General features: G+C 45.5%; 53 protein-coding genes and 1 tRNA gene (1 of these 54 running past the window's edge). 34 read left to right on the top strand and 20 right to left on the bottom strand.

Annotated features, from left to right (window positions below; all coding sequences use genetic code 11):
* Positions 1-910: the beginning of a carbamoyltransferase HypF gene (hypF, locus tag HZB61_05710; protein MBI5056092.1), read on the bottom strand. It extends 1,343 nt beyond the left edge of the window; the window shows 910 of its 2,253 coding nt (coding positions 1-910); the start codon lies at positions 908-910; the stop codon falls past the left edge of the window.
* Positions 911-928: 18 nt separating this feature from the next.
* Here hypF and HZB61_05705 point away from each other — a divergent pair, with 18 nt between their 5' ends.
* A complete protein-coding gene (locus HZB61_05705) occupies positions 929-1,720 on the top strand; it encodes a glutaminyl-peptide cyclotransferase (GenBank protein ID MBI5056091.1) in 792 nt (263 codons plus the stop codon).
* Between the two features lie 8 nt (positions 1,721-1,728).
* Here HZB61_05705 and HZB61_05700 read toward each other — a convergent pair whose 3' ends face one another.
* Positions 1,729-2,013, bottom strand: coding sequence for a hypothetical protein (locus HZB61_05700; protein ID MBI5056090.1), 285 nt, complete (start codon positions 2,011-2,013; stop codon positions 1,729-1,731).
* 103 nt (positions 2,014-2,116) lie between these two features.
* On the opposite strand from HZB61_05700, the gene HZB61_05695 reads away from it, so the two are divergent.
* Positions 2,117-3,466, top strand: coding sequence for a sigma-54-dependent Fis family transcriptional regulator (locus HZB61_05695; GenBank protein ID MBI5056089.1), 1,350 nt, complete (start codon positions 2,117-2,119; stop codon positions 3,464-3,466).
* Between the two features lie 10 nt (positions 3,467-3,476).
* Entirely contained in the window at positions 3,477-4,220 is a 744-nt protein-coding gene (locus HZB61_05690; GenBank protein ID MBI5056088.1) for an SIMPL domain-containing protein, read from the top strand.
* Positions 4,221-4,243: 23 nt separating this feature from the next.
* Here the strand turns inward: HZB61_05690 and dinB are convergent, their stop codons facing one another.
* The 10 genes from dinB to HZB61_05640 form a co-directional block, all read right to left on the bottom strand.
* Positions 4,244-5,467 (bottom strand): DNA polymerase IV, encoded by a 1,224-nt coding sequence (dinB, locus tag HZB61_05685; GenBank protein MBI5056087.1) that lies wholly within the window; start codon positions 5,465-5,467, stop codon positions 4,244-4,246.
* 38 nt (positions 5,468-5,505) lie between these two features.
* Complete coding sequence (locus HZB61_05680) at positions 5,506-6,237, bottom strand: HNH endonuclease (protein ID MBI5056086.1); 732 nt, start codon at positions 6,235-6,237, stop codon at positions 5,506-5,508.
* Positions 6,234-7,148, bottom strand: coding sequence for a DNA adenine methylase (locus tag HZB61_05675; GenBank protein MBI5056085.1), 915 nt, complete (start codon positions 7,146-7,148; stop codon positions 6,234-6,236). Before HZB61_05675 ends, HZB61_05680 begins: the two co-directional genes overlap by 4 nt.
* Positions 7,149-7,243: 95 nt before the next feature.
* A complete protein-coding gene (locus HZB61_05670) occupies positions 7,244-8,089 on the bottom strand; it encodes a radical SAM protein (GenBank protein MBI5056084.1) in 846 nt (281 codons plus the stop codon).
* Complete coding sequence (tcmP, locus tag HZB61_05665; GenBank protein ID MBI5056083.1) at positions 8,086-9,258, bottom strand: three-Cys-motif partner protein TcmP; 1,173 nt, start codon at positions 9,256-9,258, stop codon at positions 8,086-8,088. Before tcmP ends, HZB61_05670 begins: the two co-directional genes overlap by 4 nt.
* Positions 9,259-9,318: 60 nt before the next feature.
* Positions 9,319-9,522, bottom strand: coding sequence for a hypothetical protein (locus tag HZB61_05660; protein ID MBI5056082.1), 204 nt, complete (start codon positions 9,520-9,522; stop codon positions 9,319-9,321).
* 91 nt (positions 9,523-9,613) lie between these two features.
* Positions 9,614-9,859: a hypothetical protein gene (locus HZB61_05655; GenBank protein MBI5056081.1), complete on the bottom strand. Its 246-nt coding sequence runs from the start codon at positions 9,857-9,859 to the stop codon at positions 9,614-9,616.
* A gap of 38 nt (positions 9,860-9,897) precedes the next feature.
* Positions 9,898-10,497 (bottom strand): repressor LexA, encoded by a 600-nt coding sequence (gene lexA, locus HZB61_05650; GenBank protein ID MBI5056080.1) that lies wholly within the window; start codon positions 10,495-10,497, stop codon positions 9,898-9,900.
* A 118-nt stretch (positions 10,498-10,615) separates the two neighbouring features.
* Positions 10,616-10,996, bottom strand: a complete 381-nt coding sequence (locus HZB61_05645; protein ID MBI5056079.1) for a response regulator — start codon at positions 10,994-10,996, stop codon at positions 10,616-10,618.
* On the bottom strand, positions 10,993-12,888 hold the full coding sequence (locus HZB61_05640; protein ID MBI5056078.1) for a PAS domain S-box protein: 1,896 nt from the start codon (positions 12,886-12,888) through the stop codon (positions 10,993-10,995). The genes HZB61_05645 and HZB61_05640 overlap by 4 nt, the downstream gene beginning before the upstream one ends.
* Positions 12,889-13,142: 254 nt before the next feature.
* Between HZB61_05640 and HZB61_05635 the strand changes: the two genes are divergently transcribed.
* The 27 genes from HZB61_05635 to mnmG all read left to right on the top strand — a co-directional run bounded on the left by HZB61_05635 (position 13,143) and on the right by mnmG (position 41,599).
* Positions 13,143-14,060 (top strand): sugar kinase, encoded by a 918-nt coding sequence (locus HZB61_05635; protein MBI5056077.1) that lies wholly within the window; start codon positions 13,143-13,145, stop codon positions 14,058-14,060.
* Positions 14,057-14,587 carry a flavin reductase family protein gene (locus HZB61_05630; GenBank protein MBI5056076.1) on the top strand — a complete coding sequence of 177 codons (531 nt, stop codon included), beginning with the start codon at positions 14,057-14,059 and terminating at the stop codon, positions 14,585-14,587. The genes HZB61_05635 and HZB61_05630 overlap by 4 nt, the downstream gene beginning before the upstream one ends.
* A 139-nt stretch (positions 14,588-14,726) precedes the next feature.
* Positions 14,727-15,116, top strand: coding sequence for a LysR family transcriptional regulator (locus HZB61_05625; protein MBI5056075.1), 390 nt, complete (start codon positions 14,727-14,729; stop codon positions 15,114-15,116).
* 39 nt (positions 15,117-15,155) lie between these two features.
* Positions 15,156-16,250 carry a molybdopterin-binding protein gene (locus HZB61_05620; protein MBI5056074.1) on the top strand — a complete coding sequence of 365 codons (1,095 nt, stop codon included), beginning with the start codon at positions 15,156-15,158 and terminating at the stop codon, positions 16,248-16,250.
* 95 nt (positions 16,251-16,345) lie between these two features.
* Entirely contained in the window at positions 16,346-17,323 is a 978-nt protein-coding gene (moaA, locus tag HZB61_05615; GenBank protein ID MBI5056073.1) for a GTP 3',8-cyclase MoaA, read from the top strand.
* A gap of 170 nt (positions 17,324-17,493) precedes the next feature.
* Positions 17,494-18,216, top strand: a complete 723-nt coding sequence (fabG, locus tag HZB61_05610; protein MBI5056072.1) for a 3-oxoacyl-ACP reductase FabG — start codon at positions 17,494-17,496, stop codon at positions 18,214-18,216.
* Between the two features lie 139 nt (positions 18,217-18,355).
* The gene (locus HZB61_05605) at positions 18,356-19,855 is read left to right on the top strand and encodes an NAD(P)/FAD-dependent oxidoreductase (protein MBI5056071.1); all 1,500 of its coding nucleotides are present in this window, start codon (positions 18,356-18,358) and stop codon (positions 19,853-19,855) included.
* Between the two features lie 70 nt (positions 19,856-19,925).
* Positions 19,926-21,152, top strand: a complete 1,227-nt coding sequence (locus HZB61_05600; GenBank protein MBI5056070.1) for a beta-ketoacyl-[acyl-carrier-protein] synthase family protein — start codon at positions 19,926-19,928, stop codon at positions 21,150-21,152.
* Between the two features lie 219 nt (positions 21,153-21,371).
* Positions 21,372-21,635: an acyl carrier protein gene (locus HZB61_05595; GenBank protein MBI5056069.1), complete on the top strand. Its 264-nt coding sequence runs from the start codon at positions 21,372-21,374 to the stop codon at positions 21,633-21,635.
* A 141-nt stretch (positions 21,636-21,776) separates the two neighbouring features.
* Entirely contained in the window at positions 21,777-22,475 is a 699-nt protein-coding gene (locus tag HZB61_05590; protein ID MBI5056068.1) for a 1-acyl-sn-glycerol-3-phosphate acyltransferase, read from the top strand.
* Positions 22,472-23,770 carry an AMP-binding protein gene (locus tag HZB61_05585; protein ID MBI5056067.1) on the top strand — a complete coding sequence of 433 codons (1,299 nt, stop codon included), beginning with the start codon at positions 22,472-22,474 and terminating at the stop codon, positions 23,768-23,770. Before HZB61_05590 ends, HZB61_05585 begins: the two co-directional genes overlap by 4 nt.
* Positions 23,770-25,242 carry a radical SAM protein gene (locus HZB61_05580; protein MBI5056066.1) on the top strand — a complete coding sequence of 491 codons (1,473 nt, stop codon included), beginning with the start codon at positions 23,770-23,772 and terminating at the stop codon, positions 25,240-25,242. Before HZB61_05585 ends, HZB61_05580 begins: the two co-directional genes overlap by 1 nt.
* An 86-nt stretch (positions 25,243-25,328) precedes the next feature.
* Positions 25,329-25,994 (top strand): outer membrane lipoprotein carrier protein LolA, encoded by a 666-nt coding sequence (locus tag HZB61_05575; GenBank protein MBI5056065.1) that lies wholly within the window; start codon positions 25,329-25,331, stop codon positions 25,992-25,994.
* Positions 25,987-28,386 (top strand): hypothetical protein, encoded by a 2,400-nt coding sequence (locus tag HZB61_05570; protein ID MBI5056064.1) that lies wholly within the window; start codon positions 25,987-25,989, stop codon positions 28,384-28,386. Before HZB61_05575 ends, HZB61_05570 begins: the two co-directional genes overlap by 8 nt.
* Positions 28,387-28,394: 8 nt before the next feature.
* Positions 28,395-29,060, top strand: a complete 666-nt coding sequence (locus HZB61_05565) for a DUF3261 domain-containing protein (GenBank protein ID MBI5056063.1) — start codon at positions 28,395-28,397, stop codon at positions 29,058-29,060.
* Positions 29,057-29,443: a hypothetical protein gene (locus HZB61_05560; GenBank protein ID MBI5056062.1), complete on the top strand. Its 387-nt coding sequence runs from the start codon at positions 29,057-29,059 to the stop codon at positions 29,441-29,443. The genes HZB61_05565 and HZB61_05560 overlap by 4 nt, the downstream gene beginning before the upstream one ends.
* A 121-nt stretch (positions 29,444-29,564) precedes the next feature.
* Positions 29,565-30,050: an acyl-CoA thioesterase gene (locus HZB61_05555; GenBank protein MBI5056061.1), complete on the top strand. Its 486-nt coding sequence runs from the start codon at positions 29,565-29,567 to the stop codon at positions 30,048-30,050.
* On the top strand, positions 30,020-31,168 hold the full coding sequence (locus HZB61_05550) for a beta-ketoacyl-[acyl-carrier-protein] synthase family protein (protein MBI5056060.1): 1,149 nt from the start codon (positions 30,020-30,022) through the stop codon (positions 31,166-31,168). Before HZB61_05555 ends, HZB61_05550 begins: the two co-directional genes overlap by 31 nt.
* A complete protein-coding gene (locus tag HZB61_05545) occupies positions 31,169-31,840 on the top strand; it encodes a hypothetical protein (GenBank protein MBI5056059.1) in 672 nt (223 codons plus the stop codon). It abuts the gene before it with no gap.
* On the top strand, positions 31,837-33,093 hold the full coding sequence (locus tag HZB61_05540) for a cobalamin B12-binding domain-containing protein (GenBank protein MBI5056058.1): 1,257 nt from the start codon (positions 31,837-31,839) through the stop codon (positions 33,091-33,093). Before HZB61_05545 ends, HZB61_05540 begins: the two co-directional genes overlap by 4 nt.
* A gap of 180 nt (positions 33,094-33,273) precedes the next feature.
* A complete protein-coding gene (locus tag HZB61_05535) occupies positions 33,274-34,632 on the top strand; it encodes a lipid biosynthesis B12-binding/radical SAM protein (protein MBI5056057.1) in 1,359 nt (452 codons plus the stop codon).
* Positions 34,619-35,785: a DUF2062 domain-containing protein gene (locus HZB61_05530; protein ID MBI5056056.1), complete on the top strand. Its 1,167-nt coding sequence runs from the start codon at positions 34,619-34,621 to the stop codon at positions 35,783-35,785. The genes HZB61_05535 and HZB61_05530 overlap by 14 nt, the downstream gene beginning before the upstream one ends.
* A 133-nt stretch (positions 35,786-35,918) precedes the next feature.
* Entirely contained in the window at positions 35,919-36,821 is a 903-nt protein-coding gene (locus HZB61_05525; protein ID MBI5056055.1) for a hypothetical protein, read from the top strand.
* Positions 36,822-36,845: 24 nt separating this feature from the next.
* A complete protein-coding gene (locus tag HZB61_05520) occupies positions 36,846-38,279 on the top strand; it encodes a cobalamin B12-binding domain-containing protein (protein ID MBI5056054.1) in 1,434 nt (477 codons plus the stop codon).
* 79 nt (positions 38,280-38,358) lie between these two features.
* Complete coding sequence (locus HZB61_05515; GenBank protein ID MBI5056053.1) at positions 38,359-39,288, top strand: polysaccharide deacetylase family protein; 930 nt, start codon at positions 38,359-38,361, stop codon at positions 39,286-39,288.
* 101 nt (positions 39,289-39,389) lie between these two features.
* A complete protein-coding gene (locus HZB61_05510) occupies positions 39,390-39,671 on the top strand; it encodes an acyl carrier protein (GenBank protein MBI5056052.1) in 282 nt (93 codons plus the stop codon).
* A 53-nt stretch (positions 39,672-39,724) separates the two neighbouring features.
* A complete protein-coding gene (gene mnmG, locus HZB61_05505) occupies positions 39,725-41,599 on the top strand; it encodes a tRNA uridine-5-carboxymethylaminomethyl(34) synthesis enzyme MnmG (protein ID MBI5056051.1) in 1,875 nt (624 codons plus the stop codon).
* A 148-nt stretch (positions 41,600-41,747) separates the two neighbouring features.
* Here mnmG and HZB61_05500 read toward each other — a convergent pair whose 3' ends face one another.
* The 5 genes from HZB61_05500 to HZB61_05480 form a co-directional block, all read right to left on the bottom strand.
* Positions 41,748-42,320 carry a hypothetical protein gene (locus tag HZB61_05500; GenBank protein ID MBI5056050.1) on the bottom strand — a complete coding sequence of 191 codons (573 nt, stop codon included), beginning with the start codon at positions 42,318-42,320 and terminating at the stop codon, positions 41,748-41,750.
* Between the two features lie 83 nt (positions 42,321-42,403).
* A tRNA-Ser gene (locus HZB61_05495) sits at positions 42,404-42,489 on the bottom strand.
* Positions 42,490-42,571: 82 nt separating this feature from the next.
* A complete protein-coding gene (gene serS, locus HZB61_05490) occupies positions 42,572-43,852 on the bottom strand; it encodes a serine--tRNA ligase (protein ID MBI5056049.1) in 1,281 nt (426 codons plus the stop codon).
* Positions 43,853-43,919: 67 nt separating this feature from the next.
* Entirely contained in the window at positions 43,920-44,984 is a 1,065-nt protein-coding gene (locus tag HZB61_05485) for a response regulator (GenBank protein MBI5056048.1), read from the bottom strand.
* Between the two features lie 268 nt (positions 44,985-45,252).
* On the bottom strand, positions 45,253-48,168 hold the full coding sequence (locus HZB61_05480; GenBank protein MBI5056047.1) for a hypothetical protein: 2,916 nt from the start codon (positions 48,166-48,168) through the stop codon (positions 45,253-45,255).
* Positions 48,169-48,532: 364 nt separating this feature from the next.
* On the opposite strand from HZB61_05480, the gene HZB61_05475 reads away from it, so the two are divergent.
* Both HZB61_05475 and HZB61_05470 read left to right on the top strand, forming a co-directional pair.
* Positions 48,533-49,771: a DUF3300 domain-containing protein gene (locus HZB61_05475; protein MBI5056046.1), complete on the top strand. Its 1,239-nt coding sequence runs from the start codon at positions 48,533-48,535 to the stop codon at positions 49,769-49,771.
* 48 nt (positions 49,772-49,819) lie between these two features.
* Positions 49,820-50,800: a DUF2950 domain-containing protein gene (locus HZB61_05470; GenBank protein ID MBI5056045.1), complete on the top strand. Its 981-nt coding sequence runs from the start codon at positions 49,820-49,822 to the stop codon at positions 50,798-50,800.
* A gap of 74 nt (positions 50,801-50,874) precedes the next feature.
* Here HZB61_05470 and HZB61_05465 read toward each other — a convergent pair whose 3' ends face one another.
* On the bottom strand, positions 50,875-51,537 hold the full coding sequence (locus HZB61_05465; protein ID MBI5056044.1) for a hypothetical protein: 663 nt from the start codon (positions 51,535-51,537) through the stop codon (positions 50,875-50,877).
* A 622-nt stretch (positions 51,538-52,159) separates the two neighbouring features.
* On the opposite strand from HZB61_05465, the gene HZB61_05460 reads away from it, so the two are divergent.
* Positions 52,160-54,781 (top strand): hypothetical protein, encoded by a 2,622-nt coding sequence (locus tag HZB61_05460; protein ID MBI5056043.1) that lies wholly within the window; start codon positions 52,160-52,162, stop codon positions 54,779-54,781.
* A 122-nt stretch (positions 54,782-54,903) separates the two neighbouring features.
* Entirely contained in the window at positions 54,904-55,386 is a 483-nt protein-coding gene (locus HZB61_05455) for a hypothetical protein (GenBank protein MBI5056042.1), read from the top strand.
* On the opposite strand, the gene HZB61_05450 is transcribed toward HZB61_05455, so the two are convergent.
* Together HZB61_05450 and HZB61_05445 are read right to left on the bottom strand one after the other, a co-directional pair.
* Positions 55,359-56,723, bottom strand: coding sequence for a hypothetical protein (locus HZB61_05450; GenBank protein MBI5056041.1), 1,365 nt, complete (start codon positions 56,721-56,723; stop codon positions 55,359-55,361). The genes HZB61_05455 and HZB61_05450 overlap by 28 nt on opposite strands.
* Positions 56,724-57,446, bottom strand: a complete 723-nt coding sequence (locus HZB61_05445; protein ID MBI5056040.1) for a hypothetical protein — start codon at positions 57,444-57,446, stop codon at positions 56,724-56,726.
* Positions 57,447-57,671 lie beyond the last annotated feature (225 nt).

Here is a 57,671-nt window from a genome sequence, read left to right as displayed (position 1 = left end):
CTCCGGCAGTGCTGTTGCCGGGCGAAACAGAACGGGCGAGAGCTGTGCCCTCTCTTTTTTTGACTATTACAACCGGCCTCTCTATCGCCTGTACCGCGCGCTCCTCGAGCATGTTGAGATGCGCTTCTTTCCTTATTGAATCCAGATCAGGGAACATTACAGCAAGGGGCTTTTCCTCCCGGTGTTTTTTTTGTCTCAACCTGCTGACAGCGTCTTCATTTGTTGCGTCGCAGATCAGATGATATCCGCCAATGCCTTTAACGGCAACGATATGCCCTTTGCGGACCAGGTTTACGGCCTTTTCAAGCGCCTCTTCTTTTTCACATAATAACGCGCCATCGCAGTCATAGAGGCTTATCCACGGCCCGCATTCATGACACGCGTCAGGCTGGGCGTGAAATCTCCTGTCCTCGGCGAGGTTATATTCCTTCTCACATTTCAGACACATCCTGAAATCTTTCATGGAAGTATTTTTTCTGTCATAGGGCAGTTTGTTGATAATGGTAAACCGGGGCCCGCAGTTTGTGCAGTTTGTAAAGGGATAGAGGAACCTGCGGTCTTTTGGATTTGTAATTTCATTCAGACATTCATCACAGACGGCAATGTCGGGAAGGATGAACGCCCTTTTACCTCCCTCTTCTTTGCTTTCACGTATCTCGAATTCTTCTAAGCCGGATTCTTCAAGGAAGGTATGGCGGAGGCTGTAGATCTTTGAGATCGCGGGTCTATCTTTTTCCACACGGACGAGGAACTCATCGAGGCTTCCCTTCTCCCCCTCGGCCTCGATCAGTACGCCGGCTGTATCGTTTAACACATATCCTCTCAATCCCAATTCCTCAGCCAGCCTGTAGACAAAAGGCCTGAAACCCACTCCCTGGACAAGTCCAGTTATGTTGACTTTTAATCTCATAGGGTATATTTATAATAAATGATTTTAAGGAAATTCAGTATTGTATTATTCTTTGCGCTTTCCATTCTTCTGAATTCCGATAAATTTGCGGAATCAGAGGAGGGCGCGGCAGCCGCTCCTGTTTTCACCTATAAAATCGTCAACACTTATCCTCATGACCGGCAGGCATTTACCCAGGGACTGGTTTTTGAAGAAGGTGTTTTGTATGAAGGGACGGGGCTGAACGGACAGTCTTCATTGCGGAAGGTAAAACTTGAAACCGGGGAGCCTCTTAAAATTCATAAGCTGTCACCCGATCTGTTCGGTGAAGGCATTACGGTCTACGGGGACAAAATCATCCAGTTGACATGGAAGTCCCGCGTCGGATTTGTTTACGATAAGGACAGCTTTAAGCTGCACAAGAAATTCAGCTATCCCACAGAAGGATGGGGCCTTACTTATGACGGCAGGCAGTTAATAATGAGCGACGGGACAGAGTGCCTGTATTTTCTTGACCCGGAGACCTTTAAAGAAGTCCGCCGGATCAAAGCGCATGACAATAAAGGTCCGGTACTCAGGCTCAATGAACTGGAATATATTAACGGCGAAATATATGCAAACATATGGCCGACGGACCTTATTGTAAAGATCGATCAAGAGACAGGCCGCGTGACAGGATTAATAAATCTGGAAGGGCTTTCTCCTGTCAATGACGAGCAGAAGAGAAAGGTCCTTAACGGCATTGCCTATGACGCAGTGAGCGACAGGCTCTTTGTTACGGGTAAATTATGGCCTGTTCTTTATGAGATCAAACTGGTCCCTTTAGAGTAATTTGAAAGCTATTGCTTTGCCTTGGTGTTTCTTTTTTCTTTTCTCCTGTCGAGTATCTCCGCAAGAAAAGGTATCAGCGCGCCTCCGGGCAAAAGGAAGATTATCAGCTTTGGTACATAGAGGGACAAATGTTTTATGTGAGAGATGAGCAGCTTCCTTTCTTCCTTCGACCACTTTATTCCGGTGTTTACCGGCTTCATCAAAAGCTGCATGAAACCTTTAACGAGCGCTGCCTCGCGGTAAATGATCTCCTTGTGCGCGGATATGAATTTATTGAGCAAACGAAGCAGCATATCAGATACTTTACATTTTAAGAAAACTCCCGGCAAGGATTTTCAGTCTGTAGTATATTATTTAATATCATGGGCTTTAAAGATAAAACAAAGGACCCGAAGCATGGCTGAAAAAATACTTATAGTGGAGGACGAGGAGACCCTGCGGGAATCCTTAAAGAGGGTGCTCTCGCATGAAGGTTATACGGTTGATACGGTCAACAGCGCTGAATCAGGGCTGAAGAGCATCGAGGAAGGCAGTTACGACCTCATAATAACCGACATCATCCTTCCCGGTATTGACGGCATAGAGCTTGTGCGGAGGGTGAGGGAGAAAATAGCGGACCAGGCGGTAATCGTCATTACCGCGTATGCGTCGCTTGAGACGGCTGTAGGCGCGTTGAGGGCGGGCGCGTATGATTATGTTGCGAAACCTATAATCCATGAAGAAATAAAAAGCACCATCAGGAACGCTTTGAAGGAAAAAGCGCTGAGGGCGGAGAACCTCATTCTGAAAAAGCAGATCGAGGAGAGATATGATTTTGAAAAGATAATTGGACAAAGCAAGGTCATTACATCTCTTATAGACGAGGTAAAAAAGATCGCCGGCTCCAAGAGCAACATCCTCCTTCTTGGCGAGACAGGCACGGGGAAAGAGCTGTTTGCGCGGGCCGTGCACTACAACAGCTCAAGGCGTGATAAGCCGTTTGTGCCGATAAACTGCAGCGCCATTCCTGACAACCTCCTGGAGTCCGAGTTGTTCGGATACACGAAGGGCGCCTTTACCGGGGCCGTGAGCGCAAAGAGGGGCCTCTTTGAAGAGGCGGACGGAGGCGCTGTGTTTCTTGACGAGATAGGCGACCTGAACCTCTCATTGCAGGCGAAACTCCTCCGTGTTATTGACGACCTTGAGATAAGGCCGCTTGGCGGGGTGCAGAGCAGAAAGATCGATATCAGGATCATCACCGCGACAAACAGGGACATTGTGAAGGCGGTGAAGGAGGGGACTTTCAGGGAAGACCTCTACTACAGAATTAATGTGGTCACATTGAAGCTGCCGCCTCTGCGTGAGCGCAAGGAAGATATAATTGTACTTGCAGGGCACTTCCTCGAAAAATATTCCAATGAGATCGGCAAACATATTAAGTCCATTAATGCCACCGCGCAGACGCTCTTGACGAACTACTTATGGCCCGGCAATGTCAGGGAACTGCAAAACATAATCGAAAGGGCGGTGCTGATCACGGACGGCGACACTATCCTTCCTGAGCATCTGCCGGAGACGCTTCAGGACATATCGCCGTTTCCGTGCGAGGCCCTCGAAAAGGCCTTCTCGATAGAGGAATACACAAAGGAGTTTATTTTACGATACGAGGCCAGCTACGGCGAGCAGGCCCTGGCGGACATGCTCGGCATAACAAGGAAGTCGCTCTGGGAAAAGAGGAAAAGATGGGGCATCAGCAAAAAGAAATAAAGGAGGCGAAATGGACCGGAGAAAATTTATAGGGTCAATGGTTGTGTGGATTTGTATTTTGTTTGTTGCCGATAGTGTTTTCGCGGAGAACCCGCAGGAGGCCAGGAAGGGGACAATTTCCGTAACAGGCAATGCGTCGGAAGATTACCCTCCCGATAACGCTGAAATAGTGTTGGCAATCGAGAACACAGCACTTGCTGTATCCCGGGCAACGCAGGATAATAAAACAATAACCGAAAAGGTGATCAGAAAAATGAAAGAACTCATAAATAAAGACGAAGGAGATACGATAAAGACCGCCTCATATTCCATCCAGCCGTTATATGAATACGATCAACCAGCGAGGAAGAACAAGTTCATCGGGTACAAGGTGATAAACCAGGTTGCCGTTCAGACAAAACAAATAAATGACGTTGGCAGGTTCATCGACGGCGCAGTAGAAGAAGGCGCAAACAGGGTTGATAATATAAGCTTCACTCTTTCAGATAACAGGGAGTATTGTAAACGTCTGCTTGAAAAGGCGACAGAAAGGGCCGCGTCAGAAGCAGAGGTTGTTGCACGTTCTCTCGGGACAAAAATTGCCGGCGCAAAGGACGCCTCTGTCTCATGCAGCAGCGAGATGCCGAGACCTGTATACAGATTTGGTATTGCGCGGGAAGAAACAGTAATGGCCCAAAGCGCCACTCCTGTTGAGGCCGGAACAATAAAGCTGCAGGCCTCTGTCAGCACTGTGTTTTATATTGATAACAAATAAAAGAGCGTATCAAATCTCCATTCTCAATTTTTTATATTTACGTTCCTTACGCCGGATGGCCTCCACGCCGAAGATATAACACCCGGCGGCCTTGCCTGCTCAAGATAAGACGCCCATGTGACAGTGAACTCCCCGTGCTTGTCATTGATGGAATCAACTGCATTGAGGATGGATTTCTCCTTTGCCCTGTGATCAAATAACGCCATCTGCTCATTATCATCCCTTTTTAATTGTGAGATGCTGACGCCGACCAACCTGACCTTATCACGAAGGCGTATGGAATTGAGAATGCCCAATGCGCAGTTGTAAATTTCACGGGTAATGTTTGTGTGCTCGGACAGAGTAGTCTGCTTTGTGAAGGTCTCAAAATCAGGATACCGTATGGTGAGGGTGACCTTCTTCCCTGCAAAGCCGTACTTCCTCGCCCGCCTTCCAACCATCGCGCTTAACTTTAAAATCTGCGCCTCTATCTGCTTCCTGTTTGAAATATCCTGAGGTAATGTCATGCTGTGACCGATGGATTTCGGGTCTTCTTCCCGGACGATGAGCGGCCTGTGGCAGATCCCCTGCCCCATGAGCTTTAATGTCTCCCCGACAATGCCGAATCTGTTTCTCAATAAACTTGCAGGCGCGCTGCCAAGCTCGCCGCAGGTTTTTATGCCAAGTTCAGCAAGTCTTCGCTCGATTGACAGACCGATGCCCCATAATTCTTTCACAGGCAAATCTTTGAGTATGGACGGAAAATCTTCTTCCTTAAACCACCGTAAACCGTCCGGCTTTGCAATGTCGCTGGCAAGTTTTGCCATAAGGATATTCGAGGCGATGCCGACCGTGCAATTGATGCCGAACTGTTTTTTGACTTCCTCCTTAATTGAAAGTCCGATAGCCTCAGCCCCCCCGAACAGATGATGCGTTGTCGTCACATCAAGGAAGGCTTCATCAATGGAGTAGACCTCAATATCGGGCGTGAACCTGCTGTAAACTTTGGAAAGCTCCCTGCAGGTGTGAGTATATTTTTCACTATCTCCAACAACAAAGATGATATGCGGACACAACTTCTTCGTCTCATAAATATTCATCCCCGTCTTAACGCCGAATTTCCTCGCCTCATACGAACGTGTGGTGACGACCGTCCTGCCGCCGGAGCCGATGACCGCAATCGGCTTGCCGCGCAGCTTCGGATTCGCCTGCTGCTCCACCGAGGCAAAGAAGGCATCCATGTCTATGCAGAGGATGATGTTGTGCATGGGTTGGTTTCCACGTGGCAGCAATAAGGATGGGACGATTAATTTTCCTTCAGATGATTTTCAATAATAGACTTTACATAAGTGGGCATTGATTTTTTCATCTTCTCAACACGCTCCTTGAATTTCTCAAATATTTCCACTTCGTGTTCAGCCCAAACTATATCAAGCCTTCTAATGCGTCTCAGGGCAATGTGTTTATAATCATTCGGACAGGCCCAATAACATGACTGGCAGACAGCAGCAGATTTTTCCTCAAGCCAATTGGAACAGTGTTCACAAGACCAGGACTTTGCCCGATTACAGGAACCGCATAGCAGCATGTACTCTTTAGTATTTCTTTCATTGTTATTGCAATCTCCTGAAACTTCGTAAGGAACGCGGTGATCAACTTGTAAATACCTTTCCTCGTATAATTCAAGACAGATGGAACACTTACAGCCAAGATCTTCAATAAGTTCATTTTTGAACTCTTTTGAAAATATCTTTCTCCCTCCGAGCTTATCATGACTAATGCTGGAAAGCTCAGCGAATCTGTATGCAGCTATAGTCCGGCCTTCCGTATTCTTAACATTGAAAGTTTCGAGTGGTATGCCCTGTTCCCGGACATCCCGTGCTGCTCTTGGTGGATGTTTATAGCCGTATTTCTTTTCAAGGTCTTCCGTAGTGATGAAGCCATGTTTCAGAATATGTTCGATGACCGTCTTGGGACGCTTGCTTGTAACTGCTTTTAATCTGGCTAAGAACTCTCTTGGATATTTGCGCTGGGTCATATGGCAGCTTCAAATAATGAATTTTGGTGATGGAAGGATTCCCTTTTATTGATAGACAGGTTATCTATACGCAGCACCAAAGCAGGAGATAAGTATAAAGATTCAATGGTATTGTCGGCGCGTCCTAACAGCGTTGATTGAGATGATCTTCCGGCATCTATTTCTAAATGCTTTAATCTGAGAAAGTCAGGCAGAAGTTTGCCATACGCTTTAGAGCCTGTCCGTCCATCATAACTTACAATATACGAAATCTTTCTATTATTAAGTCTGTGAAGCGCTTCAACAAACCGTTCACATTGCAGTCCATTTATATATCTCGAATCACGATTGCTGCAAACCCCCTGGTATGGCGGGTCCATATATATAATGTCAGACGGTTCAGTAGCAGCAATGATGTCTTCATAATCCGAAGACGTTACAGTTGCTCGACTTTTTAAAAGATGGGAGGCCCCAAGAATGTTGGTTTTCATCGTATCGGGGTTAGCGCCCCTCCTTCTATTATCAGGACTTTGATTAAACTCTCCATTAGAGTTGTATCGCACAGAAGCCTTAACACATCGGGCCAGCAAATAAAGAAAATGATCCGGGCGTTGAGAGTGATTGAATTTTTTGCGGACTAAATCATAGAATTCCCTTTCCCTTCCTTCTTGCGCAAACCAAAGCTTTTCGTATGCTTTAGCAATGACCTGCGGCTTGTTTATGATTTCATTCCATAAATCAATTAATGCTTTATTTAGATCATTAAGGTGAAAACTTTTTGCTTTTCTATGATATGCCGCTGCAATTGACACCGCCGCCGATCCTGAAAACGGCTCAATGAGTTTTTCAACATTTGACGGGAAAAAAGAAAGTATGATGCTTGCTAAAGCACGCTTGCTGCCTTGATAAGGAATGGGATGTGGAATAGCCATAAAATTAAAACCTCTTTGCTATTTATGATACCCTATTATAATTAAGAATTATCTGCCTTTAAAGATATAATTCCCGTCAACGTATTTATATGCTGTTAAAAAACCCCGCACTCCAACAAACCTTTTGCCGAGACATTGTTTTTAACAACATTACTGCTCGCTCCATTGGTCATTGTCCCATTTTTTATATGCCACTCCTTACCATGCCTTGCGCAGAATTCTATTGCCTGGTGGCTCAGGTCATTGTAGAAGTTTTTATAATCCGGATACCTTGTAACCATCGCATTATAATTGAGCCTTCCGAAGATGATTTTATCCACGAATGAAATAGATTCTAAGATGTCGGCAAAATCCTGGTCAATTATGTTCGGAGTCGGATATGGTTCGATACTTACCCATGTCTTGATTCCTTTTTTGTGCAAGCGGTAAAGACTATCAATCCGTTTCTTATAGGGCGCAGCAAAAGGTTCGTACTTTTTTCTGAAATCTTCATTAAGTGAAATCAGCGTCATCCCGAACTCATTTTTTTTGCTGAACAAAGCTAACTCCAAAGGCAAAACACCCTTTGTAAGAGCTGTGCATCTGATGCCTGCCTCATTCAGCATCCTGATTAATCGCAAACTTAAATCCGATATTTCTTCATAGCCGTACATAAACGGGTCTGTGCTGAAACAGAGATGCACAAATTTAATCTTGTCGTTATGTTTTGGAATTTCTTTTTCCAAAAGCTCAACGGCATTTGCAACGATTTTAGGCTTAATCCATTCATCGTAACTCTTTACCTTGCCAAATCTCTTAGCCATCATCATGGCGTAACAGGGATACAAACATCCATGAGAACAACCTTCCACATGATTGATTGTATAGTCGCCATACTCAACGGCTGTCTTGTAGAGAAGGGATTTCCGCTGAATAAGGGTGGTTTTATTCTTCTTGTTCATACCTTCTTCCTTAAAGTGATTTGATATTCATCGTAGTCCATGGATGTTACCGGCTTTTTTGTTTTAGGAGTAAATGCTGGATTGCGGTCAATATACAATGCCGTATTATCCATTTCTTTTATTTTCTGCTTGTACTCTTTTTCAGAAAATGTAATGCCATATTTCATAATAAGATTTATAATTACTTTTTTCAGTGATACTTTTCCACCATTTGACGGCAAGCTTGCCAGAATATCTTGATAGATGTCAAATCCTTTCAGGAGTCTTAAGTCAGGGAATTCAAATTCAAATAGCACGCCCTGTTTGTCTCTTTCTTTTGCCAGCATCTCTTTCCATTTTCTATTCATATTATCAGCCATCAAAATCAGACCGTCTTCATGATTGGAACCGAAAAACAATCTGTATTTCGGTAAATGGCTGGACTTAATTTTGATAGGTATATTTACCGTATATCTAAAAACCTCTTTAATTTTTTCCCTATATTCCCAGATAAACTGTTCTTCTGCCCGATGCATGTCAATTGTGCCGCTGTAATAATTCTTTAAGATTTCCTGCCAATAATCTCCACCAGCAATAGCATCCATTTTTTCAATAGTGTTAATATCCTCATCACTCTCATAATCAGTTATCTCATCGTCTTTAAATAAGTCCTCAAATTTCAGTAAACGGCATCCTTCTCTGAGAAAGCCAGCCGAATTAAAATTCATAAGCAGTTCCAGTGTGAAGAAATTGGTGTTCTTTATTTGATGGAAATTATTGAGGTTCAAGCTTTTAATCCCATAGGGATCAATATACAAAAAAACATTATTGCTTCTGTCCACTGATAAAATGTTTTTTAGGTTTTCCTCGAATGTTCCGGCCAAGATATGTGTGTTTAGATAATTTCTTAGATTGTTTTTTAATTCCTCACTATACTTCTTTTCTATAAAAAAGCCATTAACAAAAGGCTGCTTTTGAATTGTAGCTCTTATATGCTCAGCGATAATAACTGGAGATCCATTCTCCCCATCATCAAACTTTCCTTTACCTGCAAAACAATCGAATATAACTAATGGCTTGCCTGTTCTAAGAATTTTAGATATATACGGGACTAAATAGTAGTCAAGAATTCTATCCTTGAATATGGACCAAGGTTTTTTCTCTTTAAAAAAATCTTTTGTCTGCCCCACTTGGCTACCCCCACTGCTAAGAATGTTTTAATATATCACATCGATAGCCTATTGAGAAGTTCAATTCTGTTTTCTCCGTATGTCTGCGAGGTAATCGGAACTGTCTGACGATTCCTTACTGCGCTGCTCGATGATAGCGCCGAGCAATTCCGTCATGAATTCCTTGTCCCTGGTCATTCTTGTTACCACACCGTCTCTTTCTTTCTTGGGCAATTCCTTTAACGCCCTCCAGAACACTTCAGATACTGCTTCATTAATTGTCATGATCCCCTCCTTATGAAAAGTGCAAAAGTTTTAAAAAAGATTAAAGTCCCTGCCTTTTTTGCTCTTTTGTACTTTTGCACTATTGCGCTTCTTAAGTCTCCACACCCTCCAGCCGCCATATCAGGGACGTTGCGTCGAAGGCAAGCTCATACAGTGTCCTGCCGTCTGTCACGGAAAAATGGTGGACCAGGTTTTGTCCCTCGGTCGTTTTCCACATGTATGTGATCTCTTTAACTTCAAAAGTCTTCCCCGACCATTTGAACTTGACAGGCCTTATCCTGTAACGCGGCCCGAATGAGACTATGACGCTTATGTGTTCACTGATCTGCATAGACACACCCCTTAATCCCCTCTTGGTAGAGGGGAGAAGTTGGATCACATCTTCCTTATGACGCCCATGACTTTTCCCATGATGGTCACTTCATCTGCGTTGTATGTCACAGGCTTCATGGTCTTGTTTTCGGGTTTTAGAATTATCTTCCCCTTCTCCCTGAAGACCCTCTTTACTGTAGCCTCATCTTCTATGAGAGCGACCCCGATCTCGCCATTTCTTATAGTGCTTTGAGGCCTTACCACTATAAAGTCGCCGTCGAGTATCCCCGCGTCCATCATGCTGTCGCCTGTAACTTTTAGGGAGAAAGCGTCCTCTGCCGGGAAAAGTGTTTTATCAATAAAGATGTGCGAGTCGATCTCTTCAACCGCTAATATCGGCCTGCCCGCCCTTATCCTCCCGGCCACGGGGGCCATAATTCCTTCCGATTGCCTGAGCCCCAGTATCTCTATCCCCCGTGATTTGGCGGGGTTTATCTTTATAAATCCCTTCCGCTCGATTGCCTTCAGGTGCATCCTCGCGGCAGCCCACAGGAACCCGAAATACTCGCCTATTTCCCTGACTGTCGGAGGATAGCCGTGCTTTTGCGCGTACTCTTTAAGGAAGTCCAGGACCTTTTTCTGTCTGCCGGTCAATTCCATCATATATACATATGTATACTATATGGAGATTATTTTGTCAAGGCAAGCAAGTGTAAGCAAGCAGGGCAGGTATTTAGGAATCGATATGGAAAAAAGAATTAAATACGGTAATGCAGGAGCCTTACTTATTAGGCAGTTTTTTTGAAGCTAAGGCTTTTTTTACAATATTTAAAAGCGTATCTTTTGTCACGGGTTTCATGGCGTAGTCAAAGGCGCTCAGTTTGACGGCCTCGGCCGCGGTTTCAATGGAGGGGTATCCGGTTATGACAACAACCGGGCAAACGATTCCTTTTTCATGCAGCAGGCGCAGTATATCAATCCCTGTTTTCCCTCCAAGGATGATGTCCGTGATAACAAGGTCAAACTGCCCTCTCCCGATCTCGCGGGCGGCTTCGGGAAAATCCTTTGCAGTCACAACACGGTACCCGGCCTCAAAAAGAAAATTTTCAAAGGTGTATCTGATGCTCTCCTCATCGTCAATTACAAGTATGCTTGCGCTCATTCATTCTCCTTTACACCGTTAGAAATAATGCCCCGCTGCTCTGCTGCCGTGGTTAATGCCCCGCCGGGACCAACGGGATTTACCGGAAGATCGATAATGACGTCAGTATATTCGTTCTCGACGCTCTCGATAGTAATCTTGCCTCCGTGCTCTTGTATAATACCATAGCTTATGCTCATGCCTAAACCAGTCCCTTCCCCTTTCGGCTTTGTTGAAAAGAAGGGATTGAATATTTTACCGATGTCTTCCTTGGGAATTCCGATGCCGTTATCATGGCATACGATCCGCAGATGCGGTTTGTCTGCGATGGTCAGCCATTCTGTGCGTAAGTGCAGTTCTTTGCCTTCAACGCCCGCGGGGTATTTCTTATTCAGGGCATACCGCGCGTTGTTTATGACATTTAGAAAGACCTGCTGTATCTGCTGAGGATTGCACCAGATCCTGGCCTCGCCTGACAACTCCGTCCGGATTTTTGTCCCGTCTTTAAGAAGCTGCGTCTCCACGAGATTGAAAACGTCCTGGAAAAGCTCATTTAAAATAACAAACGTCCGCTCATGCTCCTTCATCCTTGTAATGGAGAGGAGGCTTTTGACGATGACCGCAATGCGGTCTCCTTCCTTTATGATCCTGCGGGCAATGTCCCCTTCAACGCTTTTATTGTCGAGTTTGTCTGTCAGGAGCTGGGCATAATTTATGATCCCGTTGACCGGGTTGTTAATCTCGTGGGCCACACCCGCTGCCAGCTCGCCGAGCGAGGCAAGGTGGGAGGCGCGCATGGCTTCCGCCTCGCTTTTTCTCGCCGCTTCTTCAGCAAGTTTGTGCCCGGTGATGTCGATGACGACCGCATAAATAAGCTCCTCCGAAGGCACAGGATGCATATTGCACTGGAGGTATTTCATGGTGTCGTCTCCTGAAGCATAATCAGCGTAGCAGTTTATCGTCTGATTACCGTCGTTGTCATCATGCAGCCGCCACGCGTTATCAGCAAAACCGAAGTCACTTAATCTCCTGCCACGCATGTCCGCCGGAGAAATGCCGAAGATCGCCTCTGAGGCAGGGCTGACAGTTTCAATAACTCCTTTAAAATCCATGATGCAGAGCATACTCGGGCTCAGGTTGAAAATGCCTTTTATCGTGTGCTCGGCTTCGAGGAACCGCTGTTTTAAATCCGCCCAGTACGTGCCTATAAAAAAAGGGATGGCCCATATATGGAGATTATGTCTTACCGGCGCGTATGTGTGCACATAGATTTCATCGGTGGCAAGATTGAAGATCATAAGAAATTCGTCAAGGAAAAAGAACAGAAACCCGACGAGCACGGACTTTGGGATCTTCTTTCCCTTTATCTTTGCGAATAGAAACGCGCCTAACGCTGTCCCCATAAAAACCGAGGCGCTGACCCTGAAGGCCATGTCTCCCCAGAAGGCCCCGAAACGGGTTTCAGGGTGGATTTTCAAAAAGTCCGGCCACTGAGACGCTGTGATTGCGTAAACAAGCACGGTAACGAATGAGGAAATGATAAAGAAGCTCCTCGATAATGTCCGCCATTTAAGCAGGTAGTAAAGGAAGGCATAGGCGATGAAGATGCAGGAAAGCATGGTGGCCGCGTGTTCCAGCGGCGGATAATATTTAAACATGAAATCAAACGGCACATATTCCCTGTAGCTTCCGTACTCCGCCGCAAACATGAGCATCTCCCGGAACATGCCGATCAGCGAAGCCCCGCCTATGTACAGATCACGCTTCTCGCGGGTCTTGCGCCATTGTCTGATTGCTATTAAAAAAAGGACCGACCAGAAAAATGCCGGCAGGAGAAACCGCACCACTGTATTGGAGGGTCCGCTGCCTGTGCCCCCGCCGAACTGTTCGAGTATTTTTATTAGTTCATCCATGGTATTTAAGTTGAAAACAACTTATTAGAACCACAGAGGCACTGAGACACAGAGAAAATTAGCAATGAAAACAGAACCCTTATTATTTTTCTTCCTCCGTGCCTCCGTGTCTCTGTGGTTATTTGTATTTTAGAGATTGGATAGAGTGGTAACGGCATTTGTAATTATATCATATCCCCAATTTAGCATACCTCCCTCCCTGTCTTTTAAAAACCGTCTTGCATTCTCTAATTAACACCCTTATGATTATAAACATGAAAGTCGCGGGGCTGGGACAGTGTTCGCTTGATCATTTGTTTATTATAGATTCCTTCCCTGCGCCGGATACAAAAAAAGAGGTGCTCGACTGGACCATATCCGGCGGCGGCCCTGTTGCCACAGCGCTTGTCAGCCTTTCAAGATTGGGCATTGATTGCAGTTTCTGCGGCATGACCGGTGATGACGAAGCCGGTAAAAAGATCTCTGAATCCATCCGGTCGGAAGGCATCGATATAAAGGGGCTGCTGACAAGGCCGCGCTCAGATTCACAGGCCGCATTCATCGCTGTTGAAAAAGGCAGCGGCAGGCGCACGATCTTCTGGAAAAGGCCTTCAGCTGAACCTTTGAAACCGCATGAGCTGCCGGATGATTTCCTTGACAATGCCGGCTTCCTGCTTATTGACGGCCTTATGACCGAGGCTTCGATCTACGCCGCTCAAAAGGCAAAAGAAAAAAATATTCCTGTAATGCTCGACGCCGGCAGGATGAGAGAGGGGATGATCGAACTCGCGCATTTATGCGACTACGTAGTCGGTTCGGAAGAATTCGCAAGAGAATTCGTGACCACTCCCGGCAGCTTTGACCCTGAAAAGGCCATCCTCAAAATGAAGTCGTTTGGCGCAAAGGCGGCAACTATTACACTCGGCAGCAAAGGCAGCATAACAATCGCCGGAGGTGAAGTTTTTCATACACCCGCGTTTAAAGTTACTGTGGTTGATACGACAGGGGCCGGCGATGTGTTTCACGCCGGATATATTTACGGTCTTTTGCAGGAATGGAATATAAAGGAAACCGTGCGTTTCGCGTCAGCGTTTGCAGCGTTGAAATGCAGGCAATTAGGCGGCAGGGCAGGGATCCCGGTATTGAATGAAGTGAAAGAATTTATAATAAATTATGGAGGAGGCTCACAATGAAAGAACTTGACCGGCAAGAGGCCTTTGAATTAGCTTCGCCGTATCCTTACGTGCTTATCGTTACATTGGACAAAAGAGAAAGGCCCAACATCATGGGGCTTTCATGGTGGATGTTTTCGTCATGGTCGCCGCTGATGGTTGCAGTTTCTGTGGGACACAAGAGATATTCGCACGAGTGCCTTGAGCACCACGGGGAATTTGTGCTCTGCTTCCCGTCGGAAGGCCAGGAAAAGGACTCTTGGATATGCGGCTCAAAAAGCGGAAGCGAAATGGACAAGTTCAAGGATACGGGGTTCAAAGCGGTCCCTTCAAAGTCAGTAAAGCCTCCCGCTATAGATGGAGCGACCGTGTCTTTTGAATGCAAGGTTGTGGACCAGGTGGAGTCAGGAGACCATACAGTCTATATTGCGGACGTTGTTGCGATACATGGCAATCCCGAAAAGGTGATGCATCTCTATTCCATTCATTATACTAAGCTGATAAGCATCGGATGTAACGGGAAGATAAAGATGGACCTAGAGTATTAACCACAGAGAACACTGAGAAGAATAGAAGATGAGAAGTTGCGAAATTAAGAAAATGAGAAAAGAATAGTTTTGCTTTTTCTCAGCTTCATATCTTCTTATCCTCTCAACTTCTTATTTTTTATAGACACCGTTATGACAAATGTGTTATAACGGTTATATGCAGATACGCTCAAAGATATGGCTTGAGGTGGATGGTGAAACAGTATTCGGCAGCGGCAAAAGGGCGCTGCTTGAAGGGATCATCAAATACGGCTCTATAAATAAGGCAGCAAAGGAAATCAATATCTCATACAGAAAGGCGTTGAGCTATATACAGTTGATGGAACAAAGGCTCGGCATCAAGCTTGTTGAAAGAAAAGCGGGCGGCAAAAATGGCGGCGGCGCGGCGCTTACAAAAAATGCTGAGGAGTTTTTAGTGAAATACAAAGAGCTTGAAGAAGGCGTAACTGAGATTATCGACAGTAAGTTTTCAGGAATATTCGGGGCAACCAGGTCTTTGAAAAGATCAACAGGAAAAAAGATCAGATAAAGCAGATATTGTTTTATAAAAGATAGGAGGTCCATTAGTATGTGCGGTATTCAGGATGATGTGAAAGAGAAAGGCATCGGCACAAAGGTAGTGTCTGTTACTGAGGCGGTCGGGACGGTCCTCGCCCATGATATAACGGAGATAAGGCCGGGGGAATTCAAGGGCAGGGCGTTTAAAAAGGGGCATATTATCCGTGAAGAGGACATCAGCCATCTCCAGAGACTCGGCAAGGAGCACTTGTTTGTCCTTGAGATCAAAGAAGACGAGATGCACGAGAACGACGCGGCTTACGCCATTGCAGAGGCGCTTGCGGGCGAAGGCGTAAAAATGGACGGCGAGCCAAACGAGGGGAAGATAAATCTCATCGCATCAAGAGACGGCCTGCTGAAGGTCAACCGTGAAGCGCTCCTTGGATTCAATATGCTTGGCGAAGTAATGTGCGCTACTGTTCACAATAACACCGTTGTAAAAGAAGGGCAGCTTGTTGCCGGGACAAGGGCCATTCCGCTTGTCGTGAAAAAATCTATTGTGGAAGATGCGGTAAAAACAGCCGATGACGCAGGCGGTGTTCTCAGCGTAAAGGGAATGAGGAAACCAAAGACCGGAATTGTGATAACCGGCAACGAGGTTTATCACGGCAGGATCAAAGACGCCTTTGAACCCGTTATAACGAAAAAAATAAAGGGCGTGGATGGAGAAGTCATCGGCGTGCATTTTGCCCCGGATGACGCAGCTCATATCGAAGGCAGAATTAAGGAATTGATCTCCGCCGGGGCTGATTTAATAATTACCACAGGCGGAATGTCGGTAGACCCTGACGATGTAACAAGATTTGCGATCAGGAATCTGGGGGCTGAGGAGTTCACATACGGCTCGCCGGTTTTGCCGGGGTCGATGTTTCTGGTTGCGTATTTAAGCTCGCAAGCGGGAAAGCGCGCAGAGTTCGACCTCATTCCCATCCTGGGGATACCTGCTTGCGGGATGTATGCCAGCATAACGGTGTTCGATCTCATCCTGCCGAGGATATTAGCAGGTGAAAAGATCGGCAGAAAAGAGCTTGCGGAGCTTGGTCACGGCGGGATGTGCCTGAAGTGCAAGGTATGCAATTACCCTGTGTGCCCGTTCGGGAAATAATTTTTCGTCCGCAGATTACACAGATGCCGCAGATTTTTTGAAGCCGCATAATTTAACTGTGGAATCTGCGAAATCTGTGGATATAAACAACTATGATAAAAGACTCTTACAACCGACGCATTGATTATCTCCGGATATCCATCACGGACAAGTGCAACCTGAAATGCGTTTACTGCAAGCCGTCAAAGGGACTGAAGAATTTTGACGATGCCGAGATAATGACTGACGGGGAAATTGTCAGGTTCGTGCGCATTGCTCATAAACACGGCCTGAGAAAAGTCAGGATAACAGGCGGCGAGCCTCTGCTGAGAAAAAACATCCTTGTCCTGATCTCATCGATCAAACAAACCGGCATACATGACCTGAGCCTTACCACAAACGGCATCATGCTGCCTGAGCTTGCCGGAGAATTAAAAAAAGCAGGTCTTGCCCGCGTAAATATAAGTCTCGACACCATGGACGCTGAAAAATACAGGGCCATAACAAAAGGGGGCGATATCAGGCGTGTCCTGAAGGCGATAAACGAGGCGGAGAGTGTTGGGCTTTCGCCGGTGAAGATCAACGTCGTCCCCATCCGCGGGATAAATGATGATGAGATATTTTCTTTTGCGGCCCTTACACTTGAGAAGGACTACCACATAAGGTTTATAGAATTTATGCCCGTGTCATCCGGGGAAGCCTGGCAAAAAGAAAAATGCGTTAGCGCTGCGGAGATCATGGAAATAATATCTCCTCTGGGCAGCCTGGAGAGTTATGAGTTCAAAGGCAAGGGGCCGTCAAGAAATTACAGGATAAAGGGCGCAAAAGGAGTTATCGGGATTATCAGCCCTGTCAGCGACCATTTCTGCGGCTTCTGCAACAGGCTGCGCCTTACCTCTAACGGGAAGATCAGGCCGTGTCTCTTTTCAAAGGTTGAGATTGATATCAAAACCCCGATGAGAAACGGCGCCTCCGATGATGAAATTGAAGCGTTGTTCCTCAAGGCTGTTAAAATAAAACCGGAGCGGCATCTGATCAACGAGAATGCGGATTCCCCCGAACGCATAAACCCCATGTCCAAGATCGGCGGGTAATCACGTTAAGAGGTCCCGCACTATTGGCGCAAACAAAACAGTAGTTAGTAGACAGTAGTCAGGGGTTCCAACTACTGCCTACTAACTACTGACTACCTTTGCAATTAATGAAGTGACGTTGTTTCATTGAAAAAACGCCTCCGGTACTAATATAATAACCGGACATTCCCATGGCAAAAACTGCATTAATAATCGGCGGAAGCCGCGGTATCGGGCGCGCGATAGCTTTAAGTCTGGCTAAATCAGGATTTAATATCTGGCTGACCTACAAGAGCAATCACGAGGCCGCAAAAGAAGTAAAGTCGGAAATAGAAGCTTCCGGCGTGACCTGCGATTTGATACCGTTTGATGTCTCAAGTTACAAAGAGACGGAAGACGCCCTGGCCCCGAGAGTTGAGGACTTCGCCCCTGATGTGCTCGTGTACAATTCGGGGATCACCCGTGATAATTTGTTAGTGTGGATGACAAGAGATGAGTGGGATTCCGTCCTTTCCACAAATCTTGACGGGTTTTACAACGTGACACGCATGGTATTGTTTTCAATGTTACGGGCCAAAAAGGGACGCATTATTATTGTATCGTCAACGTCTGGACAGATAGGCCATGCGGGGCAGGTAAATTATTCCGCTTCAAAGGCGGGACTGATCGGCGCGGCCAAGGCATTAGCGCGTGAAGTTGGAAAGAAAAATATACTTGTCAATGTGGTTGCGCCCGGTTTTATTGAAACGGAATTGACCGAAAAAATCCCGAAGGCGCAGGTGCTGCCATTGATTCCGCTGAACAGGGTTGGCAGGTCCGAGGATGTTGCTTCAGTAGTGAACTTCCTGTGCACGGAAGAAAACATGTATATCCACGGACAGGTAATCGGCGTCAACGGCGGACTGGCGATGTAGGTTGTTTTATGACCACGGAGTGAGCAGAGAAAAATAAATCCAGCCACAGATTAACTCGGATTTACGCAGATTTTCAAAGAGCGTTTATTTTTTTCTTTTCCATCTGTGTAATCTGCGAAATCTGTGGATTAAGGTTCAAATGCAAAAATATGACGACATAGTTGTTGGAAGCGGCATCAGCGGATTGACCATGGCGCTTATCCTCGGGATGAACGGGCGCAAGGTGCTGCTGCTTGAAAAGAGCCCCCGCATTGGAGGCTCTGTGTCCCGGTTTTATAAAAAGGGCGTCCCTTTTGATACGGGTTTCCATTTCACCGGAGGGCTTCATAAAAACGGCCTGCTGTACGACATGCTGTCGGCGCTTGGGATCCGTGATTTGATCCAGCCGGTTTTTTTATCTGAAGAAAACGCAAACTCCTTTTTCTTTGAACCGGAGGGCAGGCTCTATGAAATCCCGTACGGGCTTGAAAAATTAAAGAAGAAATTTAAAGGCTATTTCCCCGGGGAAGAGTCGGCCCTTGACAGGTATTTTGAGAAAGTCCAGCAGGTCTGCGCTAACACGCCCTCCATGGATCTGCAGGCGCTCACCGCGTTGCACAACCCTATGAATGAAGATTTTTTGAGCCTGGATGAGGTATTAAACGGGCTGACAGATAATGCTGTTTTAAAGGCGCTGCTGTCCGGTTTTGCGATGTGCTACGGCGTGATGCCGAAGGAGATCTCATTTGCCAATCACAGCAGGATGTGTCTCGGACTTTACGAGTCGGTCGCGCGGGTCAAAGATGGCGGGGAAGCCTTCATAAAGGCCTTTGAGGCAAAATTTAAAAGCTCCGATATTGAAATACGCTGCGGCAAATACATTGCAAAGCTGGAAGACGTCAACAATAAAAAGGCGGGAAGGTTCATCCTTAATACAGGCGAAGAGGTCACGGCTGAAAACTGTATCTTCACGATACATCCAGGCGAAATATTAAAGGTCCTGCCGGAGCAGAATTTGAGCAAGGCATTTGTTGACCGTGTCACATCATTTGAATCTTCTGCGGGTTTCTTCACGGTCTTTGCGGTATTGGATGAAGAATATGACGAACCCGATTTTAATTCAAATATACTCTCTATCTTTCCTCACACAGATGTTAATCAGCTTTTAGACCCGGCAAACCGGGGGCAATCGGCATTGGTGATCATTAAATCAATAGAAGAAGTGAAGGGGAAAATATACAAAACCATTAACGCGTTTGAACCGTCCTTCATTGAACACGTTGAGAACTGGAAGGATTCAAAGACCGGCAGGAGGCCGCAGGCTTACGGGGATTACAAAAAAGAGAAGGTTGAAAATATAACAGGCCGCATTTATAACGCGTTCCCCAGATATAAAGACCGGATAAAAGTTATTGATTCAGCGTCCGTGCTTACATTCAGAGATTACCTGAACAGCCCTGACGGCTCTGCTTATGGAGTAAAACAGAAGATCGGCCAGTACAATCTGATCGGCAAGCTCCCCCTCCGCAATTTATACGCCGCAGGACAAAGCTCCCTTTTACCGGGGATAATGGGCGCCATGATGTCTTCGTTTCTCGTCGGGCGGTATATTCTGGAAGAGGAGCAGTATAATAAATTCTTGAGCAAGGGTTTAAATTAACCACAGAGACACAGAGGCGTCTAATTAATATTTCTCTGTGTCTCCGTGCCTATGTGGTAAATAGAATGTTATGCAATTAAAACGCGTAGTGATCACAGGAATCGGAGTCGTCACACCTTTAGGAAACAGCATCGGCCCTTTTATTGAAGGGCTTGAAACGGGCAGGAGCGCTGTGCGCTTCATGGAGGAGTGGACGAAGTATATCGGCATGAGAAGTCATGTGGCGGCCCCTGCGGAATTAAAAGATGAAAAGAAGATCCCCCGGCAGAGCAGGCGCTCAATGGGACGCATGAGCATATTCGCTGTTCAGGCAGCGGAGCAGGCGCTTACCGATTCCGGGATAACTCCCGCCGGATTATCTTCGGGCAGGACCGGGTGTGTTATCGGTTCGACCATGGGGAGTTCAAGGAGCATTAATGATGTATTTGAAATGATGCTGCCGGATAGAGATTTGACGCAGTTGCCCTCCACGATGTTCTTTCAGTGCATGTCGCACACGGCTTCAGCGAATGTGGCCCAGTACCTCGGATTGACAGGGTACATAGCTGCCACGGCAGCGGCCTGCGCCTCAGGCCTTCAGGCTATTGGCGCGGGATATGATTTAATAAGACTTGGAAGGCAGGATATAATTTTATGCGGAGGGGCTGAGGAGCTTCATCCCACGGTTACCGGCTCTTTTGATGTCCTCTTTGCGACTTCTGCCAAATACAACCAGACCCCGCAAAAGACCCCGCGCCCCTTTGATAAAGACCGCGACGGGCTGGTCTGCGGAGAGGGGAGCGGTATACTGGCACTGGAAGAATACGAACACGCCGTTAAAAGAAATGCGAAGATCTACGCGGAGATCACCGGCTACAGCACTTGCGGGAGCGGCTCTCACATGAGCCAGTCGGATAAAAAATCCATGACCAATTGCATGAATGAAGCCTTGCGGAATGCTGAAACAACACCGGAGAAGATAGACTATATAAACGCGCACGCCACCGGCACACCGCATGGTGATACGGAAGAAGCCGGGGCCATAAAAGAAATATTCGGTGATGTTAGCCCGGTAAGCAGCTTGAAAGGGTACATCGGACATACGCTCGGCGCATCGGGGGCAATTGAACTGATCGCTTCATTGATAATGATGGGAAAAAATATTATCTACCCGACACTGAATTTAGACGAGGTCAGTCCTGACTGTGAAGGATTAAACCATATTACAAAACCCGTTAATAAAGAGATCAACACAATCCTGAAAAACTGCTTCGCCTTCGGAGGCATTAACGCTTCACTGGTGTGCAGGAAAATATAGTGATTATGTACCACAGAGGGTGCAGAGCGGCAGAGACCGCCGGGTTCGAAATTTGAATGTATGTTTTTGGGTGTCATTCCCGTAAGCCCCGAACAAGTCGGGACAGGCTCCGCGCGTCGGGAATCCTTCTGTAAAGATTCCGGACAAGCCGGAATGACAGAAATTTGGACCTGTGACAGAGACGACATAGTGTAATAATTAGAATAACTGGAGGAAAATATGACCGAGCAAGAGATCATCGATAAAACCAATAAGGTGTTTGAGGAATCATTTGAAATAGAAAAGGACAAATTGCTGCCGGGCGCGCACATATTCACCGACCTCGGCCTTGACAGCCTTGATATTGTTGATCTGGTAGTAGCGCTCCAGAAAAGCTTCGGCGTCAAGATACGGAATGAGGAAAAGGTCAGAAACATAAGGACCCTGCAGGACATTTACGACTTTATTTCAGCGATAAAGAATGAAGAAGGGGCGACAAAATAAGTTAAAAGTTGAAAATTAAAACTGAAAAGATCACGATACATCGTCTCCTGAACTCTTAACTTTTCACTCATAACTCTTAAGTTTTTTTAAATGAAATATTTTATACTATTTTTCTTGAATCTCTATTTGTATAGTGCTTTTATGATTTTTTCCATTATAGCTATTCCTGTTTTAATAATCTTTGTGACCCTGATATCGCTGGTTGCGCCCAAACGCTACGTAATGAAAAGATTCCGCCGCGCCATAAGCTGGTACGGAAAAGGAATGGTCCTGGTCCCCTTCCCTTTTATCAGGGTCCGCTATGAAGATCATTCAAAAGGTAGTCTTCAGGGGCCTTATATCTTCGTCAGCAACCACAGGTCCGCGTCAGACGCCTTCCTGATGTCCGTGCTCCCTCATGAAGCAATCCAGGTTGTAAATATCTGGCCTTTCCGCATTCCCGTCCTCGGTTTTTTCGCCCGGTTCGCCGGGTACCTGAATATAAGGATGATGGACCACGAACTGTTCCTTGAGAAAGCCGCGAAGGTCCTTGAAGACAAAGTCTCAATAATATTTTTCCCTGAGGGGACGCGGTCCACGGGAAGGGAAATGGGCAGTTTCCACGGCTCCGCCTTCCGCCTCGCGCTGCAGACAAATGCCTCCTTAGTCCCTATTTGCATCACAGGGAATGAGAATACGCCTCCGAAAGGTTCATGGCTTATGAGGCCGGTGACAATAAAAATACGCAGGCTGCCTGCTATTCAGCCGCAGGATTATAAGGGCGCGAACGTGTTCACATTAAAAAACAGGGTGCGGGAAATTATGCGACAGGAACTCGCCTCGATGGAGGGCGCGGCATGAATGATCTCTATCAATACAGAAATATTGAATTCTCCACGCCTGACGAAATCAGGGCCGTGCAGGAGAGACTTTTGCAAAACCACCTCGCTTACATTTACGAAAACTCTCCATTTTACCGCAGGACATTGGACGGTATAGCTTTAAACAAAATTACCCTTGAAAATTTAAGCTCGCTGCCGTTTACCAATAAATCGGCTTTTGAAAACCATAATGACGAACTGCTTGCGGTCCCGATGTCAAAGATTGTGGACATTGTCTTATCGTCAGGGACCACCGGCAAGCCGACAAAAATAATGTACACCGAAAACGACCTGAGGCGGCTGGCTTACAATGAGGAGATATCTTTTGCCTCATGCGGAATAACACCGGATGATATCGTCCTGCTCACATGCACTATTGACAGGTGCTTTATCGCGGGGCTTGCGTATTTTTTGGGGATAAGGGCGATCGGGGCCGCCGCTGTCAGGAACGGACTGAACAGTGTTGACAGCCACATGGAAATTATTCTGCGCATGAAGCCGACTGCGATTGTAGGCGTCCCGTCATTTTTGCACAAGCTGGGACTATTTCTGCAATCAAAGGGAATAGATCCGCGCAAAACCGGGGTGAAAAAATTTATCTGCATCGGGGAACCGCTCAGGGACAAAAATTTATCTTTGCTGAAAATGGGCGCGTACCTGGAAGAAATCTGGGGGGCCAGGGTGTTTTCAACATACGCCTCTTCCGAGACAATAACTACATTCTGCGACTGTACCGCGCAAAATGGCGGACACCTTCATCCCGAACTGGCGATAGCAGAGATCGTCAATGATAATGGAGAAGTCCTGCCGCCCGGTGAAGTTGGGGAAGTTGTGGTGACGACCTTTTTTATTGAAGGGATGCCTTTGCTCAGGTTCAGGACAGGCGACGTGAGTTTCCTGATAGACGGGCCGTGCGAATGCGGGAGGAAGTCGCCCCGCCTTGGCCCAATCCTGGGCAGAAAAAAGCAGATGATGAAATACAAGGGTACGACTTTGTATCCGCAGGCTGTATACTCGGCACTTGACGAAATCCCCGAAGTTGCTGAATACTATGTTTCCGTAACCAGTGACTTTGACCTCTCCGATGCACTGAAGGTATATGTCTCGGTAAACGGCAATTCCTGTACGGAAAAAGAGATAATGGACATACTTCAGGCGCGTTTGAGAGTAAGGCCCGACGTAATAATATCAAGCGGAGAAGAGATCAGGAAACAGCTTTTCGCCGGGAATTCCCGCAAGGCCATGCGTTTTATAGATAGGAGAACAGATCAATGATGCGATGTCAGGCCCGTATCTACGGGGCGGAATTTTCCGCGGCAGAAATAGAACAGGTTGCCGGCAAAGGCGGTCTTCTGTCCATGGAGATAGAATTTAACCGCGACTGTAATTTCAAGTGCGTCTACTGCTACGTGCAAAACGGCGTCAACGGCAAACAGGAGATGACCGCCGGGGAAAGCCGCGGCGTAATACAGCAGGCAAAGGATTTAGGCGCCAGGAAAATTATCATCCTCGGGGGAGAGCCTATGTTGTATCCCCACATAATGGAAATGATAGGTTTCATTAAAGGGCTTGACCTTGATATCGAGCTTTTTACAAACGGCGCAAATATGACGCAGGACTCTGCAAGAATTTTGGCAGAAAACAATGTCACGGTGGTCCTGAAAATGAATACGACCGATGAAAAGCTTCAGGATATCCTGTCGGGAAAAAAGGGGGCGTACAGGCAGATACAGGCGGCCTTCAACATTCTGAAGGAAGAAGGTTTCCCCCATAATAGTCCCCTTGGAATAAGCACGGTAATATGCCGTCAGAATATCGGCGAGCTTGTTCGTATGTGGGAGTGGCTGAGGGAGCAAAATATTTCTCCCTATTTTGAAATGATAACGCCACAGGGAAGGGCAAGGGAAAACGATTTCCTGTCAGCCGATCCCCGGCAGGTCTGGGAGTTATTTCAGCGGATCGCGGACATCGACCGTAATAAATTCGGCTACGATTGGAAACCTCAGCCTCCGCTGGTTGGCGAACAATGTCTGAGACACCAGTTTTCCTGCGCGGTCAACGTTTACGGAGATGTAACGCCCTGCGTTGGTGTCACCATCCCGGTCGGCAATGTAAAAGAAAAGAAACTCTCCGAGATCATATTGGACAGCGAAGTCATACAGGACCTCAGAAATTACAAGAACACAATAAAAGGCCCCTGCGGCAAATGCGCTAAAAAAAGTGTGTGCTACGGATGCCGCGGGGCGGCCTATCAGATGACAGGCGATTACCTGGCCTCTGATCCGCTGTGCTGGGAAAATCTGGACAGGCAGGAAGATATTATCTGCCTGCCGACCGAGGCCGCCAAGCTCGTTCCCCACAAACCGCCCATGCTCATGGTAAACAAACTTATGGAAGTGAAAGAGAGGGCGTCTCTTTCAGAGGCTGAGATCCCGGCAGACGCGATCTTTGCCGGGGAAGACGGAAGACTTGATGAAGCGTCTTATCCGGAGATCATTTCACAGGCGATAGCAGCCCAGGACGGACTTAAACACGCAGGCAACGGCGGGCCGAAATCACAGGGGCTTCTGCTTGGAATAAAAAATCTTGAGATATTAGGCAGCGCTCACGCAGGCGACAAACTGCTTGTGTCTGTTTCCAAGGTCGCCAGGTTCAGCGAGTTCGGGATAATAAAAGGAGAAATTTTTAAAGGAGAAGATTTAATTGCCAGAGGCGAGATAACGGTCTGGCATAATGGTGATAAATAATAATCTGTGAAGAAAATTTTTACCCGACCTATCTTTGCAGTTCCGCTTGTCCATTTAGGTAATAGATCAAAAAAGATGCAACGCCAATGAAAGTCAAAAATATTTTTATTACATTTCCGCTGCTTTCTTTCTTCCTGCTGGTCCTCTGCGCATCCGGCTTAACAGCGGCAGACGATGCGACTGAAATCCCCGGGATGCTGCGCAGGATTGGGGAGAACGTCTCCGCCTTCAAGAGCTTAAAGACGAATTTTGTCCAGGAGAAGGACTTGGCGATCTTTCAAAACAAGATCGTTATGAAAGGCAGGATCTACCTGCAAAAACCCGGCAGGATCGCGTGGCACGTTGACGAGCCGGTAAAATATTCCGTGGTCATCACTGATAAATCCATCCGCCAGTGGGATGAGGACACTAACCGCGTACAGGAAATAGCGCTGTCCGGCAATCCTGTTTTGCAAAATGTGCTGAATCAGCTTACCGTGTGGTTTTCAGGAGATTATATTTCTCTCCTGAAAGATTATGATGTGCGTATTTTAAAGAAGTCGCCTCTTGTTTTTGAATTTGCGCCAAAGGCAAATAATGCCGCCGGGAAGATCATTAAAAGCATTACCATCGGACTCAGGGAAGATGAACGGTATTTAAAGCAGATCAGGATACTTGAGGTCAGCGGAGACAGCACCACCATCATTTTCAAAGACACCATTTTTGACGCCCCCATTGAAGGCCCGGACTTTGAGGTCAAAAGGCGTGTTTGATAAATACTCAGGCCGTTTTTACGACTACACCGCGAGAAACAAAAGACCGGTGCAGGTCATCCTCATCCTGCTTATACTCATCAGCCTTGCAGCCCTTTACTTTGTCGAATACGAAAGCAGCATGGACAATATCCTGCCCCAAAATGAGGTCCTCGGCAGGAGCATGGAATTCTTCCGCAATTCAAATATTGCCGGTAAGGTGGTTGTGTCCCTAGAATTGACCTCTCCTGAAAAGGACATTAACGACCTCCTGAGAGAGATGGACCTGTTGGCCGGCTCATTGGACAGAAATCTGTTTCCTGAGGTCACAGTCGGGATATCTGAATCCTCGGTTGCCAAAGACATCGACGCCATGTTCAAAAACCTGCCGGAGATGGTTTCTGAGAATGAACTCTCTCAAATAGACGAGTGGATAGACCGGAAGCACGTTTCCCAAAAGCTTCATGACGCCTACCTGCAATTGTTAAAACCTCAGGGTATGCTGCTTGGCTCCATGTTACGCTCTGACCCGCTTGGAATGAGGATGCTTGTCCTTGAAAAACTCAAGGCCCTTTCCTCCTCAACCGGATATGACGTGGAAATAAAAGACGGGCATTTTGTCAGCAGGGACGGCAGGCATGCAATGTTAATCGCGAAGTCCGCGGTTGCCGTCACGGATTCCGCAGGCTCAAAAAAAATATTGGCTTCCCTTAAAAACAGCCTCAAAACACTGCCCGGCTATATCCGCGCGGACATCATCTGCGGGCACGCCCATACCGTCAGCAATGAGAAGCTGATAAAGAATGATATATATTTGATCAGCATTATTGCGGCAATCGCCATGCTGCTTTTGTACGGGGTAGTGATAAGGGATGTCAGCGCGGTTACGATATTCATGATACCTGTCGTGACGATCGTGTTTTCCATTGATCTGTCGTATCTGCTTGTCGGAAAACTCTCATACTGGGTAATCGGTTTGGGCTCCACAGTCGCGGGGATCGCCACTGATTACGGGACCCATGTCTATTTTGCCGCGCAGGGGAAAAGCGACTCCGCCCCCTTTGTGAAACACGTTATAAAACCCGTAGGCTTCGGCGCCTTGACGACGATAGCTATTTTCCTGGCCTTTTTTTTCTCCGGGATAAAAGGCTACAACCAGCTTGCGGTTGTAGCGATCATCAGCATTGTACTGTCAACGTTTATTTCCATATTTGTGCTGCCCCATCTCATGTTGAAGCCGGACGTCAAAGCCTCCTTTGCGGACCGCATCGCTGAAAAGCTTGAGCGCGGAAATATCTCAAACGGATTGACCGTCCTGTTCTGGATCTTTTTTACGCTTGCGTTGTCTTACTTTGCCGTCCACGTTGAGTTTGAAAGAGATATCAAAAACCTGGACGGGACTGAAAAAGAGATAAGAAATGCGGAGGAACGTTTTCACAAAACATGGGGAGGCAATAAAACACCTGCCGTGCTTGTTGTCAACTCGAAAGGTTACGAAGGCGCGCTGGAGATTAATGAAAAGATCTACAAAGACGCTGTGCAGGCTGTCGGAGCGGAAAACTTCACCAGCATGGCTTTATTATGGCAGGCGGAAAAGACCAGGAAGCAAAACGCGGAACGCTGGCATAGGTTCTGGTCGGAAGAGAGAAGACAAAAACTCAGGGGCCTTCTTTTACAGGAAGGCAAAAAATATAATTTTTCCGAACGCGCGTTTGATCCCTTTTTTGAAAGCCTGAAAGTCAACCATTTTAACAACACACCCCTGCCCCCTCTTGATAGAGGAGAAGCCGGCAACAGTTTATTTGAACGCTTTGTTCAAAGGACAGATGACGGCTACCGCGTTGTGTCATTTTTCCCCGACACAAAAGAGTATGTGGATTCCATGAATGAAATAAGCAGGCGTTATCCAAATTCGTATCTCGTCTCAGCCTCTGTCCTCTCCAACACGCTGTCCGAGGTCGTATCAAAAGACTTGAAGCTTATGACCTGGATATCAACGATCAGCGTGATCGTGATGACTTACCTGTGTTTCTTTAATGTTAGAGAGACACTGATAGCCCTCGTGCCGTCGCTGACCAGCATTATCTGGCTTTTTGGCCTTATGGCCCTTTTCGGGCTTTCAATAAACGCGGCCAATATGATCGCGGGAGTTTTAGTGATTGGACTAAATTCGGATTACGGCATATTCATGACATTCCGCAGCAGAAAAGAGATGAACACCGGCACAGTCATGGCAATTACGCTTTGCACGATAACTACGCTGATCGGCGTGGGGGTCCTGATCTTTGCAAAGCACCCGGCCCTCTCTTCTGTGGGAATAACAATGGTCATCGGCCTGGGCGCGGGATTTTTTTCATCAGTAATGGTCGTGCCGAAATTATGTGAGTTGTTTGTGAAAGGAAAGGCGAATTGAGGGATACCATGAAACGTTTACTGATAATCCTAATCTTATTTGCTTGCATCACCTCATGCGCCGGCATTCCTTTTCAAAAGGCTTCGGAAGTCCCGATGGAAAGCGCAGACCCGTGGGCGCTTGTGGAAGAGTTCAGGGGCCATTCGCCTGAAAATTTCATGCTCATAAACTCGATCGTCTTTGATTACAACTGGAACAAGTTATCAGGGCTTGGTTACATAAAGGTAGATGCAAAGGAAAAGACTTTCACCGTGGTCTGCATAAATCCCATGGGTGTAAAGCTCTTTGAATTGGCCGGAGATAAAGACCGGATCGATTCCCATTTTGCGATGGAGCAATTCACTAAGAAAGGCAACTTCCCCCGCACGGTCGGCGAGGACATCAGGAGGATATATTTTGACCTCACCCCGTCTGCCTCGGCTGAAGTAAAAAAGAGAAAGTATAAAGTTATATTCGATGAGCCGCTGGGGGCGGGAGTTGTTGAATATATCTTCGCAGGCGAAGGCGGCCATTTGGTCGAAAAAAATTATTATGAGGACAGCAGGCTTAACTGGCGTGTCTCCTATTACGAATACCGGCAGAAAGATGGAAAAATATATCCCTCAGGTATTATCTTAGATAATTACAAATACGGTTACGGTCTGACAATAAAATTGAAGGAGATCAGGGGTTGAGTTCCATAAAAAGAGAGATCGAGAAATGCATGAGCGGGTTGGAAGAAGGGACGGTCAAAGAAGCCCCGGGGCTGATCGCGCGTTTTGTCTTTCCCGAAGATTTCATAGGCTTTCAGGGGCATTTCCCTGGCAACAAAATACTGCCCGGCGTATGCCAGATACAGTGCGCCATGACAATGCTTGAGAAATGGAAAGACAGGAAAGTCACGCTGAAGGAGATCGTCCTTGCAAAGTTTTTCTCGACCGTTTCTCCTTCCGAAGAAATTACCTGCATGTGCAAAGGCATTGACAAAACAGACGCTGACTTCGTCCTGAGGGCGTACTTCAGCAAAGGCGATAAAAAGATATCGGAGTTAAAACTCAAAGTGGAATTTAAAAATTAACAATAAACCACAGAGGACACAGAAAATATATCCACAGATTTCGCAGATTGCACAGATTAGAAAAACTTTAAAAAATCTGTGTGCATCCGTGCTGATCTGCGGCTAAAGAAATTATAAACAAATGGAAAACAGGCGGAGAGCTAAAAATTATTTTAAGAGCGCCGAGGGAGCGCCGGGGCCGATTGTGGTTGAGGTTGAGCGGCGCGTCCATTTCAATGAGGTCGATCTCCTGGGCATAGTCTGGCACGGCAGATACCCGGTCTTTTTTGAGGAAGGCTCCGAGGAGCTTGGCAGGGTATGCGGCCTGTCGTATAAGGATTTTTACGAGTCAGGCTTGCGCGCGCCCATTGCTCAGCTTTATATTGATTATCTGAAGCCCCTCCGTCTGGGGGAAGTGTTTAAAATACGGGCCGTCCTGGTGTGGGACGAGAGTTCACGCATTAACACGGAGTATTATCTTTTAAAGGAAGACGGCCGTATCGCAACGAGCGGATACACGGTGCAGGTGCTGACCGCCGCAGCGACCGGAGAGGTTTGCATAATATCGCCTCCTTTGCTTGAAAGATGCAGGACGAGATGGAAGGCCGGAGAGTTTCACAGGAGATGAAAAAAGCAGTTGTTGTCTCATGCGATATGGTCACCGCGTTTGGAGCGGGGACAGACGCGCTCTGGAACGGCATCAGGTCCGGCGGGACGGCGATTTCAAAAATAGACAGGTTTAACACCAAAGCATTCCAGTCTGATAATGCAGCCGTAATTAATGGCCTGAAATATCTTAAGAATGATTCTTTGGTGATGCAGATGTTCAGGCTGCTGCTTAAAGATAATTCCGCATCGATACCGGAAGACGCAAAACTTATTCTGGCAACGACAAAAGGAGAGATTGATCTGCTTGAGAAAAAATTTCTTACAGGCAGGGGAGACGCTTCAGACAGCAATCCGCATAAACTCCTGAAAAAGATCTCGGCCCTCGCCGGGGTCAAAGACAGCGGCATGATCATCTCCGCTGCCTGCGCCTCATCATCAACGGCTTTGGCAAGGGCTGCCTCGATGATACGCAGCGGATACGGCGATTGCGTTTTAGTAACTGCCTGCGACAGCGTCACGGAATTTGTTTACGCGGGTTTCTCTTCGCTGATGGCGCTCGAAAAATTTGCAGCAAAACCGTTTGATAAAAAAAGGAGCGGCCTGAGCCTCGGTGAGGCCGCTGTATATGCGCTGCTCATGAGCGATGCGAGGGCAAAAAGGGAGAAAAGAAATATCATTGGTGAAATAGCGGGCTGGGGGATGAGCGACGACGCCAACCATATGACAGGCCCTTCCCGCACGAGCGACGGATTGATAATGGCCGTAAAAAAGGCATTAAGGTCCGCGGGCGCGGATGAAGGCGGCATCGGTTTCATCTCAGCGCACGGCACTGGAACGGTTTACAACGATGCGATGGAGATGAGGGCATTTCATGCCGTGTTCAAAAACAAGTTGCCCGTTTATTCCGTCAAAGGGGCCATAGGGCACACCCTCGGAGCAGCGGGACTTGTTGAAACAATAACGGCGCTCAGGGCGTTAAAGGAGAAAGTGGTCCCGCTTACTGTAAATCTAAAAGCTGCCGATGATGACGCGCATGGCTGGGTTTCAAATAAACAGCGCGCATTATCAAATAAAAAGATGGCGCTCATAACAAACGCGGGTTTCAGCGGGATCAATACGGCGCTGGTGGTGAAATGAATGATTAATATTTACGGCATAGGATGGATTGATGCGAAGGAATACGGATGCATCGCAAAGGGGACCAGGGTTGCCTTTGAAGGCGATACCGGTTTTGGCGGTTTGTCCAAAAAGGTTTTCTCCCATCCGTTTAAATATTTCGGCAGGCTTGATAGAATATCAAAGCTGACCTGTTATGCAATCGCGCTCGCATTGAAGGACGCCGGAATTGATTACTCGCCGGAGCTAAAGCAGGACATCGGGGCCATCGGCGCTAACGATTCAGGTTCTTTGCAGGCGGACATTGATTATTTCAAGGACTACCTGGATTGCGGGCGGACCCTGGCGAGGGGCAATCTCTTTATTTACACGCTGCCGTCAAGCCCGCTTGGAGAAGCGGCAATACATTTTGGTTTGCAGGGCCCGGTGTTTTTCTCTTCCGCCCCGAAGAAATCGCTGCTGAAGGTAATTACAACGGCATCTGAGATGCTCCTCTCTGAGGAAACCACAGCGATGTTTGCGGGGATGACAGGGGAAAATGAGGCCGTTTATTTTACGCTCATGAGAGACAATGCCGCTAATAAAGATTTTCTGTGTGACGCTGATAAGGCCAGGGCCATATTGAGCAGGGACATGCCGCAGGACAAGCTGGTAAAAGAATTTTCGAGCTTACGCAAAGGAAGAGATCAATGAAAATAAAAATTATCTATCCCTCATGGCCCAAGTTAAACAGGCAGACGGAATTCCACCTCCCGCCGCACGGGCCTGTCTGTTTTGCGGCCGCCATCCCTGATGACGTTGAAATATCTTTTTACGATGAGAACATTCAGCCCGTTGATTTTGACGAAAAGGCCGATATTGTGGCTTTCTCGGTCATGCTCACCTGCCAGATACCGCGTGCCTGGGAGCTCGCGGACCGTTTCAGGAAACAAGGCGTTCCAGTCATATTCGGCGGTATCGGGACCATGCTGCACTCCGAGGAAACCATGCTGCACGCTGACGCGGTCTTCCTCGGCGAGGCAGAGGGGCGTTTTGAAGAAGTCATAAACGATGTCAGAAATAATAAGCTGAAAAAAGTCTACAACTATCTCAATGACTTTCCTGACATGAATTTGATCGGCCCGGCGAGGCGTAGTATCTTAAACCGCAAATTATATAATTACCGGGGCGTGCAGATGGTTGACCTTGTGCACGCCTCACGCGGCTGCCGGTTTAACTGTTTCCCCTGCTGTACGCCTTTTCTCGGCGGGCGGAAATTCAGGGCCAGGGCGATTGACGCGGTGGTCCGGGAACTGGAACAGCTCGACAACAACCGGCTTTTCTTTGTGGACAATTCCCTCGCGCAGGATGACGAATGGGAAAAGGAATTGTTCAGGGCATTGATCCCTCTGAAGAAGAAATGGATCTCTCACCCCATCAAAGATGATGACGAGATATTGGACCTTGCCGCAGAGGCAGGCTGCTGGTATGTGTATCAGGCGGTCTTCGATACATCGGACCACATACGGAGGCGGGTGAAGAGGCTCAAGGAACGCGGCATCGGTGTGGAGGGGACCATTATCCTCGGCATGGACGACCATGATGAGGATTACATCAAGCGTCTTGTTGATTTCCTGCTTGAGATCGAGCTGGACCTTGCGGAATTTACAATACTCACGCCGTTTCCCCACACGCCCATCAGGGCAGACCTTGAGAAGCAGAAAAGAATTCTTCATAACGACTGGCTTCACTACACAGGCGCGGAGGTTGTGTTTCAGCCCGCAAAGATGAGCGTGGATGCGCTGCAGAAAATGTTTTTCTACGCGTGGGACACGTTCTACCGGGATTGCAGCCAGAACCTGCAAATGGCGAAATTATTTCTCAAGGTGATTGAGAAGGAAAAGGCCGACGGCACTTACAAAGGAAGCCGCCTCAGAAGAGGCAGATGGAGTCTCAAAGACAAATAAGGAATGAATTGGAATCTGCTTATAAATCGCCGGTTCGTCATTCCCGCGCCTAAAGCGCCTACTGTTGGTGAAAACGGGAATCCAGAAAAAAGACTGGATTCCGGCTTAAGGACTGCCGGAATGACAGACAACAGAGTTATAAACAGGCCCAATGCTAATTGTTAATTTATGAAAATACTATTGATCTCATCCAACACGACTGTTTCGCCGTACCCGATCTATCCGCTGGGGGTCAGCGTAATCGCGGCCGCTCTGAAAAATGCAGGACACGATGTGCGTCAGTTCGACATCCTCCAGCATGAAGACTTTCTTAACGCCGTTGGGATGGAAATAGAAAAATTCAGTCCGGAGCTGATAGGCATTTCCATACGCAACGTTGATAATGTCAATCTTATGAATGAACAGTATTACATCGAAAATGTGAAAACTATCGTGAAGAAGATCAGGGAGGTCTCCACTGCGAAGGTGCTGTTGGGCGGGGCTGGTTTTTCCCTGATGCCGGAATTGATACTGAAAGAGACAGGCGCGGATTACGGTATCGTTGGGGAAGGCGAATCTCTGGCTGTAAAGTTTGCCGCAGACGCGGTCAACGGTATTTATCCTGAAAATCGGGTTATCGGTTCTGTTATAAGGCTTTCCGGTGCGGAAATATTTCCGGCGCACTACGATGATGAGTTAATAAAATATTATCTGCAAAGCGGCAATATCGCTTCCGTGCAGACAAAACGCGGATGCACCCACAAGTGCATTTACTGTTCATACCCGGTATTGGAAGGTCCCGGCATCCGGCAGAGAGACCCGCGTTTAGTTGTCGATGATATAGAGCTGCTTGCCAATGTGCATAAAGTAAAATATATCTTCTTTGTGGATTCCGTTTTCAATGACGACAAAGGCGCTTACCTCGGCGTGATAAACGAGATGCTGCGCCGCAAGGTCACGGTGCCGTGGACCGGATTTTTCAAACCGCAGGGGCTGAATGACGAGATCGTGGAGATGATGAAGGAGACAGGGCTCATTGCCGTTGAGATCGGCTCTGACGCAGCGAGCGATACCACCCTCAGAAAATTAGGCAAGGGGTTTTCCTTTCAGGACATCGTGGAGTGCAACGATCTATTTGTCAGACACGGGGTCGCCACTTCGCATTTTTTTATGTTCGGCTGTCCGGGCGAAACACAGGAGACCGTGCTTGAGGGGATCGAGAATATCAAGAGATTGCAAAAATGCGTTGTATTTGTTTTTATGGGAATAAGGATCCTGCCTGATACCCATCTGGCAAAAATCGCGTTAAAGGAAAAGGTCCTCTTGCCGGACAACAATATGCTTAAACCGATTTATTATATCTCGCCCGCGGTTGATAAGGACTGGCTGGAAAAGACACTGACTGAGGCCTTCGCTTCAATCCGCCACTGTATCTTTCCGCCGGATACATTTGACAGCAGCCTGCGGATGCTTCACAAGATGGGCTACTCCGGCACGCTGTGGGACATGCTATTGCAGGACAAAAAGCATCCTTCAAGAAAACACCATGCCGCAGGATAATAATCATATCTGGTGCGCGATACCTGTTTACAACAACAAAGACACTGTCAGAAATATTGCCGCTGGCTGCCGTTCTATTTTAAAGAACGTTGTTGTCATTGACGACGGCAGCACTGACGCGGACATTAGCGCGCTGCTTTCCGGTATCGACATTATCATGTTGAGACATGAAAATAACCTCGGCAAGGGACAGGCGATCTTAACGGCCTCAAAATATATTGAGGGCCGTGGCGGGACTTACATGATAACCATCGACGCTGACGGCCAGCACGATCCAAAAGACATTGAAAAATTTCTTCCGCTTCTAAATGAAGAGGAGGCGGGCATAATCATAGGTTGCAGGAATTTCAACACGGCAAACGTCCCCGGCAAAAGCAGGTTCGGCAGGCAGTTTGCCAATTTCTGGCTGCGCGTTGAAACAGGACTGTATGTTGACGATTGCCAGAGCGGGTTCCGCGCGTATCCTGTCAGATATCTCAACCAGCTGAAGTTCAGAGGTTCTCATTATGACTTTGAGGCAGAGGTGCTGGCAAAGGCCGCATGGGCCGGACTGCAATTAAAAACAGTTGAGGTGGATGTCAGTTATCCAAAGCCCGAACACCGCGTTTCAAGCTTCAAACCGTTCCTGGATAATCTGCGTATTTCACACACACACGTGACACTTATCGCAAGGCGTTTGCTGCCGTGGGGACACAAACGGCTGGTCGAGCAGAAAAAAACCGACTTTAAAATAATTTTTCACCCGGGCAAGTTATTAAAAATGCTCCTGACCGAAAGCGCAACCCCCGGCGGGCTTGCGGCAGCAGCAGCAGTCGGCGCGTTTTTTGCCATACTCCCGCTTCTGTTCGTTCACACGATTGTCATAATATACGTTTCGTCGCGTCTTAACCTGAATAAGATAGTGGCTGTCAATGTGCAGCACTTTTTCATGCCGCCTCTTGTTCCCGCGCTCTGCATCATGATCGGATATTTTTTAAGACACGGACGCTGGCTGACGGACATTTCTTTTGAGACCGTGTTCGCGCAATTCTCCGACCGGTTGTTTGAATGGTTTTTGGGATCATTAATTATCGCGCCCATCGGGGCCGCGATTACCGGAGGCATTGTTTTCTTTACGGCGGCTGTGATAAGAAAGCGGATTACATCAACATGAGATTGAGCCACAGAGGGCACAGAGACAAGAAGGATTCCCGACAAGCGGGAATGACGCAATGTCTGTCATTTCGGCTTGTCCGAAATCTTTCCTTCTTGTCTCCGTGTTCTCTGTGGTGAATATTTAAATACAAATGACACGACAAAAATCCTCTAATAAGAAACGGGGCAACAGATTAGGCTTCTGGTTTTTCAGGGCCGCGTTAAGGGCCTTCGGGTTGTCCGGGGCTTACGGATTGCTTTATCCCGTCTGCCTTTACTATCTGCTCTTTGACCGACCAGCCGTCACCTCAAGCATGGCGTATATAAGGCGGCGGTTTAAAACGTATAACTTTTTGCAGAGAGTTTACTGTGTGTACACACTGTTTGTTAATCAGGGTAAAAATCTGATAGACAGGCATTACGCAGTTTCGGGAGTTGGAGAGTTTGAAGTAGAGTTTAAGGGATATGATGAGATACAAAACCTTTTGTCCGCCACACCGAAAGGTTTGATCTTACTCACAGCACACGTCGGCAACTGGCAGGTTACAATGACCGCGTTGAAGAAACTGGAGAAGACGGTTTATTTATTAATGTCGCCGGAGGAGAATGTTGCAGTCAAAAAAGCATTGGCCCTTGACAGCGACAGGGAGATGATAAAGATAATTTCCATAGAAAATTTTTTGGGCGGCGTTATTGAGATCATGAAGGTAATCAATGAGGGCGATCTTGTTTCCATAATGGGGGACCGCAGTGACGGATACAGTTCTGAAGAGGTATATTTTTTAGGTGAAAAGGCCGTGTTCCCATACGGCGCTTTCAGCATTGCGGCGGCAGCGCAATGTCCAGTAGTTGTTCTGCTGTCAGCCAAAATTTCCTCAAAGAAATATCTGGTGGATGCCTCTCATGTTATAATTCCGCGTTACAGTTCGAGAAATAAAAAGCATGATGATATCAGGTCCTGGGTCCAGGAATTCGCCCGAATAATGGAGGACTACACTGCAAAATATCCGTTTCAATGGTTTGTCTTCCGTGATATCTGGAAGGACAAGGCTTAACCGGATGACGGGAAAAGTTAAAAGATGAGAATACTATTTATCCATCCATTCGGTTCAAACTGGATCGAGGGCAGCAAAGACAGGATCCTCATGGCCAACCGCAGCGCGCCTATCGGCATACTGTCTATAATGGCGTTCCTGATGAAGCAGGGGATCGAAGTGGATATCCTGAATTGTAACGCCCCGGCCAGGCTGGCAGGGACAGAGGAAACCATGAGACGCGTCCGGGACTTCAGGCCGTTGCTTGCAGGGTTTACCGCAACCACTTCCAGTTTTCTCGATGCGTACAGGCAGGCGGAGGAGATCAAAAGAGTCTACCCTGATATCGGGACCGTCTTTGGAGGCGTTCACGTCTCAGCGCTGAAAGAGAGCGTACTCGCATCCTTTCCAGCCATAGATTTTCTGATAATAGGCGAGGGAGAAAAAGCCATGTCAGAGCTTGCCCTGGGCGTTAAGCCTGAGAATATACAGGGGTTGATCTTCCGCAGCGGAAAAGAGATACAATCGAATGGCTTTCGTACTGATCTATGTGAGCTTGATGACCTCCCCTTTCCTGCCTTCAATAAACTTGAGGGCTTTCCCGGTGCGTATCATCCGCCGCTTTATAACTACCCGCATGCCCCATGCTCGACAATCATTTCCAGCCGGGGCTGCCCTTACCAATGCTCATACTGCGACCGTTCTGTTTTTCGCAGGAGTTTCCGCTTTAACTCCGCAGTATATCTATATGAACACATGGCGTTCCTGAAAAAAGAATTTAAAATAAGACATGTTTTTTTCTATGACGACTTATTCACTTTCCATCGCAAGCGGATTGAGGAGTTTTGCCGTTTATTGCAGGCCAAGCCCCTGCACATGACATTTAATTGCGCGGTAAGGCTGGGACACATTGATGACGATCTGTTGAAGATGCTCAAGGCCTCCGGATGCTGGATGGTCAGCCTGGGCATTGAGTCAGGGGACCAGGAAATACTCAGCAGACACAAATCGAACGCCGATTTAGGCGAGATGAAAAAAACAGTAAAACAGATCCAGAGAAACGGGCTCCGGGTAAAAGGCCTTTTTATTATGGGGCTGCCGGGAGAGACTGAGAAAACCATAAAAACTACGTCTGATTTTATCGCGGAATTAGAGCTGGATGACATGAACATGACAAAATTTACTCCCTTCCCTGGCGCGCCCATATTTAAGACCATTCATGAAGAGGGTGTTTTTAATGAGGATTGGGAATTAATGAACTGCCTGAATTTTGTCTTTGTCCCAAAAGGGATTGAATCAAAAGAAAGGCTTGAAGAACTATACAAGCAATTTATAAAAAGGTTCTATACGAGTAAGAACTGGGTCAGGAAGTTTGGGCCTCTTATGTTTAAATCACCTCACAGCACTTACAGAATGATAAAAAACCTGCCTTCATTCCTGAAGATCAGAAAGGACTTCGAGCCGAAGGATGAACATTGACAAGGGACCTGAGCGGGATTTTAATTGGACACATCTATAAGTTAAAAATTATGCTTCTAACTAAAAGAGTCAGGTAAATATGGACCGGTATATCAGCTTTACATTGATATTTTTTCTCGTTTCATGCAGCGGGGCCCCCCCCAAAGATTCATCTGTGAATATAAATTCAAAACCGCTTGTCACGTTTGTCTTTGACGACGGCAATGAGACGGATTACACGGTTGCCAGGGATATTTTTAAATCACATGCCGAGGTCGCCTGCGCCGCTATCACAACAAATTGGCTTGACACTAAAGACTATTTAAGCGCCTCACAACTTGCGGAACTTCAAAAGGACGGCTGGGAAATATTGAGCCATACGGAATCTCATCCAAACCTGAGGGCACTGTCCGGAAGTAAGGTTGAGACTGAATTGTCCGGGTCAAAATCAGTCCTTGAGAACCTCGGACTGACTGTTAGAAATCTCGTTTATCCATATAACAAAACAAATCAGATGGTCAAGAAAATTGCAGAGAAATATTACAGGTCGGCAAGAGAAGGGGGCAGCATGTTGAACCCTTATATTTTAGACAGGTATGAACTGAAATCTTACTCTATTAAACACGATCTCGGCAAAATGGAAAGCTATATTGACAATGCGTATTCTGAGAAAAAATGGCTGATCTTCTACCACCATCAGATCGATGCAAAATTAAAAATATCAGATAAAAACGGTAATTTTATATCAGGAGAAAATTTACTCTTCCAGCCTTCAGGCGCAGTGGGCAAATATACTGACAATGGATTTGTTTTCATGGGCCGTGCAATATCTTTTGTCCCTCTTGGGGGAATTCCACAGGCAAATGATACAATCAAAGGCCAGACGAGCGGGGCCACATGCAAGTTAGACAGGGTAATCTATAATGAGAAAGAAGATATTAATGACATGATCGAATATATCCAAAAAAAATACCCCGGCATGCGGATAGTGACAATCGATAAGGGGCTGGACTTGATGGGGATACAGTAAGATAAATTTATCCGCAGAGGGCGCAGATTTTACTAATAAAAAAATCTGTGTTAATCTGAGTAATCTGTGGATGTTTTCAATTTCAAATTAAATAAAGGAGTATGGCAATGGCACAGAATTTAGCGCAGATAAAGAAGGATTTAAAAGAGATGCTTGTAACCGGTTTATCACTGGAAGACATCAAGCCTGAAGATATTAAGGACGACGAGATGCTGTTCGGTGACGGGCTGGGGCTGGATTCCCTGGACGCAGTAGAGATTGTTGTTCTGCTTCAGCGCAACTTCGGGTTAGAGGTCAAGGACATGGAAAACCGGAAGGAAATTTTTACCTCCATTGATACCCTTGCGAATTACGTATTTGAGAACAGGAAAAAAGCTTCTTAGCAGACTCCTCTTCACCAACCTGACCGTTTATTTATTTTTGTTATTATATTTCCATGAAATCAAACAGCGACTACGACATCATAGTTATCGGCGCAGGACACGCCGGGTGCGAGGCAGCTCTTGCCTCAGCGCGAATGGGATTTAACACGGCCATTTTCACCATGAGCCTTGACACCATAGGCCAGATGTCCTGTAACCCCGCTGTCGGCGGGCTTGCGAAGAGCCATCTTGTCAAAGAGATTGACGCGCTCGGCGGCGAGATGGCGAAAATCACGGACAAGGCGGGCATTCAATTCAAAGTTCTTAACAAGAGCAAAGGCCCTGCTGTGTGGGCAACGAGAGTGCAGGCAGACCGGGCATTGTACAGAAGATACATGAGAGAAGCGCTTGAGGCCCAGGCACGGCTTGATATCAAACAGGAGAGCGTTGAAGAGATTTTGATCGAGGGAGATAAAGTTTGCGGGATAAAGACAACAGAACAGGTGTACAGGGCAAAGGCTTTGATTATTGCGACAGGGACATTTTTAAACGGGTTGATCCATATAGGGCTGGAGAATTTCCCCGCAGGCAGGATCGGCGAGCCGCCTTCGATCAATCTTTCAAAGAGTCTTCACGATATCGGATTCAAGATCGGAAGGCTGAAGACCGGGACCCCTCCGAGGCTTGAAGCAGGGAGCATAGATTTCTCAGTCATGGAAATCCAGGACGGCGATGTGCCTCCTCCACCCATGTCGTTGTTCACGAAAGAGATCACAAATCAGCAGATGCCCTGTTACATGACTTACACAAACACAGAGACCCACAAAATAATTCAGGACGGACTGAAATTTTCCCCTCTCTACAGCGGGATAATCAAGGGGATCGGCCCCCGCTACTGCCCGTCAATTGAAGACAAGGTCGTCAGGTTTAAGGACAAGATAAGGCACCAGATATTTCTCGAACCTGAAGGCATTGATTCGGATGAATATTATGCCAACGGCATTTCCACGAGCCTGCCGCGCGAGGTCCAGCTTAAGATGGTAAGAAGCATCAAAGGTCTGGAGAATGCAGAGATAAGGAAATCCGGTTACGCGATAGAGTATGACTTTGTCTATCCCACTCAATTGAAGCCGACACTTGAGACAAAGGCCATAGAAGGGCTTTTTCTTGCGGGACAGATCAACGGCACATCAGGCTATGAAGAGGCTGCCGCCCAGGGATTTGTCGCCGGGATAAACGCGGCACTGAAGCTGAAAAACATGGGGCCGTTCATCCTCGGCAGGCATGAGGCTTATATCGGAGTTTTGATCGATGACCTCGTGACAAAAGGGACCAAGGAACCGTACAGGATGTTTACCTCAAGGGCTGAATACAGGCTTTTGCTGCGTCAGGACAATGCCGATCTGCGCCTCCTGGAAAAGGGACATAACCTTGGGCTTATCAACGATGAACAATATGATGCTTTCCTCAGAAAAAAAGAAGCGGTAGAAAAAGAGTTGAAGAGAATAAAGTCCACGCGGGTGAAGCCGCAAGTAATAAATCCCGTGCTTGAGAAACTCGGCGGCTCAACAATAAAAGAAGACGCCTCGCTGTATCATTTATTGAAAAGGCCGGAAATCAAATATGCGGATATCGCGGAAGTCTCTCCGTCAAACAACGGCATTTCACAGGATGTTATAAACCAGGTAGAGATCCAGACAAAGTATAAAGGCTATATTGACAGGCAGGCGGAGCAGGCGGAGAAATTCAAAAAGGTTGAAGAGAAAATCATACCGGAAGGATTTGTTTACAGAGGCATTAACGGGCTATCAACGGAAATTGTGGAGAAGCTCGAAGAGGTCAGGCCTCTGAACCTCGGACAGGCAAGCAGAGTCCCCGGCGTTACGCCGGCTGCGATCTCGCTCCTGATGGTAGCTGTCGTGAGGCAGAGAAGGAAAGAGAATTTATAAACCAGAAACCAGCCACGAATTGGCACAAATGAACACGAATAAAACTTTGTGATCATTCGTGATTATTCGTGGCTAAGACAATCTATAAAAAAAGAAAAGCCGGCATCTTTTGTTTTTCAACTAAAGAATGTCGGCTTTCTTTTTGTTTTTAGTGTTTGTACTTTAAAGGGAAATGCTCGTGAGTCTTTTTGAGCCTTTCTTTAAAATCAAACTTGTACTTTGCGTCAACCTTTTCATTGAACGGGCTTTCCCCGCCATGACAAGCCATGCAGCCTTTTTCGTCTTCAGACGGAATTATCAAGCCGGCCTTCTTGCCTTCGGCCAAAGGATATTCCTTATTAGCCTTCATTACTTTGGAGTATTCGCTTCCGGGACCATGGCAGCCTTCACACTGAACATTAGCAAGATCAGGTGTTTCTGCTATGGATTTGAAGCCACCCGGTTTGCCGTAGCCGGTTGTGTGACATTTCAGACAGTTAGGATCCGCGGTGTAATCCTTATTGGGATCTATCTTTGCCTTTGTCTTTTCCGCTGCTTTTACGCCCGGCTTTAAATTCTCAAAGCTCGTTGCCATCAGCGTCTTTTCCCAAGCTTTGTACTCTTTCATGTGACAAGCCTTGCATTTCTTTGCTCCGATATAATCTGCTGCATTGCCATTTGCCACAACCCAGAATGCCATGACTAACATTAATACTGCAAAAACAGTTAATATTTTCTTCACGATTTCACCTCCTTTCACTTTGTGATTTTAAAACCTGAATATTATATACCAAAAAATTGTGAAATAGTTATGAAATAAAATTATGGCGGAGGGGGTAGGATTCGAACCCACGGGACTTTCGCCCTACGGTTTTCAAGACCGTCGCCATCGACCACTCGGCCACCCCTCCAAAACTCAAATACAAGTGAAAAGTAACAAGTAGGAAGTATGAAGTAAAAAAAAAGCAACTGTAATCCTTCACTTCTCACATCCTACTTCTTACTTATTCTGTCGGTGCCGACAAAGTGCCTTAAAGCGTCAGGTATTATAACAGAACCGTCTTCCTGTTGGAAGTTCTCAAGTATTGCGGCAAACGTGCGGCCTACTGCTAATCCTGAACCATTGAGGGTATGGACGAATTCAGTGCCTTTTTTTCCTTTTCTCTTGAACCTGATGTCGGCCCGTCTCGCCTGGAAATTCTCAAAATTGGAGCATGAGGATATCTCCCTGAATTTCCCCTGGGCCGGGAACCATACTTCAAGGTCATAAGTCTTTGCCGAGGAAAACCCCATATCACCGGTGCAGAGAGACACTACGCGGTAAGGCAGGCCGAGTCTCTTTAAAATTTCCTCAGCGTTGTTTGTAAGCATTTCAAGCTCATTGTATGAGTCTTCGGGTTTTGCAAATTTAACAAGCTCCACTTTATTGAATTGATGCTGTCTTATCAGCCCCCTTGTGTCCTTGCCGTATGAGCCTGCCTCCCGCCTGAAGCAGGGGGTGTACGCGGCGTAATAGATCGGCAGGTCGTCTTCATCCAGGATCTCTTCTCTGTGCATGTTCGTGACCGGAACTTCAGCGGTCGGTATTAAATAGAAACCCCTTTCATCCGACAGCTTGAAAAGGTCTTCTTCAAATTTTGGAAGCTGTCCCGTACCCGTCATCGCCTGCCTGTTAACAAGGACAGGGGGGAATATTTCTGTATAACCGTGTTCTTTTGTATGGAGGTTGAGCATGAAATTTATCAACGCCCTTTCGAGCCTTGCGCCGAGACCCTTATAAATAACAAATCGCGCGCCAGCTATCTTCCCCGCCCTCTCAAAGTCAAGTATCCCAAGGGCCTCGCCGATGTCCCAGTGGTTTTTGGGCTCAAAGGTAAACTGAGGTATATCGCCCCATGCTCGCACTTCAATATTTTCCGTCTCGTCTTTCCCGGCAGGGACGGATTCATGAGGTATGTTGGGGATCACTAAAATTTCCTGCAGTGCGCTGTTTTCCAGTTCCCGCAGCGTTTCCTCTTTTGCAGTTATCAGGTCGGATACTGTCTTTGCCTCCGACAGCATAACAGAGGCATCAGCGCCGGACTTTTTCAACTGGCCGATCTCCTGAGACAGCCTGTTTCTCTGCTGTCTCAGTTCTTCAACCTCCCGCAGCAGATCTCTTCTGTCATTTTCGATCCCGATAAACTTGTCGAGTATCCCGGTCCTCTGCCCTCTTTTCTTGAGGGCGTCCATGACCTTGTCCGTATTTTCTCTTACTAATTTGATGTCAAGCATAGTTGCTCCAAATGTCCATTATAAAGGGTAAGGCAAAGGGATTTGAAAGTCAAGGCGGCTGCGCGGCTTAAGAATGTATTGCCTTAAATTTTGAAGCAATCTTAACGAAGGCGTTTAAAACCACGGGATCGAAATGATAGGGCAGGGTCCTTCCGTCTCCCTGCGTGATTATCTTTAATGTGGCGTCATGTCCCAATGCAGGTTTATAGACCCTTTCATTCCTGATCGAATCATACTGGTCCACAATGCAAACGATCCTGCCCTCAAGCGGGATGCCTTCGCCCCGTAAACCTCCGGGGTATCCTGATCCATCCCATTTCTCATGATGATTCAGGGCGATGGTCGCCGCCATCTGCAAAACAGGATGAGAGGCCCCTGACAGGATCATTTCGCCGTTTACAGTATGTGTCTTCATGACCTCGAATTCCTCAGGCGTAAGGGGGCCTGGTTTTAATAAAATACTTTCCGTTATCCCTATCTTGCCGATGTCGTGCAGAGGGCTGGCAAGCTTTATTTTCTGGATAAAATCCAAAGGCATCCCCAGTTCTTTAGCAAGCATTTCAGAATAAATACTGATCCTCGATACATGCTCTACCGCTTCAATGTTCCTGAACTCCGCTATTGTCGTTAAACGTTTTACAATGTCATTGCTCAGGCCTTCCGCCTGCCTTTTGGAAATTTCCAGCTCTTCGGTCCTTTGCATCACCATGTGTTCAAGATGACGGTTGTAATCTTCCTTCATTTTCGTGAAATTAACGTGTTGGATCGCCTTTTTAATTGAATATATCAGATAGTCGGGATGGAAAGGTTTCAATATAAAATCAAAGGCCCCTTTTTTTATTGCCGCTATTGCCAGATTCAGATCAGCGTATCCGGTCATTAAAATAACAGGCAACTGGCGGTTAAAATCATGTATTCTTTCCAGCAGCTCGATCCCGGAGACCTCAGGCATAACAACGTCGGTGAGGACGACATCAATATTGTCTTCCCTGATCCTGGCCATTGCCTCTTCAGCGCTGCCGCAGACGTCCACATTATAATCCCCCGATTCACTCAGGTTTAACAGGATGGAGTCGCGGATATCGGCATCGTCGTCAACGACAAGAACGGTTTTATTGTTTTTTTTATCCATTGCTAAATCACTTTTCGTCAACTGCCTGATATTATATAAAATCCGTAATAAAAATAATTTACTGCTATAAGTATATCAAAAAGGAGTAAGAGACATTTTCATCATCCCCTTTAAGAATATCAGAACGGGAAAAGAAGTCAAGAGTTAATGATGTCCTTACGACTTAAAAGTGAACACCAATATTTTCAAGAAACGGTGAATTTATTGCTTAGAGTTTTGAAGTAAGGGTATTTCTTTGCAAGAATAGAATGCCCTTTACGCAACGCTGTCACTGCAAAACAAAGTTTTCAATTATCAGCGTCCCATTGGCAGTTGAAATGTCACCGTTAAGTGTCGTATTTCCGAAATTTGTAGTGTACGTCCGGTCATAACCGCCTTTTATGGCAACTGATTTACCGAGATTTACTGAAAGATCTTCAAGAAATGTCGCGGCTTGAACCTGGATGATGTCTCCGTCTCTGGTATTATTATATGCATCCTGAAGCGTGAGATAACAAGCAGGAGCTGCACCCAAAATCCTGACAAGAGGCCATCCGATGCCGGGGGCATTATCATCACAGTCTGCGTTGTTTAATACGAACTGCGGCGGTCCGGTCGGCTGTTCACATTGTTGAATTGATACAGACGGATTTCCGAAACCATCCCCGTCAGAGTCCGGATACCAGTGTGTTGCCGGATTCAGAACAGCGTTTGTATCATCACAATCACCGGAAGTTGCGATTAGCTCCGATGCAGCCGTGTAACCCAAAGGCATTGCGCATGAAGCTGTACCATCTGTGCCGTCGGAATATCTGTCACCATCTGCATCCAGATACCATGTCTGATTTGGATGCTCCAATGGAGCATTATCATCACAGTCTGTGTTATCCAGTACGTAACCTGCCGGCTGGGTGCACTGCTGCACTGATACGACAGGATTTCCGTAGCCGTCTCCGTCAGCATCCAGGTACCAGAGTATATTGGGATTTATGGCAGAATTCGTATCATCGCAGTCAGCATTATCCAGTACGTAACCTGCCGGCCGGGTGCACTGCTGCACTGATACCGCAGGGTTTCCGCAGCCGTCCCCGTCAGCATCCAGGTACCAGAGTGTTCCCGGGTCCGATACATCACAGTCATCGCCAAGGTCTAAAGTGTTAACGGGTATTTTCCGGGTATAGGTACGTCTATTACTGCTGGCTGTGCCATTAAGCTTGATACGGTCGACATTATTCCGCACCGTATCAACACTGGCGTTAGTATTATCTAAAATTATCTGAAGAAAATCATCGGCATAATCTGTAGAAACATCACTGTTGCTATACCAATGAGGTGTCAGAAAACTTGGAAATAAATTAAGTTTGGCAGCAATATGATGGCCCCATGCCTCGGCCCTGCTTAAGCTGTTAATCGGGTAGTCTCCTATTCCTATGTTCCCCAAATAGTACAAGTCAACTTTATGGGTCGAATTGTGGTCCAACCAAAAAGATTCTTGAGTGGTCCGGGCAGACTCAATGCCTGTATTCGCTAAATATGTATCGCTGTTAAAACTATATGCGCCGTTCGGATAAGCCAAAGACACCGGCCTTACTCCTATCTCTGTCTCAATGCAATCATTTTGTTCTACCACCTCTTCATTAAAATAATCTTCGATAGTTACATTCATATCAACCCAGGAATTTTTGGCGTCGGTCTCTGGTATTATCCCGACAATATCCAAATCCAGGGAGTTGGCCGTATTATGATTCATTTCCCAGCCGCCCGGTAAATGAAATGCTTTTAATGTATTTAGATCCGGGATGGAAGTGAGGCTTTTGGTCGTGGTAGCAGAATCCCTAAATATGATATCTGAAGCAGTGGCCTCCACAGTTCCAAAGGGATTTCCCCCTGTATACTTAAATTGGATGGTAACACACGACAGGCTTAAATCGGTATGCCCCTCTGTGTGATTTGCTATTTCTACGTCATACTCGTCATGAGCCGGTTTTGAATATGTTCTGAGATTATACGTGTCACAGGAATTAAAATAATGTGTCAAAGGAACGTTTCCTCCTGTTGCGCTATTGAATGATTGGGCTAAGCTATACACATAATCAGCATGTTGGCCGTCATCAATAGTGAAACTCAAGTAAGAATAACTGCTGAAATCAGAAGTTATATTAGGCGTCTGACTTATATTCCCTCCCAGGTCCACGGCTGCTCCAACAACATCCCTGTAAATTCTTGCTCCATTACCAACAATATTATTGTTACCATATTGCAAAGATCCATTAAATACCGCTACCCCCTCTTCATAGGAATTTACAGCGTTAGCGGCAATTAAAGAATTTTTCAGAACAACGTCCGCAGTGGAATTATTTACATGGATGCCCCGGAATAAATTCCGGATAACTGTAATATTATTCAGATCAGTATCCCCATTAGCTATTACCCCGGTATCATTATCTCTGAAAATACAGTAATTAAATGCTGTATCACCCGCCGCTTCAAATGTAGCGGCCCCCGCTATTCTGTACCTTGAAAAGGTAATTCCCTGGAAAGTAATGTACTGAGAGTCCCATTGCCGGACGCCATAATCTTTATCAGTTGCTTCAATTGTATGTTCATCCGGATCATCAGTTTCAAAAGTATGGATATAAATATAATCATAACCATCAAAATAAAAAGTGCCTGGTGTATTATTGCAGTCAGCAAGCGAACTGACTCCGATCACATAAGCATCATCCTCCCAAACCCCGAACGACGAATTGCTCAGAAACAAAATTGATCCGGCAACCGCGCTAATATTTTTTTTGTACGTATTTGTGTAAATCGCGTCCTGTGTCCACCCTGTATAAACACTCGTACCCCTAAGCTCAGGCGGCTTTCCGGTGCCAAAGCTATCAGCATATGTGGTCGTCAACCTATCACTTGCGCTTGCTCCATTTCTATCAGAAAGATTTAATTGGCCCCGATAAATGACCCCTTTTTTTAAATAGATAGTATGCCCGGTATTGTCTGTTATCGCCCAGCCCTTGTCCTCATCAAAAGGATGATGACGTTTTGGAGAACTGGGAGATAAACCATCATTTGCATCGTTTCCATTTTCAAAATCTATATAATAAGTTGCTGCTTGAACCTGGTCCATTATGATAAGAAAAATAAGCAGTATGAAAACAGCCATAAATGCTTTCGCGGTAACCTTCAGTAAAGTGAATGATTTCATAAAACTCCCCTATGTCTTTATTTATCACCGAAGACATTACTTGACTATTAAAAAGGATTAATAGTTTTATTAGTTAACCGGTTTTCCTGTACCCTTTTACATAATTCAAAAATACAGATAACAGGAAGTTGCCGGGGAATTTCTCTATCAGCTTTTCGAGGATTATCTTTCCTGTCTTATCGTCCTTTATAGAATGGACCAGGTTGCAAGTCATTCGAAAAATTAATTTCAACTAAAATCTTGACTGTCTTTCAATTAGTGGTAAAATTATTTCCGACAGGCAAACAGAAAGAATAAGGAGAGGGGACCTGAACGGGGGCTCGGAATGCGCCCGGATTTTCCCGGAGGCGCAAAAGGAGACATTATGAGAGCTTCAGCAATCATTATGCGGGGGTTGGCATGGATGATCATAGCCATGCTCGTCATACCTCCCGGGATACCTGCGCAGGATCCCGGGGAACCAGAGCAAACCAACAGGTTCGGGGAAGAAGAATTGGCGCAGATGCTTGCGCCGATCGCCTTATATCCTGATTCTCTGATAGCCCAGATACTGATGGCATCGACCTATCCGCTTGAGGTGGTCGAGGCTGAACGCTGGTTGAACCAGCACAAGGACCTGAAAGGCGATGCCCTTAACGATGCCCTGAAGGAGAAGACCTGGGACCCGAGTGTGAAATCGCTCTGCCATTTCCCTGACGTTCTCTTTGCCATGAGCGACAAACTCGACCAGACAGGGAAATTGGGCGATGCCTTCATAAGCCAGGAGGATGAGGTCATGGCCGCCATACAGAAATTGCGCAGGAAGGCCGAAGAGCAGGGAAACCTCAAGACGACCAAAGAACAGCAAGTCATAATCGAGAAGGAAATAATCAGGATCGAACCGGCCGCCCCGGAAGTTGTTTATGTGCCGGTCTATGATCCGCTCTATGTATACGGACCATGGTGGTACCCTGCTTATCCCCCCTATTACTGGTACTATCCGCCGGGTTTTGTTTTCACAAGCGGTGTTATCTGGTTTGGCCCCAGAGTATCTATCGGAATTGGCTTTTTCCCATGGGTATGGTTTGACTGGCCTTACCATCACATTTATGTAGATATCCATAAAACGAGTCGATTTCACAGGTTTGACCGCAGGCGGGATTTCGACAGGCGTGTATGGGTACATAACCCGTCCCACAGGAGAGGGGTTGCCTACAGAGACAGGACAACGAGTCAGCGCTACGGATCGCGACCGTCACGGGTGTCACCAGCAAGCCCGGAAATGCGTGGTTATCCGGGAAGGCGCATGGAAAGACAGGACGGACGACCCATTGAACGCCGGGAAGGTGTCACGCCAAAGGCCAGGTCCGAAAGGGAAAGGAGTCGTGCCCCTGTAGTCAGGGACACTCCATTCAGGGGAATCGGCGAAGGCAATTCTGAGCGCAAAGCAAGCGAACGCGGAAGTGTGAGCAGGCAAAGAGGAAACGAAAGCCGCCGTAGCATATCCCCTCAGGACAAGGGCCAGGAGCGTAAAAGCGGAGATAAAGAACGTCCGGGAAGGGGAGGCACTGAAAGTGGAGGTCCCAAGGGTAGCGGCAGAGGCGGCGGAGGGTCCCGGAGATAGGGAGAAATGAGGGAAGACAGACTTGTTGATATTCATAAGGGAGGAAAAATGAATCTGACTGCATTACATAAAAAAGGCGGAAAGGGCAGCCTGACTATGCCTGCCTGTGTCGCCGCAATTGCCTTGCTCCTGCTTGGGGCATATTCGGCTTCGCTTGCTGCAGGCCCAACTCAGAAGGGCTTTCCCTCGCCTGAAGAGGCGGTGAGTTCATTTGTCGCAGCCGTAAGGGCGAACGATATGAAAGAAATGCAAATCATATTAGGCCCCGGAAGCGAGGCATTGATCTCGTCCGGAGATGACGTAGCCGACAGGGCAGGACGTGAAGAATTTCTTATCGCTTATGACCAGTTGAACAGGCTTGAACATGTATCTGAGGACAAGATGGTCCTCCACATCGGCAGCGACGACTGGCCCATGCCCATTCCGCTTGTGAAAAGGCATACAGCATGGCTCTTCGACGTAAATGAAGGCAAGGAAGAGATACTGAACCGGAGAATAGGCAGGAATGAACTGCATGTTATCGAGGTGCTTGATGCCTATGTTGATGCGCAGCATGAATATGCCAGCAAGAATTGCGGGGGCAGCGGCAAGGTCGAATTCGCCCAAAAATTTATCAGCGCCGAAGAGAAGCATGACGGACTGTATTGGGAAACAAAAGAGGGCGAAGAAGAGAGCCCCCTCGGTCCATTGATCGCGCAGGCAGCAAGAGAAGGATACGGAAAGGACAGCAATCTTTCTCCTTTCCACGGGTACTATTTCAATATCCTCACGGGCCAGGGGAAACATGCAGAAGGAGGGAGTTACAATTATGTAGTTAAGGGGAAGATGATCCTCGGCTTCGCACTCGTTGCCTGGCCCGCTGAATACGCGAATTCCGGTGTCATGACCTTTATGGTAAACCAGGAGGGGACCATTTACCAGAAGGACCTCGGCAAGGACACGAAGCGGAAAGCAGAGGCGATGAAGGTTTTTGATCCCGACAAGACCTGGCAAAGAGTCAACGAGACTTTGCAGCAGCAAGACAAATAACCGGTTTTTTCGTCAGATAAATCGCCTGCCGTCAGAAGGTCAGAAGATAATTTAGGAACGTGCGGAAATCTGGATCAGCGGTATTCCACTGTTAGAAGCGGGGCCGTCACCGTGACGTTTGGCAAGTCCTGGATCCCGACAAGACCGGCATTCGAAACAAAATCGAGCAGAAAACGCACCTGGAAGTGTGCAAGCCCGAGCCGTTGCGCTTCGCGCATCAGAGGGGTGACATCGATAAGCACGAAATTGTTCTGGTCCGAGGCAAAGAAATCAAAACCTATAGTCGCATCGCTGCCATTTGAAAATTGCAATGGAGGAGAGTCGAAATCCGCAGGACTCAAACCCGTAATGGAAAAAGGAACGAGGTCCAGGAGCGTAGGGACCGTCCCGGCGAAGCTCACCTCGTCGACGAAAACCTCCAGGGTTGCCGACAGGATCTCTGCGCTTGCAGGGACCACATCACCATTGAGGGACCCATCGAGAGGAAAATCCAGGAAAGCACGGAATTCCGGCAAATCCCGGTCCACCTCATCGATCCCGAAAAATATGGTATCCGGGCCGTTTGTAACGATGAAGGAATTCAGGACCGGGTCGAAGGCAATATCCCCGTCGGCCAGTTGGTCGCTTAAGATCTGGGCGACGAAAATCGGCCGGGAGTGCCCCCCATCATCACCTCCACACCCGGAGAGGAACAGCGCCAGGACCACCGTAATTCCCAAATAAAGCAGTCTTTTCATATTATCCCCCACGTGATTTTCATTTCTCAGGACCTCCGAACAAAGGGTCTTTTATATAAGAAGTGTATCCCATTTTTTTCAATTGGGCAAGAAAAATTATATAGCTTCAGAATTTCATGGACGCTGAAAATTTGTCCAGAGAGTTAAAAAATTTATCACACTGCATCTTTGTCAGCAAAAGAGTGAGAGCTTCATCCCGGATGAAGTTCTGCAGGATTTTAATCCCGCCGAATTTGTCGATGCGCTGTTTGATTAACACTAATACTCTCTTCTCTATTATTCACTTCCAACTTCAAAATTAATTTCTTCCCGCAAGAGAGAAAATGAAGTTGTTTCTTGCGGCATAAAAGAAATAGAATTAAATTTTTTAATTCGGCCATTGTCAACGTGAGTTTCAGGTTCAAGCTTAAAGATAATCACAATATAAACGTTTGCAAATAATAGCTTATTATTTTCATCATATTAGAACTTTTCTATTTTAAAAGGGCGTAGACTTGTATTTTGTTGCTCTTTATCGCTGTTTTTGCTTATGATATTTTCAGTTTAAGTATTGAGCCGTTGCACTATTTGGCCCAAGGGGGATTATTAGTAGCTGAATTAACAAAAAGAATTTGGGAGGGCAATGAGTAATCCTGATGAAGCATTAGAAAAATTTAAATCTATCTGCACCGAGTTTAAGATGTTTTGCGAGCATCGAGGCGCAGCTAGTGAGACTGATACCAGAGTGAAATTAATAGACCGGGTTTTAAAGGAAGTTTTGTCCTGGCCTGAATTTTTAATTAGCAGGGAAGACTTCACTATTGGCCCCAAAGCAGGTTTTACGGATTATCAACTTAGAATAGGAGATAAGGCATATGTTGCTGTGGAAGCCAAAAGAGAGGGAACATCTTTTATGCTACCTGAGACATCCGGAAGAAGGCGGTTGAAAATATCAGGAATTATTCAAACTTCTAAGGAAGTTCGAGATGCAATAAATCAGGTGCGTCAATATTGTATTGATGATACTACTATAAAATATGCAATAGCGACAAATGGTTTTTCATGGATAATTTTTAAATCATTGCAACCTGAAGGCTCATGGAAGGATGGTTATTCTATCGTCTTTTATTCAACTATTGATATAACAAATAATTTTATTGAATTTTGGAATTTATTATCATTTGACTCTCTTAATAAGGGAATATTGGAAGAACAATTTGCTATCGTAAGCTACTCAAAAAGAAACCAACATAGAGTATTAGACAAGCTGTACAACTCCGATCTTCCACTTGAGCGAAATCGTTTGCACGCACAACTACACCCCGTGATCGAGGCATTTTTCTTAGATATTGCTGATAAATCGCAAATTGAAATACTATCGTCCTGTTATGTTTATTCCCGCTCTGTAAAGTCTGTAACTTTTGATCTAAACAATGTTGTTAGGGATTATATTCCTTTATTTCTTAAAAAAGAGGGGACACGAAATATTTATACCGGCTTAAAAGACTCAGGTATTTTTGATAAAGATATGGAAGCTGCAATAGAAAAAAATATTGGACAGCTTTATTTATTGCTTGGGGGTATTGGTTCTGGAAAAACTACGTTTATTAAACGATATCTTCGAATTACCGGTAAAGATATACTAGGGAGAAACGCCATATGGTTTTATATAAGTTTGTTAGGTCCTCCAACAGAACCTCATCAACTAGAATCAGCTATTTACAGTTCTCTTTTGGAGGAGATTAGGAAGAGGTATTCAGATAAGATAAAGGAAACTCGCAAAACCCTAAAAAAGATATACAGAAAAGAATTAGATTTACTTTATGAATCACGTTTAAAGTCTGAAAATCTTGATTCGAATGAATATGAAAAAAGAATATCTCCCTATATAGAAGAATGGAAAAACGACACTGTTGATTATGTTACGAGATTATTAATCTATTGTCATGAAAGAGATCTTGCAATATTTATATTTATTGACAATGTTGACCAATTAACTCCAGATTTTCAGGAAAAGCTTTTCTTGCTAGCTCAAAAATTAACAAGAGATACCAACTCCTTGACAGTTCTTTCAATGCGAGAAGAATCTTATCATACCGCCAGCACGCAAAAAATATTAACTGCTTATACCAGCAAGAAATTTCATGTGGCCTCCCCTCGATTTCGTCGACTAATTGAATATCGGTTAAATTACGCAACAAAAGTATTAATGCGCTCCGATGAAGAAATAAAACTTATTTTGCGTAGCGGCATTACATTAGACAAGAAAGCAATTCTCGAATTCTTAAATATTATACAATCCAGTATTTTCATTAAGAGCAAATGGATTGCATATTTTGTTGAAGCAATTTGTTATGGAAATATGAGATTGGCTTTAGATATGTTTAATACCTTTTTAGTTTCTGGAGCTACTGATGTAGACAAGATGTTACGAATATTTCATAGGGAAAGTGACTATCAAGTCGCTTATCATGAATTCGTTAAGTCAGTTATGCTTAAGGATAGAATGTACTATAAAGAGACCATTGATAATCCAGTAATGAATATATTTGATTGCGGAACGGAGAGGAATAGTAGCCATTTTACTGCACTAAGACTCCTGAAACTGCTTGATTTGCATAATAATGAATACTCCCCAATGGGTCGGGGATTTATTGAATGGAATAAAGTGTTATACGAGTTTGAAAATAGCTTTGATAATGTGGATGATCTCGTAAGGGCCGCTGAGAGACTGGTGAGGTGGCGGTTATTAGAAGTGAATACAAAATCGCAGGAAACTTTGAAGGGAGCAACTCATATAAAAATTACTGGAGCAGGTGATTACTATTTGAAATATCTCGTTAATAAATTTTGCTATTTGGATTTAGTGTTGCAGGATACACCCTTGGACAGTGAAGCTGTGCGAGATGAATTAGCAGCATTTATGAAAAAGGTTGATAATTTGACAGGACGCGAAGAAGACAAATATCAAAGAACGCTTGTAAGATTCGAACGAGTAGACTTGTTCCTAAAGTATCTTAATGCTCAAGAAGAAATGGAAATGGCTCAAAGTAAGACGCCATTAAATCCAATATTAAGCGAACCTATTGTGACAAAAATTAATTCTGGCTATACAAGAGATAAGGAATTCATCATTAAGAGATATGAAGAAAACATATTACGATTTAATAATGAACTATATGCTGAGTCAGGGGAAGAAGTTGAAGCCCCTAGTCTTTTCGAAGTATATGATTCCGATGATGACGAAAAAAAGGAGCCATGCTGAAGCATTGTAAAGATGGACCGTAAAAAGGGAATGTGATTACGTGAACTGAACATTCTCCAAGTCTGGGTCTTAGTTATTGTCAGAATCGCTGATTTAATTCTTATGACTGATTAGATGAAATCATGGAAGTACTAAAAAATCATTGGTTTTGGATTGGTCCTATACTGGGAGGATTATGTGCAGTAATATTTCAGATAATCAAAAAACAAATAGAAGAATTCCTTCTAAAAAGAAGGTTCAAACATGATTTCCTCAGTATTCTTCTGAAAGATTTAGATGATTTTTATGCGTTAATGGAAAAACCTAATATTAGTAGGATGCAAGAACATATTAAGAATGCAAACGAATCCATTAATAATTGGACTTCCTCTTTGCAAGTTTGGTTCTTACAGAATTGGTCTTATTTGCTTCCACAATTAGTTTTGTTAAAACCAAATTTAAATTCTATAGCTAATTATCTAAGTGATCCCAATATTCAAGAACAACAAATGATTACTTTTTTCCAAAGATATATAAATAATCAAGAGTCCTTTTCATCAGAAAAAGAATGGCAAACAGCCGAAGCATTAAATCAAATTCAAAAATGGATCCATGCTTTTAGATAGTCGGCAAGCATACATAGGAAATAACCCTCATCCAACTTATCAATAGGCTTACATTGCATAACTTTCCTCTTGGCTTTGTATAAACGGATTAGACCCGTTACGCTATTTCTAACACTATAGCTGTAAATAGGATGACCACATTTCAATAAGGTGGATATTGCAAGAGAAGAGTTCCTAAAGCAAGGATCTTGAGAGTTATCCAACGTTCTTTTAGGCCAACATTCAATTTGAAAAGACTGTCCCTCATCATTAGTACAATCGTAAGGAGTCAATTTATGTTCAATGAATGTTAAACCGTTTTTTATTCTTTTTGTCACAAAAATATTGTTTGACCATTTTTCATATCTTAATAACGTCATAATAGCCAAGCATGTTTTATCCACAGTTGAGGGCGTGTCATGATATTCACCCCAACCATCATCATTATTTTGTTGGTTGCACAACCACTGTATTCCTTGCTCTATTTCCTCTTTCCCTTTTTTTGTATGTTCATATAATTTTAACAGCAGAACAATAGCATAACTTGTAGCTCCTACATCCTCCTTCCGTGATTGAGTATTGTCGGTATACCATGCACCTGATTCATTATTTCGTATTTCAGGTGATAATAAGATATCTGGAATATGAATTAATTCATTGGTGTTTTTATCGATAAACAACGGTGAATATCGAGAATCATATGATAGTGAAATGTAAACAAGACTTGTATCATATGTATTTACCAAATCATCGCTTATACCAGGAACAAAGGGTCCCCAGCCCATGATATTTGGGCTTTTATTTTTATTTTCATCAAACCATTTTTTACCCAAAAAGATAGCTTTCTCAACTTTGTTAATATATTTTTTATCTATCAAAGATTCATTTATGATTCCTAACCATTTCATTAAAATAAGAATCATAAGAGCATTTGCCCAAGCATTAGGTATCAGTGATGTCTTATGAGAAGTAGTCCAATCTTGTATTTTTGCCCCATAGGTGCCATATACAATACCCTCAAAATTAAGCAATTCTTCCTCTGATATTATATGCCAAGCACCGCTTTTACTGTTTTGAGATTCTATTATATAGTCAACAATAGCTTTCATTTCAGCAAAAATTATTTCAGCCTGTAAATAATGCAAATCTTCGGCAATTGCTCTCACATCATTTAAAGTAATTCCATACTCTTTTAGGACAGAAAAATTATTGTATAATTCTTCCTGTTTTTTTTGACTCAACAGGTGAAATTTGGCGGAGAAGATGGCATGAAACTCTGGCATTCCCTTTAATTTACTTAGCAGATGTTTTGATGCGAATGTTTCATTCTTACGAGAAGTCACTATTGAACAAATCATTTACTCCTCTTTTTTCCGTGAATAAAAATAATCATTCACGCGACCTTCCGCCAATCTACGTTTTTTTTCTTCATCCGGATAAACGAAGTTAAATCGACCCCAAAAAATTTCATTACCAAAGAAGCTTTCAAATAAAATGTAATCAAGGAAGTAACTATAAAGAAATAACGGTAGACGTCCCTCGTCATCATTGATACGTACATTAGGAAAACATTCATGGAACTTAAAGAGTATTTCTATAATTTCCTGATCATTATAGGATGAGTCACAAAGTTTTTCACCTCTTAAATAAAAGGGCGTACCATTGCTTTTTTTGTAGCAAATGTCTTGATCAAACGTTTGATCTTTGATGGCAGCTTGTCTTTGAATACATGTATAGTTATATGCTTTTTCATCAAATATAATAAAATCACATAACTCATTATTAACAGGAACAGCTGGAACTGCAAGATCCATAATTTCTTGCAGATTTTTCAAGGATAGCTTGTTACATGGTGAGAAACAACTTGCTAATAATATTTTTTTGTATTTTTTAAGATTTAGTCGAGGATTATTTTCGGTAGTAAGAAGACTTAGTTCTAAAGGTAATAGTCCAATCTCTTTCAGTTTTTTAATAAGAGCATGGATATCGTTATTATCATTCAGGGATTTATACTTACTTGCTTTACTATACTCTTTGGCCCCTAACAGCTCGGAACTTACGTATATGTGATCTCGTATCATTTAACCGTTATCCCCTGCAATCTTAACGAAGATGACATAAGTTTATTGAAATAGCATTATCTTGTCAAGAAAATAATATTTAACTGTGATAGCAAAGGGATAATGGCCCTATTAACTGCAAAGGTAAAATGTCCCCTTCAAGGAGGAGAAGCCTATGAAGGGAGAAATAGTTTTGAGTCAGAAGGAAATACAAAGAGTTAAAGTCATGGAACAAGTGATGAGTGG

The sequence above is a fragment of the Nitrospirota bacterium genome, assembly GCA_016214845.1.
GTDB lineage: Bacteria > Nitrospirota > Thermodesulfovibrionia > UBA6902 > UBA6902 > SURF-23.
Note: the sequence above shows the minus strand (reverse complement) of the source record. Positions and strands in the feature narration are given on the sequence as shown.

Bases quoted from the DNA above. Each gene is read 5' to 3' on its own strand.
- HZB61_05450 (MBI5056041.1), bottom strand. From the start codon at position 56,723: ATGATTTGTTCAATAGTGACTTCTCGTAAGAATGAAACATTCGCATCA.
- HZB61_05640 (MBI5056078.1), bottom strand. From the start codon at position 12,888: ATGGATGAACTAATAAAAATACTCGAACAGTTCGGCGGGGGCACAGGC.
- HZB61_05700 (MBI5056090.1), bottom strand. From the start codon at position 2,013: ATGCTGCTTCGTTTGCTCAATAAATTCATATCCGCGCACAAGGAGATC.
- HZB61_05540 (MBI5056058.1), top strand. From the start codon at position 31,837: ATGAAAATAAAAATTATCTATCCCTCATGGCCCAAGTTAAACAGGCAG.
- HZB61_05705 (MBI5056091.1), top strand. From the start codon at position 929: ATGATTTTAAGGAAATTCAGTATTGTATTATTCTTTGCGCTTTCCATT.
- HZB61_05475 (MBI5056046.1), top strand. From the start codon at position 48,533: ATGAGAGCTTCAGCAATCATTATGCGGGGGTTGGCATGGATGATCATA.
- HZB61_05550 (MBI5056060.1), top strand. From the start codon at position 30,020: ATGGAAGGCCGGAGAGTTTCACAGGAGATGAAAAAAGCAGTTGTTGTC.
- fabG (MBI5056072.1), top strand. From the start codon at position 17,494: ATGGCAAAAACTGCATTAATAATCGGCGGAAGCCGCGGTATCGGGCGC.
- HZB61_05595 (MBI5056069.1), top strand. From the start codon at position 21,372: ATGACCGAGCAAGAGATCATCGATAAAACCAATAAGGTGTTTGAGGAA.
- HZB61_05510 (MBI5056052.1), top strand. From the start codon at position 39,390: ATGGCAATGGCACAGAATTTAGCGCAGATAAAGAAGGATTTAAAAGAG.
- HZB61_05525 (MBI5056055.1), top strand. From the start codon at position 35,919: ATGACACGACAAAAATCCTCTAATAAGAAACGGGGCAACAGATTAGGC.
- HZB61_05480 (MBI5056047.1), bottom strand. From the start codon at position 48,168: ATGAAATCATTCACTTTACTGAAGGTTACCGCGAAAGCATTTATGGCT.
- HZB61_05660 (MBI5056082.1), bottom strand. From the start codon at position 9,522: ATGACAATTAATGAAGCAGTATCTGAAGTGTTCTGGAGGGCGTTAAAG.
- HZB61_05605 (MBI5056071.1), top strand. From the start codon at position 18,356: ATGCAAAAATATGACGACATAGTTGTTGGAAGCGGCATCAGCGGATTG.
- HZB61_05620 (MBI5056074.1), top strand. From the start codon at position 15,156: ATGTGCGGTATTCAGGATGATGTGAAAGAGAAAGGCATCGGCACAAAG.
- HZB61_05470 (MBI5056045.1), top strand. From the start codon at position 49,820: ATGAATCTGACTGCATTACATAAAAAAGGCGGAAAGGGCAGCCTGACT.
- HZB61_05645 (MBI5056079.1), bottom strand. From the start codon at position 10,996: ATGAGCGCAAGCATACTTGTAATTGACGATGAGGAGAGCATCAGATAC.
- HZB61_05630 (MBI5056076.1), top strand. From the start codon at position 14,057: ATGAAAGAACTTGACCGGCAAGAGGCCTTTGAATTAGCTTCGCCGTAT.
- HZB61_05520 (MBI5056054.1), top strand. From the start codon at position 36,846: ATGAGAATACTATTTATCCATCCATTCGGTTCAAACTGGATCGAGGGC.
- HZB61_05515 (MBI5056053.1), top strand. From the start codon at position 38,359: ATGGACCGGTATATCAGCTTTACATTGATATTTTTTCTCGTTTCATGC.
- mnmG (MBI5056051.1), top strand. From the start codon at position 39,725: ATGAAATCAAACAGCGACTACGACATCATAGTTATCGGCGCAGGACAC.
- HZB61_05565 (MBI5056063.1), top strand. From the start codon at position 28,395: ATGAAACGTTTACTGATAATCCTAATCTTATTTGCTTGCATCACCTCA.
- HZB61_05485 (MBI5056048.1), bottom strand. From the start codon at position 44,984: ATGGATAAAAAAAACAATAAAACCGTTCTTGTCGTTGACGACGATGCC.
- HZB61_05465 (MBI5056044.1), bottom strand. From the start codon at position 51,537: ATGAAAAGACTGCTTTATTTGGGAATTACGGTGGTCCTGGCGCTGTTC.
- HZB61_05690 (MBI5056088.1), top strand. From the start codon at position 3,477: ATGGACCGGAGAAAATTTATAGGGTCAATGGTTGTGTGGATTTGTATT.
- HZB61_05530 (MBI5056056.1), top strand. From the start codon at position 34,619: ATGCCGCAGGATAATAATCATATCTGGTGCGCGATACCTGTTTACAAC.
- HZB61_05675 (MBI5056085.1), bottom strand. From the start codon at position 7,148: ATGGCTATTCCACATCCCATTCCTTATCAAGGCAGCAAGCGTGCTTTA.
- serS (MBI5056049.1), bottom strand. From the start codon at position 43,852: ATGCTTGACATCAAATTAGTAAGAGAAAATACGGACAAGGTCATGGAC.
- HZB61_05455 (MBI5056042.1), top strand. From the start codon at position 54,904: ATGGAAGTACTAAAAAATCATTGGTTTTGGATTGGTCCTATACTGGGA.
- dinB (MBI5056087.1), bottom strand. From the start codon at position 5,467: ATGCACAACATCATCCTCTGCATAGACATGGATGCCTTCTTTGCCTCG.
- HZB61_05545 (MBI5056059.1), top strand. From the start codon at position 31,169: ATGATTAATATTTACGGCATAGGATGGATTGATGCGAAGGAATACGGA.
- HZB61_05635 (MBI5056077.1), top strand. From the start codon at position 13,143: ATGAAAGTCGCGGGGCTGGGACAGTGTTCGCTTGATCATTTGTTTATT.
- HZB61_05680 (MBI5056086.1), bottom strand. From the start codon at position 6,237: ATGACCCAGCGCAAATATCCAAGAGAGTTCTTAGCCAGATTAAAAGCA.
- HZB61_05555 (MBI5056061.1), top strand. From the start codon at position 29,565: ATGGAAAACAGGCGGAGAGCTAAAAATTATTTTAAGAGCGCCGAGGGA.
- HZB61_05695 (MBI5056089.1), top strand. From the start codon at position 2,117: ATGGCTGAAAAAATACTTATAGTGGAGGACGAGGAGACCCTGCGGGAA.
- HZB61_05460 (MBI5056043.1), top strand. From the start codon at position 52,160: ATGAGTAATCCTGATGAAGCATTAGAAAAATTTAAATCTATCTGCACC.
- HZB61_05580 (MBI5056066.1), top strand. From the start codon at position 23,770: ATGCGATGTCAGGCCCGTATCTACGGGGCGGAATTTTCCGCGGCAGAA.
- HZB61_05590 (MBI5056068.1), top strand. From the start codon at position 21,777: ATGATTTTTTCCATTATAGCTATTCCTGTTTTAATAATCTTTGTGACC.
- lexA (MBI5056080.1), bottom strand. From the start codon at position 10,497: ATGATGGAATTGACCGGCAGACAGAAAAAGGTCCTGGACTTCCTTAAA.
- HZB61_05625 (MBI5056075.1), top strand. From the start codon at position 14,727: ATGTGTTATAACGGTTATATGCAGATACGCTCAAAGATATGGCTTGAG.
- HZB61_05600 (MBI5056070.1), top strand. From the start codon at position 19,926: ATGCAATTAAAACGCGTAGTGATCACAGGAATCGGAGTCGTCACACCT.
- HZB61_05445 (MBI5056040.1), bottom strand. From the start codon at position 57,446: ATGATACGAGATCACATATACGTAAGTTCCGAGCTGTTAGGGGCCAAA.
- HZB61_05670 (MBI5056084.1), bottom strand. From the start codon at position 8,089: ATGAACAAGAAGAATAAAACCACCCTTATTCAGCGGAAATCCCTTCTC.
- HZB61_05585 (MBI5056067.1), top strand. From the start codon at position 22,472: ATGAATGATCTCTATCAATACAGAAATATTGAATTCTCCACGCCTGAC.
- HZB61_05575 (MBI5056065.1), top strand. From the start codon at position 25,329: ATGAAAGTCAAAAATATTTTTATTACATTTCCGCTGCTTTCTTTCTTC.